Below are 48,823 nucleotides of genomic sequence, written 5' to 3'. Positions count from 1 at the left end.
CCCATAAATGCCTTTTTTTTTTTTTGGCCCCCCCCCCCCCCCCCCGCCCCCCCCCCGGCCCCCCCCCCCCCCGCGCCCCCCGCCCCCCCCCCCCTCCCCCCCCCCCCCCGGGGGGGGGGCGCGCCCCCCCCCCCTCGACTCGGGCCATATCATCAATTTCAACGCTGCAGGGGGACGGAGTGACTGCCGCCGCCATTCTTGAAATCCGCGACATCTCGAAATCCTTCGGCGCCATCAAAGCGCTGACCGGGGTCGATTTCACGCTGCAGCGCGGCGAAATTCACGCGCTGTGCGGCGAGAATGGCGCCGGCAAGTCCACGTTGATGAATATCATCGCCGGCATTGTGCAACCCGACGAAGGCGCCATTCGTCTCGAAGGCGAGAACGTCACCATCACATCGCCATCCGCCGCGCAGCGGCTTGGCATAGGCCTCGTCCATCAGGAAATCGCGCTCTGCCAGGATGCCACGGTCGCCGAGAATATCCTCATGGCGGCCGTCAACAACCGGCGAGCGCCGCTGATGAATTTTCGCCGGCTCTACGCCGATGCGCAGAAGATAATGGACCTGCTGGCGCCGATCCCGGTCGAGACGCCGGTCGCCGAGCTTTCGATTTCCAACCAGCAACTTGTGGAAATCGCCAAGGCGCTGACGCTCGAATGCCGGGTTCTGATGCTCGACGAGCCGACGGCCGCGCTGACCGAGACCGAGGCGCAGCGCCTTTTCGCAATCGTTCGCGATCTCAAGGCACGCGGAATTTCAATCATCTACATCAGCCACCGCATGGCCGAGATCTTCAGCCTGTGCGACCGCGTCACGGTGTTTCGTGACGGCAGATACGTAGCGACCGATTCTATCGCTTCGGTCACTCCCAATGATGTCGTGCGCAAGATGGTCGGGCGCGAAATCACGCAGCTCTATCCGCAAAAGCTCTCGCCTGAGCGGCGTACCGATCGTCCTGTGTTGTCGGTCGAAAATCTCTCCTATCGAGATGGTTCCGACGGCGTCAGCTTCACGCTTCGTTCAGGCGAAATTCTTGGCATCGGTGGGTTGATTGGCGCCGGCCGCAGCGAGATGGTCCAAAACGTTTGCGGCTTGCGCGCGAAGCTGTCGGGATCGATCGAGCTCAATGGCCAGCCGGTCAGCATCAGGACCTACAGCGATGCGGTGCGCGCCGGCCTGGTCTACCTCTCTGAGGACCGCAAGGCGTCTGGCCTGTTCCTCGACCTGTCGGTTGCCTCGAACATCTCCGCGCTGGACCTTCGGAAACTGACCACACCGCTTGGGCTGCTCGATCGCCGCGCCGAGGCAAAGCAAGCCACCGATCTGGTCGAGCGCCATGCTGTGCGCATGGGCGGCATCGAGACACAGGTGTCGACGCTCAGCGGTGGCAATCAGCAGAAAGTCGCCATCGCCAGGCTTCTTTCGGTCGGCCCCAAAGTGGTCATTCTGGACGAGCCCACACGCGGGGTCGATGTCGGCGCCAAAGTGGAAATTCATCGCCTGCTTCGCGATCTCGCCGAGCGGGGCGTCGGCGTCATCGTGATTTCATCCGAGCTTCCGGAATTGATCGGACTGAGCGACCGGGTGCTTGTCATACACGAAGGCGCCATCGTCGGCGAACTGGGGGCTGACGAATTGACCGAAGAGGCAATCATGCTGCTGGCTTCTGGTCTCCGGCAGCAACGATCAAACGCAAGGCAGGTTCAGAATGTCGCTTAGACAGACCGGAGGAACCCTCATGGACGCCGAAATCAAGGCGAGCGCCCCGGGGCTTGGCGGGCGCAACTGGCTGCGTCTTGGGTCGATGCGCGAGGCGGGGCTGATCGCAATCATGCTGGCGCTGTGCATCGCCATGACATTCGCTTCGCCGCATTTCCTGACCTGGGGAAATTTCCGCGCCATGCTGATGAGCTTCTCCATTGAAGGCATCGTCGTGGTCGGTATGACGATACTCCTCATTGTCGGCGGCATCGACCTTTCCGTCGGGTCGGTGGTCTGCTTCTCCATGGTCGTGTCAGGCGCTCTGTTCCTGATGGGTCTAGACCCGTGGACCGCGAGCCTCATCGGCGTAGGCGCCAGCGCGCTGATCGGCGCGGTCATGGGCTTCTTCGTCACCGTTATCGGGCTCAATCATTTCATCACATCGTTGGCGGCGATGGTGATCGTGCGCGGTCTTTGCCTTGTCATCACCAAGGGAACCCCGCTGTCGCTGTTCACCCTGCCGCCCGGGTTCAAGGCGATCGGCCAGGGCAGCTTCGGCAATGTGCCTTACGTCATAGTCATCTTTGTTGTGGTCGTGGCCATATTCGATTTTCTGCTTCGGCGTGCCACGGCCTTCCGCAAGGTCTTTTATACCGGCAGCAACGAGAAGGCGGCCCAATTTTCAGGCATCAAGACCAAGCAGGTCAAATTCTGGGTCACGGTTCTCTGCTCCACCCTCGCGGGCTTTGCCGGCATCATCTATATGTCACGCTTTGGCGCTGCGACCCCGACCTTCGGCGCTGGCATGGAGCTCAACATCATCGCCGCGGCGGTGATTGGCGGAGCATCGCTCAATGGCGGCTCGGGCACCATCTTCGGCGCCATACTGGGCATGGCGCTGCTCTCGGTCGTCACAAGCTCGCTGATCCTGCTCGACGTTTCCGTCTATTGGCAGGACATGATCAAGGGATGCATCCTGCTCGCGGCGGTATCGATCGACCACTTCCTGCACCGCAGGAAGTCCTGAGCAGCAGCGCGAGAGTTGAGCATCCATCATGTCACCACCCAATTCGCGGGACGACGTCACGATCGTCCGCCAGATGTATCAGGCGCTTGTGCTTCATTACATGGAAGCCAAGACGCAGGCGGAAATCGCCAAGGAGCTCGGCATCTCGCATGCGACCGTCAACCGCCTCATCAAACGCGGTCATCAACTCGGGCTTGTCGAGATCAAGATCAAGTCGCCGGTCGAGCAACTGATCGACATCGAGGCGCGACTTGTCGCGATCGGTGGACTCCAAAGGGCCGTCGTCGTCCCCTCCGTTTCGGACAATCCGCAGACTGCGCTTCAGCGTGTCGGTGAGGCCGCAGCCAGGCTGGTGCTCGAGACGATCAAGGACGGCGACACGATTTCCATTACCGGGGGCAAGGGGGTGAGTGCCGTCGTCGCCGGCCTCAAGCCGAGCCGCAGCTACGACGTCGAGGTAGTTCCCGCGACCGGCCTGGTCCAGGGCAAGCATTACACCGACGTCAATCATGTCGCGTCTCTGATGGCCGACAAGCTCGGCGGGCGCGCCTATCAGATTCACGCGCCGCTGTTTGCCGACAGCCCGGCCCAACGTGACATGCTGATGGGCGTCCGGGCGGTTTCGGACGTCTTCAACAAGGCGCGCGAAGCAACGCTTGCGGTCGTCGGCATCGGCTCCATCCTGGCCGACGATTCGAGCTACTACGATCTGCACCCATCCTCGAGCGCCGACCGGCTGGCCATCGAGCGCTCGGGCGCGGCGGGCGAACTGCTCGCCCATCTCATAGACTGCGACGGCAAGCTCGCCGACTACAGCCTCAACCGCTCACTGGTCTCGCTGACGCTCGAGGAATTCGCGACCATTCCGCAGTCGATCGGAGTCGCAAGCGGCGCCAGCAAGGTGGTCCCGATCCTCAGTGCCATGCGCGGCTCTCACCTCGACACTCTCGTCACCGACGAAACCACCGGCTTGAAGATCCTCGAGCTCGCCGAAGGAAATGCTGCATGAATACTCGACAAATCACCCGCTCAATCGGCAAGTCCGGCGTTGTAGCTTCGGCGGTGGGCCTAGGCACCTGGGCCATCGGCGGCTGGATGTGGGGTGGCACGGATGAAGCAGAATCGATCGCCGCCATCCAGGCGTCCTTCGATGCCGGCGTTTCGCTGATCGACACCGCGCCGGCTTACGGTCTTGGCCGCAGCGAAGAGATCGTCGGCAAGGCCATCAAGGGCCGGCGCGACCGCGCGGTCATCGCCAGCAAATGCGGCCTCAACTGGCATTCGAAAAAGGGCAACCACTTCTTCGATCAGGATGGAACGCCGGTGAACCGATATCTGGGCGCCGACGGCATCGCTTATGAAGTGGAACAGAGCCTGCGGCGGCTCGGCACCGACTATATCGATCTCTACATCACCCACTGGCAGGACCCGACGACACCCATTGCCGAAACAATGGAAGCGCTCGAACGCCTCAAATCCGCTGGCAAAATCCGCGCCATCGGCGCCAGCAATCTCAATGCTGCCGAGCTGCAGCAGTATGTCGCCGCTGGCCAGCTCGACGCGATCCAGGAAAGATATTCGATGCTGGATCGCGACATCGAGCAGACATTGCTGCCGATCGCGCGCCAGCATCAAGTTGCAGCACTCAGTTATTCGTCGCTTGCACTCGGCCTGCTCTCGGGCGCCATCGATCCGGCGCGTGAGTTCAGCGGCGACGACCAGCGCAAAGACAATCCGCGCTTCTCTCAGGCTAACCGGCGCAAGGTAGCCGCGTTGAAACATGCCCTGGCCCCGGTCGCTGAGATCCACCAGGCAAGCATGGCGCAGATCGTCATCGCCTGGACGCTGGCGCAACCCGGCATCACCTTCGCGTTGTGTGGAGCGCGAAAGGCCACGCAGGCGCTCGACAACGCCAGGGCAGGGGAGATTTTACTGAGCGCGGCGGAACTGGGGACGATCGATGCGGCGGTGGCCGGGCATCTCGTAGCGATAGACGCGTGATCGAAAGCGCGTCCTGAGATGAATCGCATCCAGACGATCGCCGGCTTGCGCGGGAACCCCGATGTTGACGTCCTCGTGATAGGCGGCGGCATCAACGGCATCAGCGTGTTTCGCGAGCTCGCTTTGCAGGGCGTCGATGTCCTGCTCGCCGAAAAGGGCGATTATTGCTGCGGCGCCAGCGCAGCCCTCTCGCGCATGGTTCATGGCGGCTTGCGCTACCTTGAAAACGGCGAGTTCAAGCTGGTCCGCGAATCCCTGCTCGAACGCGATCGGCTATTGAAGAACGCGCCGCATTGCGTTGCGCCATTGCCAACCACAGTGCCTATCTTCGACCTGTTCTCAGGTATCGCAAATGGCGCATTCCGCTTCCTTGGGCTAAGCCGTCGTCCGGGTCGGCGTGGCGCATTGGTCATCAAGACCGGCCTGGCGATGTATGACTTCTTCACCGCCGCACGGCGTATCGTCCCGACGCACAAGTTCAGGAGCCGTGCTGAAACACTCAAGGTCTGGCCTGCAATCAATCCTGCTATCCGCAATTCGGCGACATACTATGACGCCTGGGTCAGCCACCCCGAGCGGCTGGGTACCGAGATGCTGCGCGACACCATGAACGAAAGGCCATCGGCTCGAGCGCTCAACTATGCACGCGTATCGCTCGGTGACGCGGGCCTTGCGCTTAACGACGGATTGTCTGGCGAAACAGTTGCCGTGAAGCCGCGGCTCGTCGTCAACGCCACAGGCGGCTGGATCGACCTGACCAATTCGGCTATCGGAGCCGTTGCGCCCAAGTTTATGGGTGGCACCAAAGGATCGCATCTGATCGTCGATAATCGCGAGCTTCACGACGCTCTCGACGGCCACATGATCTATTACGAGAACGAGGACGGCCGGATCTGCATCCTGTTCCCCTATCTCGGCAATGTGCTGGTCGGCTCGACGGATATCCGTGCCGACGATCCCGACCAAGCGCGCTGCGAGGACGACGAGCGGCAATACATCCGGCAGTCCGTGTCCTTCGTGTTTCCCGGGATCGAGATCACTGATACCGACATCGTCTTTCAGTTCACCGGGGTGAGGCCGCTACCGATAAGCCGGGACAGTTTTACCGGGCGCATTCCCCGCGATCATTTCTGCGAGCTCATCGAGGGCGCCGGTATGGTGCCGCCGACGCTGTGCATGATCGGCGGGAAATGGACAACCTTCCGGTCGTTCGGCGAACTGGCAGCGGATATCGTGCTCGAGCGATTGTGCCGACAGCGCATCGTCGGCACCGAAAACATGCCGATCGGCGGCGGCCGGCATTTTCCCATGGCCCCCGAAAAATGGTGCGCAGAACGCGCGGCGGCGCATGGCCTGTCGCTTGACCGCATGCGCAGCCTGTTCGAGCGCTACGGCACCGTGGCGGATGCCGTCGCCGCTTTTTTGGCAGCGGGACAGGACGAGCTCTTGCCTGGCAGCCACTACTCGGTCCGGGAGATTCAGTATCTCATCGCCAATGAATATGTCGAGCAGTTGGAGGACCTGCTGCTCCGCCGCACGACAATCGCCATCACCGGTGCTCTCTCTTGCGACCTTCTCGACGCAGTTCTCGATATTCTCGCTGTCGAAAAGAGCTGGGACGCTGCGCGCAAGGCATTCGAGCGCACCGATTTCCTCGCCCTGCTGCAGCGCCAGCACGGCGTCGATCTCGACCAGCTATCGCAAAAAGACCAAGGAAGGAGCGCCGAATGCGCATCAACAAGAAAGTCCGCATGAACCGGCTGTTCGGCGGGGCGCGCTGTCTCGACGTCGCAATCGACCATGGCGTATGCAACGAGCCGTCGTTCCTGGAAGGGCTGGAGGATATGGCTGGCGTCGTCGCCCAGCTGGTCGCCGCGGGGCCGGACGCCATTCAGATGAATTATGGCCAGGCCGATTTGCTGCAGACCCTGCCCGGCAAGGACAAGCCGGCATTGGTCATGCGCATAGACATGGGTAATCCATACAACAAAACCCGCCATCGCTCGATGTGGGCCGTCCTGCAGAACGAAGCCGAGCCGCTGATCGGCGCGCTGGAGATGGACGCGGCCTGCGTGGTCGTCAATTTATTCATGCTGCCCGACGAGCCGGACCTGTTTCGGCAATGCGTCCACAACATTGCCAGGGTTCGCGCCGACTGTGAAAGATATGGCTTGCCGCTGATGATCGAGCCTCTGGCAATGCTGCCCAATTCGGAGCGCGGAGGATACATGGTCGACGGCGACCCCGAAAAGATCGTCACCCTGACCCGGCTCGCCAGCGAGATGGGCGCCGACATCATCAAGGCGGATCCGACGACCGATCCGAACGACTTCCACCGGGTGGTGGCTGCGGCACGCTGTCCTGTCCTTGTGCGCGGTGGGGGCAGGGAGGATTTGCGCGCCGTCTTCGACAAGTCGGCGGCGCTGATGGCACAAGGCGCGGCAGGCATGGTCTATGGCCGCAACATATACCAGCATTCCAACCCTCGCGCCGTCGTGAGGGGACTGATGGCGATCATCCATGAGAATGCCGACGGTGCGGCCGCCTGGGAGCTCTACCAGCAACAATAATCTTTGCAGCTTGGGAGGAGCTTCAATGCAGCGATACATCCTTGGTCTTGATGCGGGCAATACCGTCATCAAGGCCATCATCTTCGACACCGCAGGTCGCGAACTCGCACTTGCCGCTCGCGACGGCCGCTCCTGCATGCCAGAGCCCGGCCATGTCGAGCGGGACCTCGGCGAATTGTGGCGCAACGCCGTCGAGGTCATCCGCCAGTGCCTCGACCAGTCGGGCATCGACCCCCGCGAGATCGCGGTGATCGGCTGCGCCGGCCACGGCAACGGGCTCTATGCGCTGGACCGCGGCGGCGACCCGCTGCTCGGCATCCAGTCGCTCGACACGCGCGGCGTCGGCATCGTCAGCGAATGGGCGGCCGCAGGCGTTGGCGACCGGACCTATATCCACTGCCTGCAACGGCCCTGGGCGGCGCAGACGCCGACTCTGCTGGCGTGGCTCAAGCGCCATGATCCGGCACTTTTTGCCAAAATAGGCACCGTCTTCCTGTGCAAGGATTTTATCGTCAACCGCCTCACCGGCGCGCGCTCGACCGAGACCTCGGATATGTCGGGCTGCGGGCTTTTGCACATGCCCGGCCGGCGCTACGAGCGAGAGTTGCTGGCCGCCTATGGTCTCGACGATTGCATGGAACTGCTGCCGAACGTGCTGGAAGCCTCCGCCATCGCCGGCCATGTCACGCGCGATGTCGCCGCTGCCACCGGCCTTCTTGCGGGCACGCCTGTGGTGGCGGGCCTGTTCGACGTCGTCGCCAGCGCCATCGGTTCGGGCGTCACCAGCACCGGCGCCGCCTCGATCATTGCCGGCACCTGGAGCATCAACCAGGTTATCACCCAGGAGCCGATCCGCGATCCGTCGATCTTCATGCTGTCGACGTTCGATCCGCTGCGCTACCTCGCCATCGAATCGAGCGCCACTTCGGCCGCAAATCTCGAGTGGATCGTGCGTGAATTCTTCGAGCATGCGCCGCCGGCAGGCGCATCGCCATTCGAGATCTGCAGCGAGCTTGTTGCGTCCGTCGATCCCACGGGAGACATGCCGATCTACCACCCCTTCCTTTACGGCTCGCAGCAGAACGGCAAGGCGCGTGCCGGTTTCTACGGCATCGCCGGCTGGCACACGCGGGCGCATATGCTGCGCGCACTGTTCGAGGGCGTCGTCTTCGAGCACCGGCGCCATGTCGAGACGCTGCGTCGAGCGGGAGCGACTGTCAGCCAGGCGGTTCTTTCGGGCGGCGGCTCGCGCAGCGCCGTCTGGCCGCAGATATTCGCGGATGTGCTAGGGGTGCCGGTGACCGTATCTCGCAGCCGTGAGACAGGTGCGCTGGGAGCTGCGATTGCAGCCGGGACAGGCGTCGGCCTGTTTGCCGACTTCTCTGCGGGCGCCGCCGCGATGACCGCGCCCGACCGATGCTACCAGCCCAATTGCGCGATCGCACCGGTCTATGAGCGGCGCTATCGTCTCTATGGTGAGATCAACAAGGCCATGGGTCCGCTATGGGACAGGATGGCAAGCGAACGGACGTCCAATTGACACAGACCGCTGCCGATTTTGGACAGTACGACTTCATCATAGTCGGCGCGGGTTCAGCCGGCTGCGTGCTGGCCAACAGACTGTCGGCCAATCCAGCCATGCGCGTGCTGCTTCTGGAAGCCGGCGGCAGCGATCGCTATCACTGGGTCAACATTCCCATCGGCTATCTCTACTGCATGGGCAACCCGCGCACCGATTGGCTGATGTAGACCGAGCCGGAGCCCGGGCTGAACGGTCGTGCGCTCAACTATCCGCGCGGCAAGCTTCTGGGCGGCTGCTCGTCGATCAATGGCATGATCTACATGCGTGGCCAGGCGGCCGACTATGATGGCTGGCGGCAAGCCGGAAATCCTGGTTGGGGCTGGGATGACGTGCTTCCGTATTTCCGCAAGTCCGAGGACCATTTTGGTGGCGCCAACGACCTTCACGGCGCCGGTGGCGAATGGCGCGTCGAGCGCCAGCGCCTGTCGTGGCCCATCCTCGATGCCTTCCGCGATGCTGCCGAGGAACTCGGCATCCCCCGGACCGAGGACTTCAACGGCGGGACCAACGAAGGGTCGGGCTATTTCGAGGTCAACCAGAGGAAAGGCGTGCGCTGGAATACCTCGAAGGCGTTCCTGCGCAGCGCGCTGCGACGGCCGAATTTGCGCGTCGTCACCGGCGCCGAGACCGAGATGCTGGATTTCGGCGGAGCTTGCGTCACCGGCGTTGTCTTCCGCATTGGCGGCCAACTGCATCGAGCGCGGGCAGGCGAGACGATCCTTGCCGCCGGCGCGATCAATTCGCCGAAGCTGCTCGAGCTTTCCGGCGTCGGCCGACCTGCCGTGCTTGGCGCAGCAGGAATCCCGGTTCGCCACGCGCTGGAAGGCGTCGGCGAGAACCTGCAGGATCATTTGCAGATCCGCACAGTCTTCAAGGTCGCCAACGCCTCGACGCTAAACCAGCGCTACCACAATCTGTTCAGCCGCGCGGCCATGGGCGTCGAATACGCTATCCGTCGCAGCGGACCGCTGTCGATGGCGCCGAGCCAGCTTGGCATCTTCGCCAGGAGCGACCCACGCCTGGAGACGCCCGATCTCGAATACCATGTCCAACCGTTGAGCACTGACCGGCTGGGCGAGCCGCTGCATCGTTTCCCCGCGGTCACGGTTTCGGTCTGCAATCTCAGACCGGAAAGCCGCGGCACCGTCCACATGGAGGCGTCCGATCCGCAGGCGGCTCCAAAGATCCGGCCGAACTATTTGTCTACCGAAGGAGACAGGACCGTGGCTGTAGCATCGCTCCGCCACGTCCGCCGCTTGATGAAGGCGCGCGCAATTGCGTGTTTCGCGCCTGAGGAAATGCTGCCCGGTGCACACTATGAAAGCGACGACGATCTCGTTCGCAAGGCCGGCGATATCGGCACGACGATTTTCCATCCGGTCGGCACCTGCAAGATGGGCGCAGGCTCAACGGCAGTGGTCGACGGCCGGCTGCGGGTGCACGGCATTTCTGGCCTGCGCGTCGTCGACGCTTCGATTATGCCGACGATCGTTTCCGGCAACACCAACTCTCCAGTGGTCATGATCGCGGAGAAGGCATCGGAAATGATCCTGCAGGACGCCAGCCACGAGAAATAATACTCGGTGGCGCGGATAGCTGCCGGTCTGCGTTAACTCAGATGCAGTTTACTGCGGCTTTGTCGCGCAGATCGCGAAGCGGTGTTGAGTGGCGCGTTCGAGCGCCTTGGGCCAACTCATCTGTCGAGCCTGGGCGCGATGGATCGCGCCCAGTTTCCAGTCGACGACCGGCTGCTCGAACCGGGCTTCGGCCAGCAAGCGAACTATCTCTTCCGCCCGTGCGCCGCCTGAGAAATAGACACGGGCAAGAATGTTCTGGTGACGTCTGGCCATGGCGGCGCCGTCATTGTCCGAGGCCCGGGCCTTGCCGGCCGTGAGCTTCTCCCAAACTTCCCGCAAACGCGTCGCCCAGTTGCGGCTGACGAAATCGCCGTCGATGACCAGCAGTTTTCCGCCGGGCTTCAGCAGCGAGGACCATTCGGCAAAGGCCGCCTTCGGATCCAGCAGCGTCCAGACCAGGTGACGGGTGACGATGACATCGTAGCTCGCCTTGCCCTCGAGCGTGCGTTCGGCATCCCTCATGATGAAGCGGATATCGGCGGAGCGTTCTTGTGCCTTGGCGCGCGCCTTGGCGAGCATGGCTTCCGACCAGTCGAGGCCTGTCACCACAAAGCCCAGATCGTGCATCAGATGCGAAATGACGCCTGTCCCGCAGGCGAGATCCAGAGACGCCCGCCCGGCGCCTGGGCCAATGTGCCTGGTTATGAGCGCATGCCAGGCGGCGCGCTCCTGCTCGGAAAAAATCTCGTGGCCGACCTGCAGGTCGAACGTCTCGGCGCGGTCTGACCAATAGTCGCGAATTTCGTCGCGCCGCGAATAGTTTGCGTGAGCCGTCATTGCCCGAAACGCTCTCCCCTAAAGCGGTACATTGGAATTGCTCTAAAAGATAATTCTTGATTATACAATTCATGTTTTCTAAAGCCGGGCCGGTAAACTGAATTGCGAGAGCCCAATGATCTTGAAGTCGATATTCGCGGCCGCGGTCGCCCTCGCGGCCTTGATGCCGCTTACCTCAGGCGCGCGCGCCGAGACTGTCACCGACATTAGCGGCCGCAAGGTCGAGGTGAAGACGCCGGTCGACAAGGTCATCCTCGGCGAAGGCCGGCAGATCTACCTGATCGCCGCGCTCGATACCGACAACCCCTTCAAGCGCATCGTTGGCTGGCGCGAGGATTTCTCCCAGGCCGATCCCGACAATTACGCCGTTTATCTGGAAAAATTCCCGTCGATGGCGGCGATACCGACCTTCGGCGGTTTCAAGGACGGCACGTTCGACATCGAGCAGGCCATCGCGCTTCAGCCGGACGTGATGATCATGAACATCGAGTCCAAGCAGGCAACCGAGGACGCGCAATATATCGAGAAGCTCGCTGCCGTCGGCATTCCTGTGGTCTATGTCGATTTCCGCGAGCAACCCTTCACCAACACCGAGCCGAGCATGCGCCTGATCGGCAAGCTGCTTGGCCAGGAACAGCGGGCCGAGGCGTTCATCGCCTACCGCGCGGCCCAGATCGCGCGCGTCACCGATGTGATCGCAGAGAAGAATCCCAAGCGCCCGACCGTGTTCATCGATCGCGCCGGGGGCTATTCCGATGATTGCTGCATGAGCTTCGGCAACGACAATTTTGGCAAGTTCGTCGACATGGCCGGCGGGGCCAATATCGCGGCCGACCTGATCCCGGGCACGTTTGGCGCGCTCAATCCCGAACAGATCATCGCCAGCGATCCCGACCAGGTGATTGTGACGGGCGGCAATTGGGAGGCCTATGTGCCGGGCGGCAAATGGGTCGGCGTCGGTCCCGGCGCCGACGAAGCGGCGGCACTGAAGAAACTCAAGGGCCTGACCGAGCGGCCCGCGCTAACCGGCATCAAGGCGGTGGAGAACGGGCAGGTCCACGCCATCTGGCACCAGTTCTACAACAGCCCCTATCAGTTCGTCGCCATACAGCAGATGGCCAAATGGCTGCACCCCGACCTGTTCTCCGATCTCGACGCCGAGGCCACCTTCAAGGAGTTGCACGAGAAGTTCCTGCCGGTCGGGTACAGGCCCGGCCATTGGGTCTCGCTCTCCGATGAGCAGTGAACCGGCCGCACTGACAGCCAAACAAGGGCGCGGGCTCTACCGCGCCCTTGTCCTGCGCAAGCAGCTGATCCTGGCGGGGCTCGCCCTGGCGCTGCTCCTGAGCCTCTGCATCGACCTCGCGCTCGGGCCCGCAAGCTATAGCCTCGACCAGGTGGTGCTCGCCCTCGTTTCTCCCGGCAGTGTGCCGCTTCAGGTGCGCGTCGTGCTGTGGGACATCCGGCTTCCCATCGCGCTGATGGCAGTGGTCGTCGGCGCAGCACTGTCGATCGCCGGTGCGCAGATGCAGACCATCCTCAACAATCCGCTCGCCAGCCCGTTCACGCTCGGCATTTCGGCGGCGGCCAGCTTTGGCGCAGCACTCGCGCTCGCCTTCGGCGTCGCGCTGATCCCGGCCGCGATCGAATATATCGTGCCGCTCAACGCCTTCGTGGTGGCGATGCTGACCGCGCTCGTCATCCACCTGCTCAGCCTCAAGCGCGGCGTGACGGTCGAAACCATCGTGCTTCTCGGCATCGCGCTCGTATTCACCTTCAATGCGCTGCTGTCGCTCGTCCAGTATCTTTCCTCCGAGCAGGCGCTCGCCGCGGTCGTGTTCTGGACGATGGGAAGCCTCACCAAAGCCACCTGGCCCAAGCTCATCATCACCAGCCTCATCCTTCTCGCAACACTGCCGATATTCGTGCGCCGCGCCTGGGCGCTGACGGCGCTGCGGCTAGGCGAAGACAAGGCCGCGAGCTTTGGCGTCAAGGTCGCACGCCTCAGGCTCGAAACCATGATGATGGTAAGCCTCCTTGCTGCCATTCCCGTCGCCTTCGTCGGCACGATCGGCTTCATCGGGCTCGTCGGTCCGCACATCGCCCGCATGCTGATCGGAGAAGATCAGCGCTTCTTCTTGCCCGCCTCGGCGCTTTCGGGGGCGCTCATCCTTTCGGTGAGTTCGGTTGCCAGCAAGTCGCTCGTTCCAGGCACGATCTTCCCGATCGGCATCGTCACCTCGCTTGTCGGCATTCCCTTCTTCATCTCGCTGATCCTCTCGAATGTGAGGCGCTCATGGTAACGATCAGGCTCGATGGTCTCGGAGCCTTCCACGGGGCGCGGCTCGTTCTTTCGGATGTCTCAACTCCCATTTTCCGGGGTGGCGAGGTTGTCGCCGTGATCGGACCCAACGCAGCGGGCAAGTCGACGCTGTTCAAGCGCATCGCAGGACTTCTGAAGGGCCCGGGTCGCGTCTGCCTCGAGGGAGCGGTGAAGGGGCCGGACGGCATCTGCTATATGCCGCAGGATACGGCAGCCAGCGCGGTGCTGACCGTCTATGAATCGATCCTGCTCGCCCGCAAGCAGGGCTCGGCCTGGTCGGTCAGCGACGGCGACCTCGCACTCATAGACGGCATCCTGGCCGCGCTCAGCATCTCGGATCTTGCCTTTCGCAACGTCGGAGAATTGAGCGGCGGGCAAAGGCAGGTGGTAAGCATTGCCCAGACCCTGGCTCGCGAACCTGAAATCCTGCTGATGGACGAGCCGACGTCCGCGCTTGACTTGCACCGGCAGGTCGAGGTGCTGAGCTTCATGCGCGGGCTTGCGCGCAAACACGGGATTGCTGTGCTGATCGCAATTCACGACCTCAATCAGGCCTTGCGCTTCGCTGACAAATGCATCGTTGTCGCCGAGGGGCGGATGGTCGCCTGCGGCACGCCGGAAGATGTCGTTACGCCGGCGCTTTTGCGTGATGTGTACCGTGTCGAGGCGAGGATCGAGCGCTGCTCGCGGGGTATTGGTCATGTCATGGTGGATGGCGTCGCCGCCGAAACGGCAGCCACTGCATCGATAGCAGCTTAGGCATCTGTGCTCTGCTTGGGCGACGAATGGAGGCCTTCATTCACGACCGCTGTACGTCCTTCGACGAGCCGCTGCTGTACGAGATGCCTCGGGTAGACAGAGGTCGTGAAAACGCGCGATAAGGTAGCCTGCGTTAGATCTAGAGATGGCCGGGGCACCACAAGATGGCACGCCGAATGTGCAACGCAATGCTTGGCTTCGCGGCGCTTGTCATGACCGCGTGCCAATCGGCTCTTGAAACGACGCAACCCGACCCTGCGTTAGAACCTGGACCCATTTCTGCCCAAACTGCCTTGGATCCTGCCGCTGTTTCCTCCGGCTCGGCAATTATCGATCAATCCGTGGCGGTCACTCCGCCTGCCAAGACCGTTCCGACAAAGTACGCCGCTTTTTCGGGTCTATGGGCCGGACGATTGGATGGGATGTATGACGCCAAACTTGCTGTTCAGACGATTTCTTCCAATGGCAAGGTGACGGTTACCTATGCGTGGGGAACTCTTGGCGACAACCATCCGGGAGAGGCCGCCGGCGTTGGAAGAATTGTGGGGACTGCGTTGAAGCTTGAGCGCCTGCCGAATGGCGCAGACGTCAGTTTTGTCATGCGGCCCGACAGAACCCTGGCCGGAACCGTCAGGCTTGCTGGCCAGACCTACTCGGGCGCGTTCCTCAAGCAATGATCAAAGACGTGTCTGAAGGCTATGTAGGCTAGGCGACGCGCTTGATCGCCCGTCTAGCCGCTGTTGGCGCTGACCGCATCACCAGGCACCTTTGTGCGAGGCTGCATGCGCGCCCCGGCAGGCGCGAACACCGAAATCGCCTTCGGGTGGACCTTGAAATGCGCCGGGGTCGAGGTCACGATCTCACCATCGGTGTTCACCGGCATCGGCCTTTTCGTCTCGATGTCGAACTCGACGCATCTCGCCGTGCGAACCTCGCTCCAGGCGCCGTGCGTGCCCGAGCGGAACGAGCGCAACAAGAGCGCCATTTTCCAGAGATTCGTCATTTCCAGGCTGTACAGGTCGAGATGGCCGTCATCGATCTCCGCGGTCTCCTCGACGACGTTGCCGCCGCCATAGTGGCGGCCGTTGCCGACCGCTATCTGGTAGGTCTCGACTTCGGTCGTTGCGCCCTTTTCGGTAATCCTTGCTTCGAAGTGGCGGGCCTTGGTCAACACTTTCATGGCCGCCAAGGCATAGCCAAACCTGCCGAAACGCTTCTTCAGCGCCGGATCCAGACCCTGGGCAAGATCGGTGCTGAGGCCGATGCTCGCGACGTTGAAGAAGGCGTGGCCATTGACGGTCCCGATATCGATCAGACGTCGTCCGCCCTCTACTATCACGTCGGCCGCCTTCCCAAGATCCAACGGAATTTCGAGGGTGCGCGCCAGATCGTTCGCCGTCCCCATCGGGATGATGCCCATCGGCAGCCCGCTTTCCATAACCGCGACCGCCGCCGAGGACACCGAGCCATCACCGCCGCACACGATCACAAGATCGGCCCTATGGCGAAGGCGCACGATGTCGCGTGCTATTTCGGGCAGCGCCTCAAAAGTCTCGACGCTGACGCGGAGCCCTCCGGCTTCCAGCCGCTCGACGACCGGTGCGATGGATTCCTGTCCGCGGCGTGCCTTTGGATTGATGAGTAGAAGCGCGCGTCTGTTCGTGATGTCATTCATGCGGCGTAGATAGGGTGCGTGGCTGCGGATTGCGACGTCGACAGCCGCGCCTGGGAAAACAAGCCACAAAATCGCGGCTTCGGCAGCCGCTTGTGGAGGTTGAAATTCAGTCCACAAGATAATGCCGAAAATGGGTACTACCAGGGTGCGAACATGACCAACACCGTCACAGCCAAAGGACAGGTGACTATCCCGAAGCCGGTCCGGGACCTGCTCGGGATCGTTCCGGGCAGCAAGGTTGATTTCCGCCGCACCGATGACGGCAATGTTGTGATTGTGCGTAGTGACAAGAAGCAGCCCGCGAGCCGTTTGCGCGGCCATGCCGGCAAGGGACTAGACACCGACGCGATCATGGCACTGACGCGTGGCGACGCGTGACGCTGGTCGACACCAACGTTTTTGCTCGATCTTGTCACGGACGATGCGAACTGGGCGGATTGGTCGATCGCCCAGCTTGAGGCGGCAAGCCTCAATGGGCCGTTGCTGATCAACGATGCGGTCTATGCCGAACTTGCCGTCCGCTATGACCGCATCGAGAGTATCGACGCTTTTCTTGACGAAGCCGGTCTCCAAATGGCTCCGATGCCCCGGGCAGCACTGTTCCTCGCCGGAAAGGTCTTTACGCAGTATCGCAAATCGGGCGGATCGCGCACTGGTGTGCTGCCTGACTTCTTCATTGGCGCCCATGCGGCCGTCGATGGACTCCCGCTGCTCACCGCGCCGTCTGCCGCTACCGCACCTATTTTCCATCGCTGAAACTGATCGCACAGGGCGCCTGAACAACCCGCCAGCCCGAGGACACGATTTGGCGGCAAGGCAGAGGCCCGCATGTCTTGTTGCAACCATCCTGAATAGTCTTGCTAAGGTTCGTAGTTCCACAATATGGATCGCATTTTAGCCGCAAGTCCCTGATATACAGCCGATTGCATGGCAAAAATCGGTTATGCGAAATATCTGGTCCATGATATAGACCATGTGCGAAACCTGGAACGAGCGGGAGGAGATCGCTTCGTTCCGATTTCGGCGTGAGCGTTTCAGCCAGGCGTTGTTGCCTGGTCCGAGCGGAGGAGCTTGAAGCATGGCAGCCGCCAGCAACAACACGATGATCGTCGATACGCCGGCCGAGGTGCTGGATGCGCGGCCAGGGTCGCGGCTGATGTGGCCGGTCGAGGCGGTGGCCTCGATCCTGCTCGTCTTCGTCATCGGTCTGCTGCTCGCCGGCGTCATCTCGCGCTACGTGCTATCGCTGCCGATCGTCTGGATCGATGAGGCCGCTTCCATCTCCTTTCTCTGGCTCGCCATGCTCGGCTCGGCGATCGCCATCGACCGCAACGAGCATCTGCGTCTTACCATCTTCCTCAACCTGATCCCCGAGCGCGGGCGCCACTTCGTGGACGCCCTCGCTTTGCTCGTGGTGGCGACGGTGCTGCTCGCGCTGATCGTGCCGGCAAGCCAGTATGTCCAGGAAGAGTGGTACGTCACCTCGGCGGCGCTCAACATCCCGATGAGCTTCCGCGCCTCGGCAATTGTCGCCGGGCTGGCATTAATGTCGGTTATCGCCGTGGGCCACGCGATCCGCGCAGCTACGCTCGCCAACCTGGCCGCCGCTGTCGCAGTGATTGCCGCACTGGCCGTGTTTGGCTGGCTGCTTTCGCCATTGTTCCTCACGCTCGGCTACGCCAACATCGTCATCTTTCTCGTCGGCGTGGTGGCGGTCTGCCTTCTGCTCGGCGTGCCGATCGCTTTCTGTTTCGGCATCGGCACGATCGCCTTCATCGCCTTCAGCACGCACGTGCCGATGATCGTGCTTGTCGGCCGTATCGATGAGGGAATGTCGAGCCTCATCCTGCTGTCGGTGCCGATCTTCGTTCTGCTCGGCTGTGTGCTCGACGCGACAGGCATGGGCAAGGCGATCGTCGAGTTCATGGCGTCGCTGCTCGGCCATGTGAAGGCCGGCATGTCTTACGTGCTGCTGGGCTCGATGTTCCTCGTCTCGGGCATTTCCGGTTCGAAGGTTTCCGACATGGCGACCGTCGCTCCGGCACTCTTCCCAGAAATGAAGCGGCGCGGCCACAAGCCCAAGGAGATGATCGCGTTGCTCGCAACCGGCGCTGCGATGGCAGATACGGTGCCGCCATCGATCGTGCTGATTGTGCTCGGCTCGGTCGCCGGCGTTTCGATCGCCGCGCTTTTCACCAGCGGCTTCGTCATCGCCGTGGTTCTGTTGCTCGTCCTGGCGGTGCTCGCGCGCTGGAAGGCTTCGGGCGAAAGCATGGAAGGCGTCCATCGCGCTCCGTTCTCGCTTGTCTGGAAGACGCTGCTCGTCTCCGCCCCCGCACTGGTGCTTCCCTTCCTGATCCGCGGCGCCGTCGGCGGCGGCGTCGCCACCGTCACCGAGGTTTCCACAATCGCAGTGCTCTATGCGCTGGTCATCGGCGCGTTGTTTTATGGCGGCATCGGCGCGAAGAAATTCTACGCCATGCTGGTCGAGACGGCGGCACTGTCCGGCGCCATCCTGCTCATTCTCGGCACCGCCTCGGCGATGGCCTGGGCGCTGACGCAAACCGGCTTCGCCAACCAACTGGCCATCACCATGACTGACCTGCCGGGAGGCTGGTTCTCCTTCATGCTCGTCACCATCGCCGTCTTCATGGTTCTCGGCTGCGTTCTTGAAGGTCTGCCAGCGATCGTTCTGATGGCGCCGATCATGTTTCCGATCGCCGCTCGGCTGGGCATCAACGACGTGCACTATTCGATGGTCGTCGTGACGGCGATGAACATCGGACTTATGGCCCCGCCTATCGGCATCGGCTTCTACATCGCCTGCAAGATCGGCGACGTCTCGCCCGACGAGGCCATGAGCGCCATCTGGCCCTACCTCGGTGCGTTGCTAGCTGGCCTGTTGCTGATCGCCGCCGTCCCGGCGCTGTCGGTAGCCTATCTCTAGCCACTCGGATTCAACCAGGAGGAAACACGATGACCATCACCCGCCGCAGCTTGATGATAGGCGCAGCCGCATCCATTCCGCTCGTCAGTACCATCCGCTACGCCGGGGCGCAGGCGGCGGAGTTCAACTACAAATACGCCAACAACCTGCCACTCACCCACCCGATGAACCTGCGCGCGCAGGAAGCCGTCGAGAAAATCCGCGAGGAGACCGGCGGCCGCGTCGCCATCCAGATATTCCCCAGCAACCAGCTCGGCGCCGACACCGACATGCTGAGCCAGGTTCGCTCGGGCGGCGTCGAATTCTTCACGCTGTCGCCGCTGATCCTTTCCACGCTCGTCGCCAATGCCTCGATCAGCGGCATCGGCTTTGCCTTCTCGAACTACGACGCCGTGTGGGCGGCGATGGATGGCGACCTCGGCAAATATGTGCGCGGCGAGATCGAGAAATCGAACCTGGTCGTCATGGAGAAAATCTGGGACAATGGCTTCCGCCAGATCACCAGTTCCGTCGGCCCGATCGAGACGCCCGCCAACCTCAAAGGCTTCAAGATTCGCGTCCCGGTCAGCCCGCTCTGGACCTCGATGTTCACCGCCTTCAAGTCGGCGCCGGCCAGCATCAACTTCGCCGAAGTGTATTCGGCGCTGCAGACGAAGATTGTCGACGGACAGGAAAACCCGCTCGCCATCATCTCGACGGCTAAGCTCTACGAGGTGCAGCAGTTCTGCTCGGTCACCAACCACATGTGGGACGGCTTCTGGTTCCTCGCCAACAAGCGGGCCTGGGAGGCGATGCCGCAGGACATGCGCGAGATCGTCGCCAGGAACCTCAACGAGTCCGGCGCGAAGGAGCGCGAGGACGTCGCCAAGCTCAATGCCACGCTTGAGCAGGAGCTCGCCGCCAAGGGCATGAAGATCAACCATCCGAATGCGGCCCCGTTCCGGCAGACGCTGAAGGACGCCGGCTTCTACGCCGAGTGGAAGGGCAAGTACGGCGACGAAGCCTGGGCCATCTTGGAAAAGGCTGTTGGCGCCAGCCTGACCTGAGCGCAGGGCGGCTCCCGGGCGGGCAGGCCACGTGGCTCACCCGCCCGATAACAGCCGTGATTTTGTAAGGAATTCGATGGTGGGCGACCGGCTTAGGGGAAAATCCGCAATCGTCTTCGGCGCAGGGTCGTCCGGACCCGGCTGGGGCAACGGCAAGGCGGCGGCGGTCGCCTTCGCGCGTGAAGGCGCGCGTGTCGCCTGCGTCGATCTCGCTGCGGCGGCCGCCGCTGAAACCGCGGCGATCATCCGCGACGAAGGCAACCAGGCGATCGCGTTGTCGGCCGACGTGACCAATCTGGCCTCAGTCGGCAGCAGCGGCAGCAATGGAGGCGTTCGGCGCCATCGACATCCTGCACAACAATGTCGGCGTGACCCATATGGGCGATCCCGTTGAACTCGATGAGGACGGGTTCCAGGCCGCCCTCGACCTCAATATCGGACCGGTCTACCGCACCGCCAAGGCGGTGTTGCCGCATATGCTCAAGAGCGGCGGCGGTGCGATCGTCAATATCTCGTCGCTCGCCGCGATACGCTACGTCGGTTATCCCTATTTCGCCTATTATGCGGCCAAGGCCGCGGTGAACCAGGCCACCGTGGCGCTGGCCATGCAATATGCCCGGCAAGGTATTCGCGCCAACTGCATCATGCCGGGCCTGATCGACACGCCGATGATCTATAAGCAGATTTCCGGCCAATACGGCTCGGCCGACGAGATGGTCGCGGCCCGCAATGCCATGGTGCCGATGGGCAGGATGGGAACAGCGTGGGACGTCGCTGCGGCGGCCGTGTTTCTTGCCTCCGAGGAGGCGCGCTTCGTCACCGGCGTTTGCCTGCCTGTCGATGGCGGCCAAAGCTGCGCCGTCTGCGAGCTGCGTTGACCATGGACATCGCGCCGCCCCCAGAACGCGATCAGACCGGCTCGCAGAGCGTCGACCGGGCGCTCAGCCTTCTTTCGATGGTCGGCCGGCACGCCGACCGCGGTGTTTCGCTCTCCGATATCGTCGAAGAAAGTGGGCTGAACAAGCCGACAACGCGCCGCCTGCTCCTGGCGCTGATGCGCGCGGGAATGATCGAGCAGGACGAGATGACGCGGCGCTATTATCTCGGCGAAGAGGCCTACGTGCTGGGCAGCCTCGCCTCGCGCCGTTTCGGCCTGCTTCAGGTCTCGATGGAAAGCCTGCTGCGCCTTTCGAAGAAGACCGAGGATGCCAGCTTCCTCTCGGTTCGCCGCGACACATACTCGGTCTGCCTCTATCGCGAGGAAGGGACCTACCCGGTCAGGACCCACGCGCTGCAGGCCGGCTTCGAGCACCCACTGGGCGTCGGCGCAGGCTCGCTCGCCATGCTCGCCGCACTCCCCGACGAGGAAGTGGAAGCGGTGCTGGCCGCCAACGACGCGGTGCTCAAATCCGACTACCCAATGCTCCCGGTCGAGCAGATCCGGCGCGACGTCGAAACGACGCGCGCCAACGGCTATTCGCTCAATCCCGGCCGCCTCGTCGCCAATTCCTGGGGGGTCGGGGTTGTGCTTCGCAGCGCCGACGCACGGCCAGTCGGCGCACTGTCGATCGCGGCGATCGACAGCCGGATGCAGCCGGCAAGACAGGTCGAGCTCGTCGGATATCTCATGCAGGAGGCAAAGCGCGTCGAGGAACGGCTAGGCCAGATGTTCGCCTCGCGCGCGCCTATGCGCGAGCACCCCACTCTAAAGCCGCGCACCAGGAGGTTGTCACAGTGACGAAGACTCAGATCGTCGGATCGGCGCATTCCGCGTTCGGAAAGTCGGAATTGGAAAACACCGGGCGGTTGATGGCGACGGCAGCGGCGCCCACGCTTGCTCATGCCGGCGTCGAGCCCGGCGACGTCGAAACCATCTTCATCTACCTGTCGTTGCTGGAGCGCGCGAAGTGATGACCATGGCCGCAGGCGGCGTGACGCCTTCCTCCACGCGCGTCATGAACCTCTCGCATTTTTTGACCCAGGCGGCACGCCGCAATCCGCACGATATTGGCTTCGTCTGGCGCGAGCGGCAGTGGACATGGCGCGAGATGGAAGCGCGCGTCAACGCGATGGCCGCCGCTCTCCGCGACGCGTTCGGCGTGACAAAGGGCGACCGAATCCTCGTCCAGTCGGCCAATTGCAACCAGATGTTCGAATCAATGTTCGCCTGCTTCCGGCTCGGGGCCGTCTGGGTGCCGGCGAACTACCGTCAGTCGCCGGACGAAGTCGCCTACCTCGCCAAGGCGAGCGGCGCGCGCGGCCTGATCTGCGGCGCGGGCTTCCCCGCTCATGCTGCTGCCTGCCGGGAAACAACCCCCGGGATCGACTTCGTCCTGTCGATCGGCGCGGCCGAATTCGGCGATGACTACGACGCCGTCGCCGCCCGTTTTGCCGGCCGGACCGTTGCCAGCGTCGCCGTCGATCGCGACGATCCCTGCTGGTTCTTCTTCACCTCCGGCACGACCGGCCGGCCGAAGGCCGCCGTGCTCACGCATGGCCAGATGGGCTTTGTCATCACCAATCATCTGTGCGACCTGATGCCCGGCACGACACGCGACGACGCCTCGATCGTGGTGGCGCCGCTGTCGCATGGGGCCGGCATTCATCAACTCGTGCAGGTGGCGCACGGCGCCAAGTCTATCCTCCTGCCAACCGACAAGCTCGACGCGCCGACGGTCTGGACGCTGATCGAAAAATGGCGCGTGACCAACGCCTTTACCGTGCCGACCATCCTCAAGATGCTTGTCGAAGACGACAGCGTCGACCGGTTCGACCATTCCTCGTTGCGTTATGTCATCTATGCCGGTGCGCCGATGTACCGCGCCGACCAGAAGCGGGCGCTCGAGAAGCTGCCGGTTCTGGTCCAGTATTTTGGCCTGGGGGAAGTCACGGGCAATATCACAGTGCAGCCTCCTTCCTATCATTCCGTCGAGGATGGTCCGCAAGCGCGCATCGGAACCTGCGGTTTCGAGCGCACGGCCATGCAGGTCGAGATCCAGGACGACGCCGGCAATGCCGTCTCGCCGGGCGAAACTGGCGAAATCTGCGTGATCGGGCCGGCAGTCTTCGCCGGCTATTACGACAACCCGCAAGCCAACGCCGCAGCGTTCCGCAACGGCTGGTTCCGCACCGGCGATCTGGGCCACATGGCCGAGGACGGCTTCGTCTACATCACCGGCCGCTCGTCCGACATGTATATCTCCGGCGGTTCCAACATCTATCCGCGCGAGATCGAGGAGAAGATCCTGCTCCATCCCGACATCAGCGAAGCCGCCGTTCTCGGCATTCCCGATCCCGTCTGGGGCGAGGTCGGCGTCGCGGTTTGCGTTGCCCGCGCCGGCGTTGTGCGCGAGACGGTCGAGATTGAGCGCTGGCTGGAAGGCAAGCTCGCCCGCTACAAGATGCCCAAGCGCTTCGTGTGGTGGGAGACGATGCCCAAATCGGCCTACGGCAAGATCGCCAAGAAGCTGATCCGCGAAGAGCTGGAGCGCCGCGGCGAGTTGGGACCGTCCGAGCCGAAGCTCTCGCCATGAGGAGCAGGCGATGAACAGCAGCCATCAAAGCCGCGCCGTGGCGATCACCGGCGGCGCATCGGGCATCGGTCTTGAGACCGCGCGCCTGCTGACCGAACGCGGCTTCGAGGTCTTCCTCCTCGACCTTGCCGCCCCAGCGCTGGGTTCGGCCTGCCGGGATCTCGGCCTGCGCGAGGAACGCGGCATCGTCTGCAACGTCGTCGACGAAGCGGCTGTCGACGAGGCCATCGGCCGGATCACCGCCGCACACAGCCTCGCCGCCGTCGTGAACTGCGCCGGCATAGCCATGGACCGGCCGTCGGTCGAGACCAGCGTCGAGGATTTCCGCCGCATTGTCGACGTGAACCTCACCGGAACTTTCATCGTCTCGCGGGCGGCGGCGCGCTACTGGCTTGAACGGAAGCTGCCAGGAGCGATTGTCAATATCACCTCTGTTTCGGGCCTTTGCGGCAACAAGGGCCGCAGCGCCTACGGCGCATCGAAGGGCGGCCAGAATCTGCTCACCCTCGTCATGGCCAATGAGCTCGGCGTCGATGGCATCCGCGTCAACGCCGTCGCACCCGGGCCGATCGAAACGCCGCTGACGCAGGCCGTCCACACCGAGGATGTCCGCCGGCAGTGGTTGGATCGCGTGCCGCAGCGCCGCTACGGCACGCCGCGCGAGATCGCGGCAGCGGTGGCTTTCCTGATTTCCGACGAGGCCAGTTACATCAACGGCCAGATTCTCGCCGTCGATGGCGGCTTCATCCATGCCGGCCTTGTCGCCTGAGATGGCTCCGATGCGCAGCATCCGCCATCCCGGTCCGATCGCGTCGGAACGTTTCGCAGCGATGCCCTGCGCCGCAGAGCCGCTGACGTTGCGGCTCGAAGCCGGCAGCTCGATCAATGACGCCGTGGCGCAGGCTCTCGCGGTGGCCGGGTTCGGCGGCGGGTATATCCGCCTGCGCAACGCGCGGCTTGATCCGATGCGCTACGTCATCCACGCCGCCTCTCCCGATGGCACGCACGCCGCGTGGTACAGCGATACATTCGCACCGGAAGGCATAACGGTCATCGAGGATGCGGGCCTCGTCGCCGGCCGGCGCGACGAGCAGCCTTTTCTTCATTGCCATGGCATCTGGCGCACCCCCGACGGCGTACGCCGCATGGGCCATCTCCTGCCGCTCGATTCGCGCTTGGCGGAGCCGGTCGAGGTCACCGCCTGGGGTATCGCGGGCGCGCTGTTCGACGTGCGCGACGACGCCGAGACGAATTTTCGCCTTTTCGCGCCGATCAAGGCTCCTGTCGTGGATGAGCGCCGAAGCCGCCGCGCAGCCATCTGCGCGGTAAAGCCCAACGAGGATATCGGCCGGGCGATCGAAGCCGTTTGCCGACGGCACGGCTTCGACCACGCCTCGATCCAGGGCATTGGCAGCCTGGTCGGCGCGGATTTCGACGACGGCTCGGCTGTCTCCTCCTATGCGACGGAAGTTCTCGTCACGGACGGCGCCTTGCGCTCCGGTCGTTGCACGCTCGACATCGCGCTGGTCGGCATGGACGGTGTCATATCAGCAGGTCGTCTTCGCCGCGACGCTAACCCCGTCTGCGTGACGTTCGAACTGCTGGTTGTCGCATCCAACGAGAAATCTGCATAGTTGAGGATGCTGACCACGCTGTGCGCCCGTGTCCGTTGCGGCCCCACTTGGTCGAACCTGACGCTCAAACGTCTTTTGTGGGTCGACCTCTCGATGTCGACGGCGGATCATCCGAAATTTAGGTTTCACGACCCGGTCAGAGCGGTTTTCGGATCCATTTTGCCAGGACGCCAACGATGCCTTCCCGGAACGACAGCACCGCGACAACGAAGATGATGCCCTGGCCGATCGTGACCCAGTCGCCGAATGTCGCGAGGTAGTTCTGCATCGTGACGATGACTGCTGCGCCGACGATCGGTCCGAACACCGTGCCCATGCCGCCCAACAGCGTCATCAGCACGACTTCGCCGGACATCGTCCAGTAGACGTCGGTAAGCGACGCCAACTGGAACACGATGGCCTTGGTTGCGCCGGCGACGCCGGCGAGCGTGGCCGACAGCACGAATACGGCGAGCTTGTAGCGGTTGACCCGATAGCCCAGCGAGATCGCGCGGGGCTCATTCTCGCGGATCGCCTTCAACACCTGTCCAAACGGCGAATGGATGATCCGATAGATCAGCAATATGCCGGCGAAGAAGATGGCGAGCACGAAGAAATAGAGAACTTCGCTCGAACGCAGGTCGATCAGCCCGAACAGATGGCCGCGCGGTACGGCCTGGATGCCGTCCTCGCCGCCGGTAAACGCCGCCTGCAGCGAGAAGAAATAGATCATCTGCGCAAAAGCCAGCGTCACCATGGCGAAATAGATGCCGTGGCGGCGAATGGCGAGGGAGCCGATGGCGAGACCGAGCACGGCTGCCACCAGCGTGCCCGCGATAATGGCAAGTTCAGGCGTCAGGCCCCACACCTTTGCGGCATGGGCCGAGACGTAGCTCGCCATGCCGAAATAGGCTGCGTGGCCGAAGGACAGGAGACCGCCAAAGCCGAGCAACAGGTTGAAGGCGCAGGCAAACAGCGCGAAGCATAGCACCTTCATGACAAAGATCGGATAGAGCAGAAATGGCGCGGCGATGAGGAAGACGAAGAGCGCGGCGAAGATCGCAAGGTGATGACGGGGCATGCCCGCGGCGCCGACCGACGTTATGGCCGTCATGGCGATCGGGTTGGTATCGGTTGTCATCACACACTCCGTCCAAACAGACCCGCGGGTTTGACGAGCAGCACGAGCGCCATGATGACAAAGATCACCACGGCCGAGCCTTCCGGATAGAACACGCGGGTCAGCCCCTCGATCAGCCCGAGCCCGAAGCCGGTGAGGATCGAGCCCAGGATCGAGCCCATGCCGCCGATGACGACGACGGCGAAGACGACAATGATCAGGTCTGCCCCCATGTTCGGATTGACTGCGTATATCGGCGCGGCGAGCACGCCGGCGAAACCCGCGAGTGCGACGCCGAACCCATAGGTGAGCGTGACCAGCAGCGGCACGTTGATGCCGAACGCGCCGACCATGGTAGGGTTCTCGGTCGCAGCCCTGAGATAGGCGCCAAGCCGGGTCTTTTCGATGATGAACCAGGTCGCGAGGCACACGATGAGGGAAGCCGCAATTACCCAGGCCCGCGAATTGGGCAGGTACATGAAGCCGAGATTGTAGCCGCCGGTCAGAAGGGGCGGCGGCGGGTACGGCAGGCCGGATACGCCGAAAAACTGGCGGAAGAAGCCGACGATGATCAGCGCCAGGCCGAAAGTGAGAAGCAGCCCGTAGAGATGGTCGAGGTGATGGAGCCGTCGGATCAGGACGCGCTCAAGCACGATGCCGGTGACGCCGACGATCGGCGGGACGATGAACACAGCCCACCAGTAACCGACGCCGAGATAGTTGAGCAGCATCCAGGCGCCGAAGGCGCCCAGCATGTACTGCGCGCCATGCGTGAAATTGATGATGTTCAGGAGACCGAAGATGACCGCCAAGCCGAGGCTCAGAACCGCATAGAAGGACCCATTGATCAGCCCGAGCAGCAATTGCCCGAACAGGACCTGTGGCGGAATTCCAAGCAGTTCGAACATGGTCGCTCCAGCAGACTTGTCGACGAAACGACGCGCCGAACTGTTCGGCGCGTCGTTGGCGAGGCTCGCTTACTTGACGAGCGGACAGCCGCCGTCGGCGAGCGGGCGGAACGCCTTGTCGGCCGGAATGGTGGCCACGGTCTCGAAATAGTCCCATGGCCCCTTCGATTGGTCCGGCTTCTTGACGCGGAACAGATACATGTCGTGCAGCTTGCGCCCGTCGGCGCGGATCGTGCCCTTGCCGAACAGCGGATCATCGGTCGGCATTTCCTTCATTTTGGCCATCACCTTGGCCGCGTCCTTGTCGCCGACTGCCTCGACGGCTTTAAGGTAATGCAGGACCGAAGCGTAGACTCCGGCCTCGATCATCGAAGGCTTTTGTCCGGCATTCCGCTCCTGGAAGCGGGCAGAGAATTCACGCGTTTGATCGTTCTTGTCCCAGTAGAACGCGCCGGTGAGCACGAGGCCCTGCGCCACTTCGAGGCTAAGCGCATGCACGTCGTTGATGAACATCAGCAGGGCGGCGAGCGATTGGCCGCCTTGCGTGATGCCAAATTCCGACGCCTGCTTGACCGCATTGATCGTGTCGCCGCCGGCATTGGCGAGGCCGACGACCTTGGCGCCAGACCCTTGCGCCTGCAGCAGGAAGGACGAAAAATCCTGGCCGGGGAAAGGATGACGCACGGCGCCGAGAACCTTGCCGCCCGATGCTTCGACGACCGCCGACGTATCGCGCTCGAGCGCGTGGCCGAAGGCGTAGTCCGCTGTGACGAAGAACCAGCTGTCGCCGCCCTGTGCGACCATCGCCGAGCCCGTGCCGTTGGCAAGCGCCCAGGTGTCGTACGTCCAGTGGACGGTGTTGGGCGAACAGGCTTTGCCGGTGAGGTCGGACGAGGCCGGACCCGAGGCAAGGAAGATCTTGTTCTTCTCCTTGGTGATCTCGTTGACGGCGAGCGCCACCGACGAGGTTGGCACGTCGGCGATTACATCGACATTTTCGGTGTCGTACCACTGGCGGGCGATGTTCGAGCCGACGTCCGGCTTGTTCTGGTGGTCGGCGGAGACGATCGACACATTGATGCCCTTGTCCGTCGCCTTGAAGTCTTCGACCGCCATCTGGGCCGCGATGACCGAGCCTTCGCCAGCGATGTCTGCATAGATGCCGGAACGATCATTCAGAACGCCGATCTTGACATCTGTGGCATAGGCCGCGCCGGCCATCAGCAGGCTCGCCGTTGAAGCCAGGACAAATCCCATTTTTCTCATCGCTATTTCCCTCCAATTGCGGCGCAACGCGCCGTTGATGATTGTCTAGACACCGAGATAGGCGTGCAGCTTGTCTATGTTGGCGTCGAGTTCGCGGTTGGGGATGGTGTCGATCACACGCCCCTGTTCCACCACATAGTGACGGTCCGCGACCAACGCGGCGAAATGAAAATTCTGTTCGACGAGCACGATCGTGAATCCTTCGTCCTTGAGCCGGGCAATGGTGCGGCCGATCTGCTGCACGATGACCGGCGCGAGCCCTTCGGTCGGCTCATCGAGCAGCAAGAGCTTGGCGCCCGTCCGCAAGATCCGGCCGATGGCGAGCATCTGCTGTTCGCCGCCCGATAGCTTGGTGCCTTGGCTTGAAAGCCGTTCCTTCAGGTTCGGGAAGAGCTCGAAAATCTGCTCGACGGTGAGCCCACCAGGGCGCACCTGCGGCGGCAGCATCAAATTCTCCTCGACAGAGAGGCTGGAAAAGATCGCCCGCTCATCGGGGCAGTAGGCGATGCCCATCTTTGCGATCAACCGCGACGGCAGCTTGATCGTCTCCCGACCGTCATACGTGACCGAGCCCGAGCGCCTGGAAAGAATTCCCATGATCGCCTTCAGCGTCGTCGTCTTGCCGGCGCCATTGCGGCCGAGCAGCGTCACCACTTCACCTTCGCCAACCTCGAAACTCACGCCGTGAAGCACATGGCTCTCGCCGTACCAGCCCTGCAGGCCATCGACGCGAAGCAGGGGTCTCGTCGAGGGGCCAGCAGCCGGCCTGCTTGCAAGTTCAACTTCAGACATGTCCGGCCCCGATATAGGCTTCGATAACACGCGGATCCTTGGAAACCGCAGCATAGTCGCCTTCGGCGAGGACTTTGCCGCGCGCGAGCACGGTGATGCGGTTCGACAGCGAGGCGACGACCGACAGGTTGTGCTCAACCATCAAAATGGTGCGGTTTTTGGAGATGCGCCGGATCAGGGCCGAGATGCGCTCGATGTCTTCTTGCGCCATGCCGGCCATGGGCTCGTCGAGAAGCAGCATTTCAGGGTTCAACGCCAGCGTCGTCGCGATCTCAAGCGCGCGCTTGCGGCCGTAGGGCAGGTCGCTGGCGCGGGTATCCGAAAACTCGGTCAAGCCGACGTCGGCGAGAAGAGTCGCAGCCTCGCTGTTGAACTTGGAGAGCACTTTCTCGGAGCGCCAGAAATCGAAACTGTCGCCGCGCCGGCGTTGCAGCGCGATGCGGACGTTCTCGAGCGCCGTCATGTGCGGAAACACCGCCGATATCTGGAAGGAGCGCACAAGGCCCAGCCGCGCGATATCGGCCGGCTGCATCCTGGTGATGTCCCGGCCCTGATAGCGGATCGCGCCGCGCGTCGGCTGCAGGAATTTAGTCAGCAAGTTGAAGAGGGTCGTCTTGCCTGCGCCGTTGGGGCCGATGAGCGCGTGGATCGATCCTCGCTCGACCGTCAGGTTGACGCCACTGACAGCGACGAAACCCTTGAATTCTTTAGTTAATCCCGTTGCTTCGAGGATCGCTCCGGAACTCATGCGCGAAAGCCTTCGCCCATCATCGGCGTGAAAACGTGGAAACGGCTGCGAGGCTGCCCGCCCCCAGGGTGACGTCCATGGTACCTCCCGTGGCTTTCCCGCCCCGCAACAAACGACCTAATGCACATCGCGTCAAGGCTGCAATTTTTCAGATGCGTCGGTTCGACAAACTTTTGAAGAGCGGTTCACGGTCGAGCGCATGTGCAGCGACTGCTTGGCGATCTATCGTTCGCTCTCGGAGGGCATAACGAAAGCACTTGGCTCTCGAAACAGGCGCGCTAAAAACACCGCAATAATGACTATATCTAGCTAACGGAGCAGGGAGATGGTTCGGCTGCCTGGCTTTAGCCGGCAGGGATCAGCGCCTGAGCCACTTGGCCGCTTCTGAACAGGAGAGGTTGACCATGACCACTCAACTGGAAGACCGCAGGCTTGATCCAGCCGTGGCGCTCCCGGCGATCGACGAGACGGCGCCGCGCGAGCCGCATCGGCAATTTGCGCTGAAGCACGAGGACTGCTTCGTCGTCTCAGACAGCTACGGCGACATACGCGGCACCGGCGACGGGCTTTTCCGTGACGACACGCGTGTTTTGTCGCGCTTCCGCCTGTTCATCGGCGGCCGGATGCCGTCGCTGCTCGGCGCCTCGCTGTCGCAGGACAATATCCTGTTCACCGCCAATCTCACCAACCTGGCCACGATCGGGCCGAATGGCAGCGAAGCCTTGCCGGGCGTCGTCCACATCGACCGGACGCGGTTCATCTGGCAGGACCGCATGTTCGAGCGCATCACCTTCACCAACTACTCCGCGCGCGAGGTGGTCCTGCCGGTTCGGCTCGATTTCGACGCCGATTTCCGTGACATGTTCGAGGTGCGCGGCACCACACGCAGCCGCCGTGGTCGCGCCCATGACGCGCTGGTCGGCGCGGCGAGCGTAACCTTCCGATATGAAGGCCTCGACAATGTGGCCCGTCAATCGGTCATCGCATTCTCGTTCAAGCCCGATCAGTTGCATCCCAACCACGCCGATTTCCTCATTCTCGTGGCAAGGCATGACAGCAGGGCACTGTACCTGGAGGTCGGTCACAGCGAAGCTGTCCCCTCCAGTGATCGCTTCCGCGCGGCCGCCGCGCGCGCCCGCTTTGCCATGCGCTCAAAGCGCCGGCAGGGCGCCACCGTGTTCAGCTCCGGCCGCGTGTTCAATGACTGGCTCACACGCACGCGCGCCGACATCGCGCTGCTGACGACGGATCTGGAGACGGGGCCATACCCATATGCCGGCATCCCGTGGTTTTCGACGGCTTTCGGCCGCGATGGCGTCATTTCCGCCTTGCAGATGCTCTGGCTCAATCCCGAGCTTGCCCGTGGGGTACTGGCCTATCTTGCCCACTATCAGTCGACCGACACCTCTGTGTTTGATGATGCCGAACCTGGCAAAATCATGCATGAAACCCGCAAGGGAGAAATGGCCGTGCTGCGCGAGCTGCCGTTCGGCCGCTACTATGGCGGCGTCGACACCACGCCACTCTATGTCTATCTGGCTTCGTCCTACGCCGAACGCACCGGAGACGAGGCGTTCGTCGATCGCATGTGGGACTCGCTGGGCGCTGCCACTGCCTGGATGGAAGAGGTCGGAGCCCGCAACGGGGAAGGCTTTGTAACCTACAACAGGGCGGCCGACACGGGGCTGTTCAACCAAGGCTGGAAGGACAGTTCCGATGCCGTCTTCCATGCCGACGGCACCATCCCCAAAGGGCCGATCGCATTGGTCGAGGTGCAAGGTTATGCCTTCGCCGCATATCAGGGGATGGCGGCGCTGGCCGCCAGGCGCGGCGACGACGCCAAGGCGGCGCACTGGAGCGCCCTGGCAGAGAGGATCCGTCAGGCGGTCGAGACGCATTTCTGGATGCCGGACCGCGATTTCTATGCTTTGGCGATCGACGGAGAAGGTAAGCAATGCGCGGTTCGCACCTCCAATGCCGGTCACCTGCTTTATGTCGGGCTGCCGTCGGCGGCACGAGCGCAGGCACTTGCCAGCCAGCTGCTCTCTGCTCATCTTCATAGCGGTTGGGGCGTTCGCACACTGGCCGACGACGAGATCCCATTCAACCCGATGTCCTATCATAATGGCTCGATCTGGCCGCACGACACCGCGCTCTGCGCCTCCGGGCTCGCCCGCTATCACGAACGCGACAGCGTCGTGAAGCTGATGAGCGGTATGTTCGAGGCGGCGGTCCGCTTCAACATGCGGCTGCCAGAGCTGTTCTGCGGCTTTACGCGTGCGGCCAGCGATTCACCGGTGGCCTACCCGGTCGCCTGTCTGCCGCAGGCCTGGTCGGCTGGCTCCGCTTTCATGATGCTGCAGGCTTGCCTGGGCATTCGGGTTGACGGCTGGAAACGCGAGATCACTGTGGAACGCCCGCGGCTGCCTATCGGCATCGACAACATCGTTATCCGCCACCTGGCCATTGGCGAGGCGAAAGTCGATCTCATCTTCGAGCGCATTGGCGACCGTGTTGCGTGCTATCTCGACCATCGTCATGAAGGTCTGGTGCCTCTGGTGGTGCGCTCTTAGCGCAGCCGGCTCCCGTGCGGCACCTGCGAGCGCTGGATTGAGTCGCGCCTGCATGAGCCCTCGATCCAGGGTAAGTCGCAATCCGAAGGCATGGCATACACAGCCAGCGCAGTGCAAAACCTGTACTGCGAATCCGCCTGCAGCTCGTTCGGAGCTATGGCTTTCGAGCGCAATTGATTGGTCGTGAGTTTAGTTGGTCTTCAACTGGCCGACGCGGTTTTCGGCAATCCAGCGGGCGGCAAGCACCAATGCGCCCATACTGAAATCCTTGCCGTGTTTGGCCACCATTTCTTCCGACAGCTTGGCGAGCCGTTTGAAGAATTCGTCCTTGCTCTCGTCCTCGGGGGTGGGTTCGGTTTGCATTTTGTGCTCCTTTTGCATGCGGCCTGCCTTTGCTATTTGAACATCTGTGCGGGAAAGGTGACGATCGCTGCGGTGCCGTCGACTGCGCCCACTGCCAGGTGGCGTCCGTCGCCGGACCACGCAAGCGCGGTCACCGCGCTGCCCAGCGGCCTGAGGAGGAGTTCGTCTCGCGCGCCGATCTGGGCGATGGTGATTCGGCCGTTGGCATAGCCGGCCGCAATCAGTTTTTTCTCCGGGTGCGCAGCCACTGTCTCGACCGGCACCAGCCCGGCGCGGCCGGTCTCCAGCGCGCCCGAGATGTCGCCGTCAAGTGGCGGAGCGGTCATCGACCAGCCGGCGATCCGGAACGCGCCCGACGCAAACAGCGCATTCTCCGGCAGACTCCAGCACACGGTCCGGACCGGCGATGGAAATCCTTCGACGATGTCAACTCGGCCATCGGTCACGCTGACCAAAGCAAAGCCTCCGGTTTCGAGTCCGCAGGCCAGCCAAGTGCCGTCGCCACTCCAGCGGATCGACACCGGACCCGCCGAAAAGGGAATATAGCGCACCGGGGTAGCGCCGTCTTCCAGCGCCCAGATCGACAGTCCATCATCAAGACCGCATGCGAGGCGCCGTCCGTCCGGCGAGAAGGCAATCGCTTCCCTGGACGATGTCGTGCCTTGCTGCAACCTCAATGCGTCGCCTCCGCCGCGCGACAGGAAAATATCCTGCCGGTTGCTGACAGCTGTTATGGCCGTCCGGGGGTTGTGGTCGACGGCGACGACCGGCCCGTCGATCTTGACCAGCGTCTCCATCACATTGCCGTCCGCAGCCAGATGCACCACTTCGCCAGCCCCCGTTCCCAAGAGGAAGCCGGATTGATGGTAGCTGGCCACCGGGACGTCTCCATCCCCAAACGCAGCGGTGGCGATCAATGGTGCCGGTGGCTTCTCCCGCGGGCGGATCGTCGTCTGGCCGAGATCGCCGCTCATCCTGATACGCGACTCAGGCGGCTCCTGGTCCGCGACCGCAGCTATTGCGACCGTTCCATCTACGCAGGTGAAGGCGACACTCGAGCCATCGGCGCTAAAGCGCAGGTCGGCGATCGCCGACGGGCGACGCCAGCTTCGCGCCAGCAGGTCGAACAAGGTCAGGTTCTGTATCGCGTGCTGGTTCATGACCATTCCCTTCGTCAGTTTCCATCCGTCGCCGCGAGGCTGCGGTCGACGTCGTCGACCTCACCCTCCGCGGCGGCGATGCGTTGCTCGCACCTCGCGCCTTCCTGCATGACCGCCGCGGCTCTCTCCTCCGCCTCATGCAAATCCTGCACCAGTTGCGCGCTGGCGCCGCTCCTGCCGATTTCGAGTTCCAGGCGCAGCACATCCATCTCGATACCGGCGCGTTTCTGATCGAGCCGCAACGCCTCGGCAGTCAGCGCGGAGACGTTGGCGACAAGATCGAGCCGGCGGGCGAGCAACGTGTCACGCTTGGCAGTATTGGGGCCTCCTGTCATTTTTCGTTCCCCAAAGATCCGGGCGGTTTTTCGAAAGCCGACAGCAATTTTGGCAACGTGCCGGCCTGCGACTGGAACTGTTTTTCGGCCGTTTCGATGTGGCTCTTGAGCTGATCCCAGATGTCGACGCGGATCATCGATGTCGTATCGCCGGTGAGGCGCTCGATCTCGTCGACGCGGAACTGCCGCGACAGCGAAACGCCGGAAAACACGAAGTCGCGCAACAGGATCGCATGGTTCTCGATGAACAGATGGATCATCGGATGGGTTTCCGTGGTGACGCCGCCGGCGGCAAGCTCGGCTTGGATGAAGTCCTGGAAGTGGCTCTGCAGGCGGTGTTGGCTCTCGCCCATGAAGCGCATGACAAAGACCAGATCGCGCGGCATCAGCCTGACAAGATCGCCGGTGACGCCTTCTGCCTGGCTGGACATCGGCTCGTGCGGCCCCCGGCGGTCTTTATCGTTTGGCATGGTTTCTCTCCAGCGTGACACCCGTTCATGGGCCGTCGCCCCCAAATAGTGGAGAAAGACGAAGAATTGAATAGATGATCTTCGTTTTTGTACTTGCTGCGCTTGCTAACTAAATATGTTGCAATTGCGAATAGGCGCGAAATATTACAGGCGTACGTTACAACTGTAAAAGAACGTTACAGTTGGCCATCAGCTCATATGCCGAAAGAGCGGCGATTTTGTTTTGAGCGCCAGCCATGGGTGCTGTTTTCAAATTGGCACGGCGCTTGCTTTGTACATTCCCACAAGAAGCCCATCGCGATTTGACGCGGTGCCAAAAGAACGAAGGAACGGAGGAAGCTGGCCGCTTCGATACGCCCATCGCATACGCGGTTGGCGCCGCGGTCCCTGCCAGACGCCTCCAAAACCTTTGCCGCGATCCACTTGAATGGCAGGACCATGAGTCGCGCCTGAACGCGCAACCCTTTGTCGTGCCGTTCGCACTCTCACTTGCGGCGCTGTGCGCCGCTTCATGCCGGGGGTCAAGGGACCTGCGGCTCAAACCTGGTGGAGGCTTATGACCATGACGTCTCTGACGCTCAACAAGATTACCTCGCAACGCGGAATCTCCGTCGGCGAGGCAACCAAGAAGATTGCCGATCTCGGCTGGAATCCTTCCTACGTCCAGGAGGCGATGACGTTTCCGACGGACTACAAGATCAACAAGACGCCGCGCGACCCGATGAAGCAGGTCCTGCGGTCCTATTTCCCGATGCAGGAAGAGAAGGACAACCGCGTCTATGGCGCGCTCGATGCGGCGTTGCGGGGTGACATGTTCCGCAACGTCGAGCCGCGCTGGGTCGAATGGATGAAGCTCTTCCTGGCCATCATTCCCTTCCCGGAAATCTCCGCTGCCCGCTCGATGGCGATGGTCGCCCGTATCGCTCCTGGCGAGGAACTCAGGACCGGCTTCACGATGCAGATGATCGACGAGTTCCGGCACTCGACGATCCAGATGAACCTGAAGAAATGGTACATGGAGAACTACATCGATCCGGCCGGCTTCGACATTACCGAGGAAGCCTTCGGAAAATGCTACGCCACGACCATCGGCCGGCAGTTCGCGGAAGGCTTCATCACCGGCGACACCATGACTGCCGCCTGCATGTACCTGACCGTGGTCGCCGAAACCGCCTTCACCAACACGCTGTTCGTCGCCATGCCATCGGAAGCCGCCCGCAACGGCGACTATGCGCTGCCGACCGTCTTCCTGTCGGTGCAGTCCGACGAGAGCCGGCATATCGGCAATGGCCATTCGCTGCTGATGGCGGCGCTCAAGGAGCCGGAGAATCACCTCTTGCTCGAGCGCGACCTGCGCTACGCCTTCTGGCAGAACCACGCGATCGTCGATGCGGCCATAGGCACCTTCATCGAATACGGCACCACCAACCGCGACAAGAACAAGGAGTCCTACGCGGAAATGTGGCACCGCTGGATCTACGAGGATTACTACCGCACCTACATGCTGCCGCTTGAGAAATACGGCATCAAGGTCCATCATGACGACGTCCAGGCGGCCTGGGAACGCATCACCAAGAAGAACTACGTCCACAAGGTCGGGCAGTTCTTCGCGGTCGGCTGGCCGGTCAATTTCTGGCGCATCGAAGCCCAGACCGACAAGGACTTCGAGTGGTTCGAGCACAAATATCCGGGCTGGTACGCCGAATTCGGCGACTTCTGGAAATGGTACGCCAAGCTCAGCCACAAGGGCGAGAAGGTGCTGCTGTTCAACAGCGACGTCGGTTACGTCTATCCGCACCGCTGCTGGTCCTGCCTCGTTCCCTGCCTGATCCGTGAGGATATGGTTGTCGGCGAGATCGACGGCCAACTGCACACCTTTGCCCACGAACTCGACAAGTGGACTGCCACCGTGGCGTTCGCCGACGAGTATCAGGGCCGGCCGACGCCCGCGATGGGCCGCTTCAGCGGCAAGCGCGAGTGGGAGACGCTCTATGACGGCTGGGATCTGGCCGATGCGATCAAGGACCTGAACTTCGTCCGTTCCGACGGCAAGACGCTCGTACCGCAGCCGCATATGCGCTTCGACGACAAGGAGATGTGGACGCTGGACGACGTGCGAGGCAACAAGCTCGGATCTCCGCTCAACGCGCTGCGTGCCATGTCGCCCGCGGACCGTGAGAAGCACCTGGCGGAATACCGGGCCGGCTTCACGATCAATCCCTGCAACTGATCAGGCCAAGGGGCGGGTTCGTCCCGCCCCTTCTCTTACTGGAGGTCCGTATGTCGGAAACCCACACGGTCAGGCTCAGCCCGGTCGACGTCGAATTCGACGTCGAGCATGGCGAAACGGTGCTCAACGCCGCTTTCCGCCAGGGCATCGCCCTGCCGCACGGCTGCAAGGAAGGGCAATGCTCGGCCTGCAAGAGCGTGTTGCTCGAAGGCGAAGTCGACATGCTGAAATACTCGACCTTCGCGCTGAACGACATGGAGAAGGAGAGCGGCCACGTCCTTTTGTGCCGCTGCATCGCCTACTCCGATCTGGAAGTCGAGCTTCTCAACTACGACGAGGAGATTTTGGCGAAAGCGATCGCCGTGAAGACGTTCAACGGCCGGATTGCTCTGATCGAGCACCTGACCCACGACATTCGCGGCATCGAGATCGAACTCGGCTCGCCGATAAAGTTCTGGGCGGGGCAATATGTCGACATCACGGTTACCACGGAAAAAGGGGAGACGATTACGCGCTCGTTCTCCATGGCAAATACGCCGGACCAAACCGAAAAACTCTGCTTCATCATCAAAAAATACCCTGAGGGAAAGTTCTCCGGAGAACTCGATTCCGGAGGAATCAAGGTCGGAGCACAGGTCACCGTCGTCGGACCCTACGGAACCTGTTTCCGCCGGGACGAACGGCAAGGACCCCTGATCCTGGTCGGCGCCGGATCGGGCATGTCACCGATCTGGTCGATCCTCAACGACCATCTGAAGAGCGGCGAGAAACGTCCGGTCTACTTCTTCTACGGTGCCAGGACCCGCAACGACCTGTTCTATCTCGACAGGATCGCCGAGCTGATCGGCCAGCATTCGGATGTCACCTTCATTCCCGTGCTGTCGCACGCGACTGATGACGCCGAATGGCAAGGCGAACGCGGTTTCGTACACCAGAGTGTCGACGCCAAGCTCAAGCAACTTGCGGTCGACGGGCAGGGCGATGTCCATGCCTGTGGCCCGCCACCGATGATTGATGCGCTCCAGCCGGTTCTATTCATGAACGGGTTCGAGACGGAGCGGATCTTCTTCGACAAGTTCACCACATCGACAGGTGCTACGCCGGCCCACTGAGGGGACGGCCACGCAACTGCAACCACAACTGCAACAAGGGAGTGAAGACTATGCCAGCCATCTCGAGTTCAGTCGGATCCGGAGCCGCCGGCGCGGCGATCTTTGCCGATTCCGACAGCCGGAAGTACCGGTACTTCGACCCGAAGGGCCAGCGCGCCACGCACTACGAAGACATGACGGTCGACGTACAGCCTGACCCGGAGCGCTACCTGATCCAGGACTGGATCATCTCCTTCGCCGACGGCAAAGGCGCCTATGTCAAGCAGAACACCGCGGCTCAGAGTTCCAACTGGCATGCCTTCCGCGCCCCTGATCAGGAGTGGGAACGCACGCACTACCAGCGCCAGTCGAAGATCGAGACGATGGTGCAGAGCGTCATCAACAATGCCCGCAAGTCGGGAGCGCCGAAGACCTTCGACAAGGCCTGGGTCAAGGTTCTGCAGACGCAACTCGGCGCCTGGAAACATGCCGAATTCGGGCTCGGCACCTCGCTGATGCAGGCGCAGCGCTACGGCTACACCCAGATGATCAACAACGCGACGCTGACCAACTCGTCCTACAAGCTGCGGCTGGCGCAGGACATCACGCTCTACCTTGCCGAGATCGGCATGGACCTTCCCGGCTGGGACGACGAACTCGGCAAGAAGGCCTGGCTCGAGGACAACAACTGGCAAGCCACCCGCGAGGCGGTCGAAACCATCATGGGCGCGACCGACTATCTCGAACAGTATTTCGCCATCAACATCGTCTTCGAACCGCTGGTCGGGGAAGCATTCCGCTCAGGTTTCCTGATGCAGATCGCCGCCGCCAACCATGATTTCATCACGCCTGCGGTGATCTCGGCAGCCGAGGCCGACTACGAGCGCAATCTCGCCAACACGATCGACCTCATGCACATGCTCGCCAACGATGAGAAGCACGGCGCGGCGAACAAGAAGCGCTTCCAGGGCTGGGTCGAGAAACACGGCGCGCTCGCCGACAAGGCAGCCACCGGCCTGCAGCCGATCTGGTCGATGCCGCATTCAAAGCCGGTCGCCTTTGCGGATGTCCGTGCCAAATCCGAGGAACGGATTGGACAGATACTCGGCGAACTTGGCCTCAAGCGCTGACACAGGGAGAAAACCGTCATGTCAACTGCAGCACGCGACGCATCGCAATCCAACATCTTCAGGTCGATGAAGGATATCACCTTCGAACAGACGATTTCGCATCAGTGCGGCGTCACCATGAACGACTCGGTGGAAGCCAGGGCCATCGCCGAATTCATGGGCCTGAAGCCGAACGTAATCGTCACCTACCAGCCGGCGATGATCCGCATCGATGGCACCGGCAAGCTGATCTTCAAGATGGACGAGATCAGCGAATATCTCGGCCGCGAGATGACGGCGGAAACCTTCGAGGTCAACAGCTCCACCCACTACGGGCGGATGGTGCGCATCGACGACAACACCGTGATCCTGTTCGGCAACATGGACGAGATGTTCGAATACATCGAATAGCCGGCAAAAAATCAGGCGTGCCGCCTGATTGCGGCACGCCGAACCGATCAACACGCATCTTGCGGAGGAAAGAATGTTTAGGACACCGGAAGGCAAGGATATTTTCGTGGTCGACGGCCACACCCATTTCTGGGACGGCAGCCCGGAGAACCAGAAGAATATTCACGGTAAGCAGTTCATCGACTGCTTCTACGCCTATCATACCGGGCTCAGCCCCAAGGACCAGCTGTGGGAGAAAAGCAAGTTCGAAAGGTACAGCGCCGACGATCTCTATCGCGATCTGTTCATCGACGGTCCCGACGATGTGGCGATCGTCCAGTCGACCTATCTCAAGGACTTCTACAAGAACGGCTTCAACACGATCGAGCGCAACGCCGAGGTGGCCAAGCTCTATCCCGAGCGTTTCATCGTCAATGGGGCCTTCGATCCGCGCGACGGTGAGAAGGCGCTTGAGTACATCCATTTCCTCAAGGAAACCTACGACGTCAAGGGCGTGAAGATGTACACGGCCGAATGGAACGGCGCCTCAAAGGGCTGGAAGCTCACCGATCCCGATGCCTACAAATGCTTCGAACTCTGCGACAAGCTCGGCATCAGGAACATCCACGTCCACAAGGGCCCGACGATCCTGCCGCTCAGCAAGGATGCGTTCGACGTGCATGACGTCGATCACGCGGCGACGGATTTCCAGGGCCTCAACTGGATCATCGAGCATTGCGGCCTGCCGCGCCTCGACGATTTCTGCTGGATCGCGACGCAGGAAACCAACGTCTACGGTGGACTTGCGGTAGCGCTGCCCTTCATCCATTCCCGCCCGCGCTATTTCGGCGAAGTCATCGCCGAACTGCTGTTCTGGCTCGGGCCGGAGAAAATCCTGTTCGGTTCCGACTACGCGATCTGGACGCCGCGCTGGCTGGTCGAGAAATTCTGGGCCTATCAGATCCCCGACGACATCGCTGCCGAACGCGGAGTGCAACTCACCGACGAGATCAAGGAGAAGATCCTCGGCCTCAATGCCGCGCGTCTTTACGACATCGATATCGATGCCAAGAAGAAGGCGCTCGCGGGCTCCCCCTTCAGCATCGCAGCGGAGTAGTCACGATGGGCGCCGCCAGAATACCAAGCCGCCAGGCAGAAGTCTGGCGGCGGCTAACCGAGGTCAATGACCCGGAACTCGACGAACCTATTACCGAGATGGGCTTTGTCGAGCGGGCCGAGGTTACGAGCGATGGCAGCGTGGAGATAGATTTCCGCCTGCCGACCTACTGGTGCTCGCCCAACTTCGCGTTCCTGATGCTGGACGGCGTCCGCAAGGCGCTCGACCAACTCTCATGGTCGCCGGCCCATCGCGTCAAGCTGCACGACCACATGTTCGCGGAAGAGGTCAATCGCGGCATGGCAGCCGGCAAGACATTCGGCGATATTTTCGCTGAACTTGCCGAGGATCAGGATCTCGGCGCCTTGCGCGAAACCTTCATGATGAAGGCATTCAAGCGGCGCCAGGAGGCAGTCTTGCGCGGCCTCCGGCAGCACGGTCTGACGGATCGGGAAATCCTCGGCATGGACCTGCCGGCATACGACGTCGCGCGGCTCGAGGCGGGCGAAGCGGCCAAACAGAAGCCGAGATACCGGGCGGCTCTGATCGAGCGTTTTCCCGACCGCCGGGCGGATGATCCCGTCTTCGTGACCTGGGAAGGACAACGCATACCGACTGCCGCACTCGGCGCCCATCTCGCCGAACTGCGCGGTGTGCGCGTCAATATGGAGTTCAACGGCGCGCTGTGCCGTGGACTCAAGCAGACCAGATACAAGGAACTCGATGTGGTCGACGGCGAACCGACACTGGTCGATTTCATCATGGATCGCGTGCCGGCACGAGCCGCGCCGACTGCCTGAAGTAGAGCCGAAAACAACGGCCTCCCTCGCACGAGGCCCCTAACCAACAACCCGCCCGTAAGGCGGAAGGAGGAATCATGCCCAAAATAATGCTTCACAACTCCGACGCCCGCCGCGCGCTCGCCCGTGGCGTCTTTCGGCTGGCCGCTGCCGTCGAGCCGACGCTCGGCCCCAAAGGCATGAACGCCATGATCGACCGGCCGATTGGCACGCCGATGGTGACCCGCGACGGCGTCAGCATCGCCTCCGAGATCGAACTGCACGACCGCTTCGAAAACATGGGCGCGCAGGTCGTTCGCGAAGTGTCGATGCAAACCAACGAGGTCGCCGGCGACGGCACCACGACTGCCATCGTGCTCGCCAACGCTCTCATCCAGGGCGGTGTGGAGGCGAATGAACGCGGCGTGAAATCCGTCGATCTGTGCAAGGGCATCGACCTTGCCGTGACAGCGGTGGTGGCGGCGCTCAAGGCTTCGGCCAAGCCGGCTAAGGGCAACGGCATTCTCGCCTCGGTCGCCAACATCGCGGCGACCAATGCCAAGCTTGGCGCACTAGTTGCGGAAGCCCACCAGCGGGTGGGGGCCGAAGGCGTCATCACCACGGACTTCAGCGTCACCACCGAGACCACGCTCGATGTGGTCGAGGGCATGTCCTTCGACCGCGGCTATCTCTCTCATCACATGGTGACTGATCAGGAGAAGATGGAGGCTGTTCTCGAACGGCCGTACATCCTGATGACCGATCTCAAGATCAAGGAGCCCGAGGCGCTGGATGCGGCTCGCCGCATCGCCGCCGAGGATGGTCGGCCGCTGCTGATCGTGTCCGAGGAAATGTCGCCGGAAGTTGTGGTGACGCTGCTCGGCAAGCAAGGACCTGGAAAATACCTCGTCGTCCATCCGCCGGAGTATGGCCATTGGCGCAAGGCGATGATGGAGGATCTGGCGATCATCACCGGCGGCAAGGTGATCGCGCGCGACCTCGGCGGTCGGCTGGAGGACATCACCGCCGACGATCTCGGAACAGCCGACCGGGTCAAGACCAGTTCGTCCTACACCTCGATCGTCCGCGGCGGCGGCGATCACGCGGCAATCGCGTCGCGTCGCGCTCAGGTACAGCGGCAGTATGAAGCTTCGCCGCCGAATATCGATCAGGACAAGCTGCGCGAGCGCCTGGCCAAGCTTTCTGGCGGCACTGCGATTCTCTATGCCGGCGGTGTCACGCCGGTCGAGCAGAAGCGAACCATTCAGCTCATCGAGGATTCGCTGAATGCGGTACGCGCCGCATCCGAAGAGGGCGTGGTCGCCGGAGGTGGCTCGGCGCTTGCCCAGATCGCGCCGCTGCTCGACAAGGTGGCGGCAGGCGTCGACGGCGATGTCGCCGAAGGCGTGCGCCTGGTGCGATCGGTGCTGTCGCGGCCGCTCTGGCGCATAGCCGTCAATGCCGGCGCCGATCCCGAGGCAGTCGTGGCGGAAGTCACGCGCATCAACGGCGGCTACGGCTACAACGCGTCTGCCGGCAGCTACCAGAACATGTTCGAGGCAGGGATCATCGATCCGGTCCGCGTCACCTACACAGCACTCGCCAACGCAGCTTCGGTGGCGACGCTGATCCTGACCACCGAAACGCTGATCGGCCATCTCGCCGAGGACGAGGACCCGACGGCCGGACCGGCTCGCGGTGGCGGCTCTGAAAAGCTCGGCCGCGCCTGAAGCAATCCGAACAATCTCGACGTTGAAAGGACACAGCCATGAAAGCTGCCAGACTGTACGAATACGACCCGCATATGAACGTCCAGCTCAGGGTCGAGGAGGTCAAGGCGCCGACCATTACCGCTCCCGACGAGGTCATCGTGCGGGTAGGTGCCGCCGGCCTCTGCCGCACCGACCTCCACATCATCGAGGGTGTGTGGAAGCCGACCATGGATCCAGAGGGCACGCTGCTGCCTTACATCATGGGCCATGAAAATGCAGGCTGGGTCGAGGAGGTCGGAAGCGGCGTCAGGTCGGTCAAGCGCGGTGACGCGGTGATCTGCCACCCGTTTCGCTCGTGTGGCATCTGCCTCAACTGCCGCCACGGCGAGGATATGTACTGCGACAACGGCCAATTTCCGGGCCTCGGCATGAATGGCGGTTTCGCGGAGTATTTCATCACCAGCGAGCGTTCGCTGATCAAGCTGAACGCCAACGTCACGCCGATCGAGGTGGCGCCGCTTGCCGACGCCGGCATCACCGCTTATCGCGCCGCCAAGCGCGCCGCCAAACTGCTGCGACCAGGGAGCTATTGTGTGCTGCTCGGCATAGGCGGGCTCGGCCACATCGCGCTGCAATCGCTGCACGCGATCTCGGGCTGCCGCATCATCGCCGTCGATCGCGAGCCGGCAGCACAGGTGCTGGCCAAGGACCTCGGCGCGGACTTCGTCCTCGATGGTGGGCCGAACATCGTCGAGGAGGTCATCCAAATCACTGGCGGCGGCGCCCATGTGGTCATCGATTTCGTCGGTGAACTCGGTGTCGAGAACATCTGCTGGAAGATGGTGCGCAAGGGCGGGCAACTGTTCGTCGTCGGCTATGGCGGCAATATCAATGTGCCGACCGCCCATCTCGTCATCGAGGAGATCAACATCGGCGGCAGCCTGGTCGGCAATTTCACCGAGCTTGTCGAACTGATGGAGCTCAACGCCGACGGCAAGGTGAAGATGCACTACACCGAGTACAACCTTGCCAGCATCAACACCGCGCTCGACGATTTCAAGAACCGTCGGTTCACCGGCCGCGGCGTTATCGTGCCGTGACCTATCCGGACCGGAGCCGCGCGGACGGGTGCGGCCCGGTCACCACTATCATCTAGCGGGAGTGGCGCGAATGCTACGGGGCTCTTTCGTCGCCGGTGGCGGGTTCTGATCCTAGAGGAAACTGCGGCGGATTCCGTATTGGTCGAGTTTGCGATAGAGCGTCGGCCGGGAAATGCCGAGCCGCCGCGCGACCCGACTGAGATTGCCGCCCTCGGCTGCCAATGCGTTCTTCATCGCCTGGCGTTCCGCCTCGACGAGTGTGCCTCCAGGCGACTCGGCCGACAGGGTCTTACCATCATTGGACGTGGCGCTGGGCGCCGCGATTTCACCGGGGAGATCGTGGAGCCCGATATCTCGGCCCCGCGCCAGGACATGCAACCGCCCGATGAGGTTCTTCAGTTCGCGTACATTGCCCGGCCAATGATAGGCGAGCAGGGCATCGAGCGCTTCTTGCGAAAACTCCAGCGGGTCCTCGCCCGCTGCGGTAGCGATCTGCCGGTTGAAATGTTCGACCAGCAGCAGCACATCCTCGCCGCGCTCGCGCAGCGGTGGAACAGTGATCGAAACCGCGCCAATTCGATAGTAGAGATCGCGGCGGAATCGGCCTGCGTCAATTTCGTGCTTGAGATCGCGATTGGTCGAGGCGACCAGGCGCACGTCCACCGGGCGGCCCCGGCTGTCGCCAATGCGGTTGACCACGCGCTCTTCCAGGACACGCAGCAGAAACGGCTGGATCTCGAGCGGCAATTCGCCGATCTCGTCGAGACTGAGGACGCCGCCATGGGCGAGCTCGAAAACCCCCGGTTTGCCTTCACGCGAGGCGCCGGTAAAGGCGCCGGCGACATGGCCGAACAACTCGCTGCCGAACAAGTCCTTGGTGATCGCCCCGCAATTCATGGCGATGAATGGGTCGTTCGCCGTGCGCCGGCTGCCGGCATGGACGAGCCGTGCAAACAGCTCTTTCCCGACGCCTGTTTCGCCCTCGACCAACAGCGATGTCACACTGCCCGACCGCGCGACGCGGCAGGCGACGTCGATGGCGGCATGCAGTGCTTCGCTTTCGCCGACGATCATGGCGACAGCATCCTGAAGATGCTTGTTCACTTCCCGGTGGACCACCGCCGCGCTGGAGACTGCCGGCACGGAGGGGAACACCAGCGCCGCTCCGCGGAGGTCGCCGTCGAGCTTGAGCGGGGTGATATGGCAGGATCGCAGATGGGCCGGCAGCGCCCTGGCAAGGTCGGCTTCGGAGCCGGAGGACGGAAGGTTCATCAGCCAGCGGCCACGGCCCGGCTCCATCGGGCCGTCCATCATCTCAGTGGCCTCGCCATCAGGCACATTGTTGCAGAATATGGCACGGCCGCGATGGTCGACGATTACCAGCCCGTCTTTTCGGCGGTAGCCGGGAGCCGATGAAATGAAAGCTTCGAGCAGGCGCGTGCGCTGTTCCTGCTGCTGTTCGGCCAATGCCTTTTCGATCTGCCGGGCTGTCGCGGCGACGAGCGCGGTGTTGTGCGGCCTGAAAATCGGCGAATAGCCTGACAGGTCGACGACACCGATGATCTTGCCGTCGAGCGGATCGCGGATCGGCGCGCCGGCGCAAGTCCAGGACTTGATGCCGGCGCAGAAATGCTCGGCCGCATGCACGAAAGTCGGCTCGCCGGTCCACAGCGCCGTACCGATACCGTTCGTCCCGACGGCATCCTCGTTCCATTTGCCGCCGATGGCGAGGTGGATATCCATGCCGTCATGCAGCGTCTTCTTGTCGCCGATAGCGTCGATCAGCACGCCGTCGCTGTCGGCCAGAACCAGCATCGCACCGGTCCCGTCCAGTAACTGGCCAAGCGATGCGAACGACCGCCGCGCCGCCGAAAGCAGTTCAGCATTGGCCCGGGTCAGATATTCGATTTCGTCGCGATCACTGCTCAGCGGTGCTTCAATGCCTTGAGCGTTGATGCCGCCGGTGGCACTGCGATACCAGGAATCGTGAATGAGGGAGCGGACGTGGCTTGCGTGGACTGGATCGCCGGCGCATTTGGGCTCGTCAGCCAGAAAACTTTCCCAGGCGCGCATGGTGGCACGCTCGTCATAGTCGATGTTGCTCAGAGCCATTTGGCCGGTGGCCAGCGACCTACGCGCCGGAAGGGCATCGATCTTCATCTGGTTGGGGGCTATCTCGCGTTTCATTCAGTCATCACAGAACCTTTGAGGTATGCCATTTCTGTATGCTGTCGGGTTCGCAGGCTGCCGCGAGTTGGACGTGAAGAAGCACGCCCAGGCGTCAGCCTGATCAGTCGATGCCGAGTTTCGCGCCGATGTCGAAGGCAAGCTGTTCTTCGGTATAGGTGGCAGCGAGGCGGGATCCGTCCATGTCGGCAAGCGCCTCGGCAACGATTTCGTCAACCGGCGAGAAGAAGCCATTCTGCTTTGTTGCCAGCACGAAGACCTGATCGCCGCCGCGGTCGCGGATATCGCCGATGTGATGAAGTTGGCGGCCCGTGTTCCGATCCTTCGAAATGACACGGCCGTTCATGGTGACTTGGATGGTCGGCTTGACCTCGGCCACCCCGGCCGCGCCGCCACCGACATGGATGATCAGGCCTTCCGCCTTGGGTTGCAGGCGTGGCTTTCGCGAAGCTGAATAGCCGCCACCGCTGATCTGGTCGGCAAGGCGGACGATGGTCGAGCGGTTCTGCTCGATCAGTCTTTTGACTTGTGCGTCCTCGCGCCGCGGGCCATCCCGCTTGGAGATAATCTCGACCATGAATCCTCCCAGATTCGCACCGCGTCGCCGTTTCTTCGTTTGAGGTGAACCCTACACCGCCTCGGCGAAGTTCGCCATTCATATCAGATAGCGCCAAAATTTGCTTTGCTGGTAGCAGGCGGCTGCTACACGGGATTTCCGATATCGGACGTTTTGAGTAATGCCCGCTTGTCAGGCTGCCTTGTTCGTCAATTCCGAGGGTTTGCTGTCGAGTTGTTGCCTGTCGCGCACGTCACGCTTTCGCAGGACGCTCAAATGCACGCCCGCTGCCAGGCCGGCCTCGGGATGCGGCTTGGCTTCATTGAGGCGGCGGTGAAAGGCGAGAGGCTCGACTTGCGACGGACTATCTGCTCGCCAGCGTCGCTACAAGATCGCTGAAACGTTCGCCCTGGATGCTGACATGCTGGCGCAGCAGCGTGCGCGCCTGCTCCGCGTCGCCGGCGAGGATTGCTTCCACGATCGCGCCATGTTCGGCGAATGACGTGGCAACGCGGTTGCGCACGCGCAGTTGGAGACGCCTGTAGGGCTGCAGACGGCGATGCAGTGCGACGCACTGCTCGGCCAGAAAACCGCTGTGGCTGGCAGCGTAGATAGCTTTGTGAAAGCGCTCGTTATCGTAATAGTAGGCGTCGCTGTTGCCGGCCGAAGACGAACGCTCGCAATCTGCATGCGCGGCCAGGATGGTTGTGCGATCGGCATCGGTGAACCGTCGCGCGGCCAGCGAACCGGCCAAACCTTCAAGTTCCGCCATCACCTCGAACATTTCGAAAATGCGGTGCGGTCCCGGATCAATCACCACGGCGCCCCGGCGCGGCCGGATCTCTATCAGTCCGATCGCGTTCAACTGCATCAGCGCCTCGCGCACCGGCGTTCTCGAGACGCCGAAGCGTGTTGCCAATTGCACCTCGTCTAGTCGTGCACCTGGGGCGAAGTCGTTCGAGATTATGCCGTTTTCAATCTCGTCACGTAGGCGCTGAACGACATTTTCCGACATGTTTTGGGCCTTCCAATGCAATATGATAAAGCTTGTATGCAAGAATGTTGACTTTGCGTACAAGGATGTTTAAGAACGGTACCACAACAGGCAAGTCGCACACAAATGGGTGCACGCATCCGAGCACCAGCACGCGTCGACACCGCGCGGAGGGTCTGCTTGCGCCGATTTCGACTTTGCCAGGAGGGACTCCGACATGGCAGGCATCTCGTTCTTTAGCGATATGGTGCAAAGCATCACCGATCGCGGCCGCAGGCTGCTTGCGGCAGGGGCGCGCAGCGAGCCGGTCCAAGCCGAGACGAATATCGAAACACTCTGCGACATGCTTTTGTCGAGCCGGGGCGAAGCCTCGGGCATGGCGTTGGCCGCCGAGGTCCTTCAGCGCTGGGCCCAACTGGACGCTGCCGGTCAGCAAGACTTCGTGCGAATGCTGCACGAACAGTTCGGCCCAGACATCGCCAAGCTTGACAAAGCCATCGAGCGCTACCGCAACGACGGGAGTTCGGATGCCGTCATCGAACTGCACCAGGCCGCCGAGCCGCGTCGCCAGGAATTGGTGCGCAGACTGAACCTGGCCCCCAAAGGCACGGCAAGGCTGGTGGAGATGCG

44 protein-coding genes and 3 pseudogenes (1 of these 47 running past the window's edge) are annotated in these 48,823 nt (G+C 62.3%); 32 read left to right on the top strand and 15 right to left on the bottom strand.

Translation table 11 applies throughout. The annotated features are described in order from the left end of the window. Positions 1–179: 179 nt before the first annotated feature. The 8 genes and pseudogenes from AC0L16_RS00775 to AC0L16_RS00740 all read left to right on the top strand — a co-directional run bounded on the left by AC0L16_RS00775 (position 180) and on the right by AC0L16_RS00740 (position 10,460). A complete protein-coding gene (locus AC0L16_RS00775) occupies positions 180–1,721 on the top strand; it encodes a sugar ABC transporter ATP-binding protein (RefSeq protein WP_473618458.1) in 1,542 nt (513 codons plus the stop codon). 19 nt (positions 1,722–1,740) lie between these two features. Further along, positions 1,741–2,730 (top strand): ABC transporter permease, encoded by a 990-nt coding sequence (locus AC0L16_RS00770; RefSeq protein ID WP_473618457.1) that lies wholly within the window; start codon positions 1,741–1,743, stop codon positions 2,728–2,730. A gap of 28 nt (positions 2,731–2,758) precedes the next feature. Next, positions 2,759–3,739: a sugar-binding transcriptional regulator gene (locus tag AC0L16_RS00765; protein WP_473618456.1), complete on the top strand. Its 981-nt coding sequence runs from the start codon at positions 2,759–2,761 to the stop codon at positions 3,737–3,739. Continuing rightward, positions 3,736–4,731 (top strand): aldo/keto reductase, encoded by a 996-nt coding sequence (locus tag AC0L16_RS00760; RefSeq protein WP_473607148.1) that lies wholly within the window; start codon positions 3,736–3,738, stop codon positions 4,729–4,731. Before AC0L16_RS00765 ends, AC0L16_RS00760 begins: the two co-directional genes overlap by 4 nt. An 18-nt stretch (positions 4,732–4,749) precedes the next feature. Continuing rightward, entirely contained in the window at positions 4,750–6,486 is a 1,737-nt protein-coding gene (locus tag AC0L16_RS00755) for a glycerol-3-phosphate dehydrogenase/oxidase (RefSeq protein ID WP_473618455.1), read from the top strand. Continuing rightward, positions 6,459–7,301, top strand: a complete 843-nt coding sequence (locus tag AC0L16_RS00750; protein ID WP_473607150.1) for a class I fructose-bisphosphate aldolase — start codon at positions 6,459–6,461, stop codon at positions 7,299–7,301. The genes AC0L16_RS00755 and AC0L16_RS00750 overlap by 28 nt, the downstream gene beginning before the upstream one ends. 25 nt (positions 7,302–7,326) lie before the next feature. Then, entirely contained in the window at positions 7,327–8,841 is a 1,515-nt protein-coding gene (locus tag AC0L16_RS00745; protein WP_473618454.1) for an FGGY-family carbohydrate kinase, read from the top strand. Next, positions 8,805–10,460: pseudogene (locus AC0L16_RS00740) on the top strand (GMC family oxidoreductase). The gene AC0L16_RS00745 and the pseudogene AC0L16_RS00740 overlap by 37 nt, the downstream one beginning before the upstream one ends. Positions 10,461–10,508: 48 nt before the next feature. Here the strand turns inward: AC0L16_RS00740 and AC0L16_RS00735 are convergent. Then, positions 10,509–11,297 (bottom strand): class I SAM-dependent methyltransferase, encoded by a 789-nt coding sequence (locus tag AC0L16_RS00735; protein WP_473618453.1) that lies wholly within the window; start codon positions 11,295–11,297, stop codon positions 10,509–10,511. Positions 11,298–11,412: 115 nt separating this feature from the next. On the opposite strand from AC0L16_RS00735, the gene AC0L16_RS00730 reads away from it, so the two are divergent. From AC0L16_RS00730 to AC0L16_RS00715, 4 genes are all read left to right on the top strand, one after another. After that, positions 11,413–12,543 (top strand): ABC transporter substrate-binding protein, encoded by a 1,131-nt coding sequence (locus AC0L16_RS00730; RefSeq protein WP_473618452.1) that lies wholly within the window; start codon positions 11,413–11,415, stop codon positions 12,541–12,543. Then, complete coding sequence (locus tag AC0L16_RS00725; protein ID WP_473618451.1) at positions 12,533–13,600, top strand: FecCD family ABC transporter permease; 1,068 nt, start codon at positions 12,533–12,535, stop codon at positions 13,598–13,600. Before AC0L16_RS00730 ends, AC0L16_RS00725 begins: the two co-directional genes overlap by 11 nt. Beyond that, positions 13,594–14,379: an ABC transporter ATP-binding protein gene (locus AC0L16_RS00720; protein ID WP_473618450.1), complete on the top strand. Its 786-nt coding sequence runs from the start codon at positions 13,594–13,596 to the stop codon at positions 14,377–14,379. Before AC0L16_RS00725 ends, AC0L16_RS00720 begins: the two co-directional genes overlap by 7 nt. A 188-nt stretch (positions 14,380–14,567) precedes the next feature. Next, positions 14,568–15,056, top strand: a complete 489-nt coding sequence (locus tag AC0L16_RS00715) for a hypothetical protein (protein WP_473618449.1) — start codon at positions 14,568–14,570, stop codon at positions 15,054–15,056. A 53-nt stretch (positions 15,057–15,109) separates the two neighbouring features. Here the strand turns inward: AC0L16_RS00715 and AC0L16_RS00710 are convergent, their stop codons facing one another. Next, positions 15,110–16,054, bottom strand: a complete 945-nt coding sequence (locus AC0L16_RS00710) for a lipid kinase (protein WP_473618448.1) — start codon at positions 16,052–16,054, stop codon at positions 15,110–15,112. A gap of 153 nt (positions 16,055–16,207) precedes the next feature. Here AC0L16_RS00710 and AC0L16_RS00705 point away from each other — a divergent pair, with 153 nt between their 5' ends. The 10 genes and pseudogenes from AC0L16_RS00705 to AC0L16_RS00660 all read left to right on the top strand — a co-directional run bounded on the left by AC0L16_RS00705 (position 16,208) and on the right by AC0L16_RS00660 (position 25,214). Then, the gene (locus tag AC0L16_RS00705) at positions 16,208–16,432 is read left to right on the top strand and encodes an AbrB/MazE/SpoVT family DNA-binding domain-containing protein (RefSeq protein ID WP_473618764.1); all 225 of its coding nucleotides are present in this window, start codon (positions 16,208–16,210) and stop codon (positions 16,430–16,432) included. After that, positions 16,429–16,833 (top strand): annotated as a pseudogene (locus AC0L16_RS00700) (type II toxin-antitoxin system VapC family toxin). The gene AC0L16_RS00705 and the pseudogene AC0L16_RS00700 overlap by 4 nt, the downstream one beginning before the upstream one ends. Positions 16,834–17,156: 323 nt before the next feature. Further along, on the top strand, positions 17,157–19,001 hold the full coding sequence (locus AC0L16_RS00695; protein WP_473618763.1) for a TRAP transporter large permease: 1,845 nt from the start codon (positions 17,157–17,159) through the stop codon (positions 18,999–19,001). Between the two features lie 29 nt (positions 19,002–19,030). Further along, complete coding sequence (locus AC0L16_RS00690) at positions 19,031–20,047, top strand: TRAP transporter substrate-binding protein (RefSeq protein WP_473618447.1); 1,017 nt, start codon at positions 19,031–19,033, stop codon at positions 20,045–20,047. Positions 20,048–20,126: 79 nt separating this feature from the next. Continuing rightward, positions 20,127–20,925: pseudogene (locus AC0L16_RS00685) on the top strand (SDR family NAD(P)-dependent oxidoreductase). A gap of 2 nt (positions 20,926–20,927) precedes the next feature. Continuing rightward, positions 20,928–21,785, top strand: a complete 858-nt coding sequence (locus AC0L16_RS00680) for an IclR family transcriptional regulator (RefSeq protein WP_473618762.1) — start codon at positions 20,928–20,930, stop codon at positions 21,783–21,785. After that, complete coding sequence (locus AC0L16_RS00675; protein WP_473618446.1) at positions 21,782–21,958, top strand: hypothetical protein; 177 nt, start codon at positions 21,782–21,784, stop codon at positions 21,956–21,958. Before AC0L16_RS00680 ends, AC0L16_RS00675 begins: the two co-directional genes overlap by 4 nt. After that, positions 21,958–23,580 (top strand): acyl-CoA synthetase, encoded by a 1,623-nt coding sequence (locus tag AC0L16_RS00670; protein WP_473618445.1) that lies wholly within the window; start codon positions 21,958–21,960, stop codon positions 23,578–23,580. The genes AC0L16_RS00675 and AC0L16_RS00670 overlap by 1 nt, the downstream gene beginning before the upstream one ends. 10 nt (positions 23,581–23,590) lie before the next feature. Next, positions 23,591–24,349: an SDR family NAD(P)-dependent oxidoreductase gene (locus AC0L16_RS00665; protein ID WP_473618444.1), complete on the top strand. Its 759-nt coding sequence runs from the start codon at positions 23,591–23,593 to the stop codon at positions 24,347–24,349. 88 nt (positions 24,350–24,437) lie between these two features. Continuing rightward, on the top strand, positions 24,438–25,214 hold the full coding sequence (locus AC0L16_RS00660; protein WP_473618443.1) for a DUF296 domain-containing protein: 777 nt from the start codon (positions 24,438–24,440) through the stop codon (positions 25,212–25,214). Between the two features lie 136 nt (positions 25,215–25,350). On the opposite strand, the gene AC0L16_RS00655 is transcribed toward AC0L16_RS00660, so the two are convergent. From AC0L16_RS00655 to AC0L16_RS00635, 5 genes are all read right to left on the bottom strand, one after another. Then, on the bottom strand, positions 25,351–26,274 hold the full coding sequence (locus tag AC0L16_RS00655; protein WP_236388971.1) for a branched-chain amino acid ABC transporter permease: 924 nt from the start codon (positions 26,272–26,274) through the stop codon (positions 25,351–25,353). A gap of 59 nt (positions 26,275–26,333) precedes the next feature. Beyond that, on the bottom strand, positions 26,334–27,221 hold the full coding sequence (locus AC0L16_RS00650; protein WP_473618442.1) for a branched-chain amino acid ABC transporter permease: 888 nt from the start codon (positions 27,219–27,221) through the stop codon (positions 26,334–26,336). A 69-nt stretch (positions 27,222–27,290) separates the two neighbouring features. Beyond that, a complete protein-coding gene (locus tag AC0L16_RS00645) occupies positions 27,291–28,478 on the bottom strand; it encodes an ABC transporter substrate-binding protein (RefSeq protein ID WP_473618760.1) in 1,188 nt (395 codons plus the stop codon). A gap of 54 nt (positions 28,479–28,532) precedes the next feature. Further along, on the bottom strand, positions 28,533–29,279 hold the full coding sequence (locus AC0L16_RS00640; RefSeq protein ID WP_473618441.1) for an ABC transporter ATP-binding protein: 747 nt from the start codon (positions 29,277–29,279) through the stop codon (positions 28,533–28,535). Next, the gene (locus tag AC0L16_RS00635) at positions 29,272–30,027 is read right to left on the bottom strand and encodes an ABC transporter ATP-binding protein (protein WP_473618440.1); all 756 of its coding nucleotides are present in this window, start codon (positions 30,025–30,027) and stop codon (positions 29,272–29,274) included. The genes AC0L16_RS00640 and AC0L16_RS00635 overlap by 8 nt, the downstream gene beginning before the upstream one ends. Before the next feature lie 404 nt (positions 30,028–30,431). Between AC0L16_RS00635 and AC0L16_RS00630 the strand changes: the two genes are divergently transcribed. Continuing rightward, complete coding sequence (locus tag AC0L16_RS00630) at positions 30,432–32,600, top strand: amylo-alpha-1,6-glucosidase (RefSeq protein WP_473618439.1); 2,169 nt, start codon at positions 30,432–30,434, stop codon at positions 32,598–32,600. Positions 32,601–32,789: 189 nt separating this feature from the next. On the opposite strand, the gene AC0L16_RS00625 is transcribed toward AC0L16_RS00630, so the two are convergent. The 5 genes from AC0L16_RS00625 to AC0L16_RS00605 form a co-directional block, all read right to left on the bottom strand. Further along, positions 32,790–32,963 carry a hypothetical protein gene (locus AC0L16_RS00625; protein ID WP_473618438.1) on the bottom strand — a complete coding sequence of 58 codons (174 nt, stop codon included), beginning with the start codon at positions 32,961–32,963 and terminating at the stop codon, positions 32,790–32,792. Between the two features lie 32 nt (positions 32,964–32,995). Continuing rightward, positions 32,996–34,123 carry a WD40 repeat domain-containing protein gene (locus AC0L16_RS00620; protein WP_473618437.1) on the bottom strand — a complete coding sequence of 376 codons (1,128 nt, stop codon included), beginning with the start codon at positions 34,121–34,123 and terminating at the stop codon, positions 32,996–32,998. A 14-nt stretch (positions 34,124–34,137) separates the two neighbouring features. Beyond that, the gene (locus AC0L16_RS00615; protein WP_473618436.1) at positions 34,138–34,458 is read right to left on the bottom strand and encodes a hypothetical protein; all 321 of its coding nucleotides are present in this window, start codon (positions 34,456–34,458) and stop codon (positions 34,138–34,140) included. After that, positions 34,455–34,928: a hypothetical protein gene (locus AC0L16_RS00610; RefSeq protein WP_473618435.1), complete on the bottom strand. Its 474-nt coding sequence runs from the start codon at positions 34,926–34,928 to the stop codon at positions 34,455–34,457. Before AC0L16_RS00610 ends, AC0L16_RS00615 begins: the two co-directional genes overlap by 4 nt. A 194-nt stretch (positions 34,929–35,122) precedes the next feature. After that, positions 35,123–35,368, bottom strand: coding sequence for a hypothetical protein (locus tag AC0L16_RS00605; RefSeq protein WP_473618434.1), 246 nt, complete (start codon positions 35,366–35,368; stop codon positions 35,123–35,125). Between the two features lie 116 nt (positions 35,369–35,484). On the opposite strand from AC0L16_RS00605, the gene AC0L16_RS00600 reads away from it, so the two are divergent. The 8 genes from AC0L16_RS00600 (at position 35,485) to AC0L16_RS00565 (ending at position 44,456) form a co-directional block, all read left to right on the top strand. After that, on the top strand, positions 35,485–37,158 hold the full coding sequence (locus tag AC0L16_RS00600; RefSeq protein ID WP_376703428.1) for an aromatic/alkene/methane monooxygenase hydroxylase/oxygenase subunit alpha: 1,674 nt from the start codon (positions 35,485–35,487) through the stop codon (positions 37,156–37,158). Between the two features lie 50 nt (positions 37,159–37,208). Continuing rightward, the gene (locus AC0L16_RS00595) at positions 37,209–38,270 is read left to right on the top strand and encodes a 2Fe-2S iron-sulfur cluster-binding protein (protein WP_473618433.1); all 1,062 of its coding nucleotides are present in this window, start codon (positions 37,209–37,211) and stop codon (positions 38,268–38,270) included. A gap of 50 nt (positions 38,271–38,320) precedes the next feature. Then, complete coding sequence (locus AC0L16_RS00590; RefSeq protein ID WP_473618432.1) at positions 38,321–39,379, top strand: aromatic/alkene monooxygenase hydroxylase subunit beta; 1,059 nt, start codon at positions 38,321–38,323, stop codon at positions 39,377–39,379. Positions 39,380–39,397: 18 nt separating this feature from the next. Continuing rightward, positions 39,398–39,769 (top strand): MmoB/DmpM family protein, encoded by a 372-nt coding sequence (locus AC0L16_RS00585; protein WP_236388125.1) that lies wholly within the window; start codon positions 39,398–39,400, stop codon positions 39,767–39,769. Between the two features lie 73 nt (positions 39,770–39,842). Next, positions 39,843–40,865 (top strand): amidohydrolase family protein, encoded by a 1,023-nt coding sequence (locus tag AC0L16_RS00580; RefSeq protein ID WP_473618431.1) that lies wholly within the window; start codon positions 39,843–39,845, stop codon positions 40,863–40,865. A gap of 5 nt (positions 40,866–40,870) precedes the next feature. After that, complete coding sequence (locus AC0L16_RS00575; RefSeq protein WP_473618430.1) at positions 40,871–41,665, top strand: iron-sulfur cluster assembly protein; 795 nt, start codon at positions 40,871–40,873, stop codon at positions 41,663–41,665. A gap of 77 nt (positions 41,666–41,742) precedes the next feature. Continuing rightward, entirely contained in the window at positions 41,743–43,374 is a 1,632-nt protein-coding gene (gene groEL, locus AC0L16_RS00570) for a chaperonin GroEL (protein ID WP_473618429.1), read from the top strand. Positions 43,375–43,412: 38 nt separating this feature from the next. Then, entirely contained in the window at positions 43,413–44,456 is a 1,044-nt protein-coding gene (locus AC0L16_RS00565; protein ID WP_473618428.1) for an NAD(P)-dependent alcohol dehydrogenase, read from the top strand. Between the two features lie 111 nt (positions 44,457–44,567). Here AC0L16_RS00565 and AC0L16_RS00560 read toward each other — a convergent pair whose 3' ends face one another. From AC0L16_RS00560 to AC0L16_RS00550, 3 genes are all read right to left on the bottom strand, one after another. Then, entirely contained in the window at positions 44,568–46,643 is a 2,076-nt protein-coding gene (locus tag AC0L16_RS00560) for a sigma-54-dependent Fis family transcriptional regulator (protein WP_473618427.1), read from the bottom strand. A 103-nt stretch (positions 46,644–46,746) separates the two neighbouring features. Then, a complete protein-coding gene (locus AC0L16_RS00555) occupies positions 46,747–47,220 on the bottom strand; it encodes a hypothetical protein (RefSeq protein ID WP_473618426.1) in 474 nt (157 codons plus the stop codon). A gap of 343 nt (positions 47,221–47,563) precedes the next feature. Then, on the bottom strand, positions 47,564–48,214 hold the full coding sequence (locus AC0L16_RS00550) for a GntR family transcriptional regulator (RefSeq protein ID WP_254023061.1): 651 nt from the start codon (positions 48,212–48,214) through the stop codon (positions 47,564–47,566). A 196-nt stretch (positions 48,215–48,410) separates the two neighbouring features. Between AC0L16_RS00550 and AC0L16_RS00545 the strand changes: the two genes are divergently transcribed. After that, positions 48,411–48,823, top strand: the 5' portion of a protein-coding gene (locus tag AC0L16_RS00545; RefSeq protein ID WP_473618425.1) for a malonyl-CoA decarboxylase. Its footprint extends 982 nt past the window's final position; the window shows 413 of its 1,395 coding nt (coding positions 1–413); its start codon is at positions 48,411–48,413; the stop codon falls past the right edge of the window.

The sequence above is a fragment of the Mesorhizobium sp. WSM4848 genome (genome assembly GCF_055811375.1).
Note: the sequence above shows the minus strand (reverse complement) of the source record. Positions and strands in the feature narration are given on the sequence as shown.

What these genes read in the sequence shown, in the direction of transcription:
- AC0L16_RS00690 (WP_473618447.1), top strand. Translation starts at nt 19,031, where the DNA reads ATGACCATCACCCGCCGCAGCTTGATGATAGGCGCAGCCGCATCCATT.
- AC0L16_RS00555 (WP_473618426.1), bottom strand. Translation starts at nt 47,220, where the DNA reads ATGGTCGAGATTATCTCCAAGCGGGATGGCCCGCGGCGCGAGGACGCA.
- AC0L16_RS00640 (WP_473618441.1), bottom strand. Translation starts at nt 29,279, where the DNA reads ATGTCTGAAGTTGAACTTGCAAGCAGGCCGGCTGCTGGCCCCTCGACG.
- AC0L16_RS00745 (WP_473618454.1), top strand. Translation starts at nt 7,327, where the DNA reads ATGCAGCGATACATCCTTGGTCTTGATGCGGGCAATACCGTCATCAAG.
- AC0L16_RS00580 (WP_473618431.1), top strand. Translation starts at nt 39,843, where the DNA reads ATGTTTAGGACACCGGAAGGCAAGGATATTTTCGTGGTCGACGGCCAC.
- AC0L16_RS00730 (WP_473618452.1), top strand. Translation starts at nt 11,413, where the DNA reads ATGATCTTGAAGTCGATATTCGCGGCCGCGGTCGCCCTCGCGGCCTTG.
- AC0L16_RS00680 (WP_473618762.1), top strand. Translation starts at nt 20,928, where the DNA reads ATGGACATCGCGCCGCCCCCAGAACGCGATCAGACCGGCTCGCAGAGC.
- AC0L16_RS00610 (WP_473618435.1), bottom strand. Translation starts at nt 34,928, where the DNA reads ATGCCAAACGATAAAGACCGCCGGGGGCCGCACGAGCCGATGTCCAGC.
- AC0L16_RS00560 (WP_473618427.1), bottom strand. Translation starts at nt 46,643, where the DNA reads ATGAAACGCGAGATAGCCCCCAACCAGATGAAGATCGATGCCCTTCCG.
- AC0L16_RS00650 (WP_473618442.1), bottom strand. Translation starts at nt 27,221, where the DNA reads ATGTTCGAACTGCTTGGAATTCCGCCACAGGTCCTGTTCGGGCAATTG.
- AC0L16_RS00715 (WP_473618449.1), top strand. Translation starts at nt 14,568, where the DNA reads ATGCTTGGCTTCGCGGCGCTTGTCATGACCGCGTGCCAATCGGCTCTT.
- AC0L16_RS00755 (WP_473618455.1), top strand. Translation starts at nt 4,750, where the DNA reads ATGAATCGCATCCAGACGATCGCCGGCTTGCGCGGGAACCCCGATGTT.
- AC0L16_RS00600 (WP_376703428.1), top strand. Translation starts at nt 35,485, where the DNA reads ATGACCATGACGTCTCTGACGCTCAACAAGATTACCTCGCAACGCGGA.
- AC0L16_RS00590 (WP_473618432.1), top strand. Translation starts at nt 38,321, where the DNA reads ATGCCAGCCATCTCGAGTTCAGTCGGATCCGGAGCCGCCGGCGCGGCG.
- AC0L16_RS00635 (WP_473618440.1), bottom strand. Translation starts at nt 30,027, where the DNA reads ATGAGTTCCGGAGCGATCCTCGAAGCAACGGGATTAACTAAAGAATTC.
- AC0L16_RS00765 (WP_473618456.1), top strand. Translation starts at nt 2,759, where the DNA reads ATGTCACCACCCAATTCGCGGGACGACGTCACGATCGTCCGCCAGATG.
- AC0L16_RS00645 (WP_473618760.1), bottom strand. Translation starts at nt 28,478, where the DNA reads ATGGGATTTGTCCTGGCTTCAACGGCGAGCCTGCTGATGGCCGGCGCG.
- AC0L16_RS00620 (WP_473618437.1), bottom strand. Translation starts at nt 34,123, where the DNA reads ATGAACCAGCACGCGATACAGAACCTGACCTTGTTCGACCTGCTGGCG.
- AC0L16_RS00670 (WP_473618445.1), top strand. Translation starts at nt 21,958, where the DNA reads ATGACCATGGCCGCAGGCGGCGTGACGCCTTCCTCCACGCGCGTCATG.
- AC0L16_RS00695 (WP_473618763.1), top strand. Translation starts at nt 17,157, where the DNA reads ATGATCGTCGATACGCCGGCCGAGGTGCTGGATGCGCGGCCAGGGTCG.
- AC0L16_RS00630 (WP_473618439.1), top strand. Translation starts at nt 30,432, where the DNA reads ATGACCACTCAACTGGAAGACCGCAGGCTTGATCCAGCCGTGGCGCTC.
- AC0L16_RS00655 (WP_236388971.1), bottom strand. Translation starts at nt 26,274, where the DNA reads ATGCCCCGTCATCACCTTGCGATCTTCGCCGCGCTCTTCGTCTTCCTC.
- AC0L16_RS00605 (WP_473618434.1), bottom strand. Translation starts at nt 35,368, where the DNA reads ATGGTCCTGCCATTCAAGTGGATCGCGGCAAAGGTTTTGGAGGCGTCT.
- AC0L16_RS00565 (WP_473618428.1), top strand. Translation starts at nt 43,413, where the DNA reads ATGAAAGCTGCCAGACTGTACGAATACGACCCGCATATGAACGTCCAG.
- groEL (WP_473618429.1), top strand. Translation starts at nt 41,743, where the DNA reads ATGCCCAAAATAATGCTTCACAACTCCGACGCCCGCCGCGCGCTCGCC.
- AC0L16_RS00735 (WP_473618453.1), bottom strand. Translation starts at nt 11,297, where the DNA reads ATGACGGCTCACGCAAACTATTCGCGGCGCGACGAAATTCGCGACTAT.
- AC0L16_RS00750 (WP_473607150.1), top strand. Translation starts at nt 6,459, where the DNA reads ATGCGCATCAACAAGAAAGTCCGCATGAACCGGCTGTTCGGCGGGGCG.
- AC0L16_RS00710 (WP_473618448.1), bottom strand. Translation starts at nt 16,054, where the DNA reads ATGAATGACATCACGAACAGACGCGCGCTTCTACTCATCAATCCAAAG.
- AC0L16_RS00615 (WP_473618436.1), bottom strand. Translation starts at nt 34,458, where the DNA reads ATGACAGGAGGCCCCAATACTGCCAAGCGTGACACGTTGCTCGCCCGC.
- AC0L16_RS00760 (WP_473607148.1), top strand. Translation starts at nt 3,736, where the DNA reads ATGAATACTCGACAAATCACCCGCTCAATCGGCAAGTCCGGCGTTGTA.
- AC0L16_RS00595 (WP_473618433.1), top strand. Translation starts at nt 37,209, where the DNA reads ATGTCGGAAACCCACACGGTCAGGCTCAGCCCGGTCGACGTCGAATTC.
- AC0L16_RS00585 (WP_236388125.1), top strand. Translation starts at nt 39,398, where the DNA reads ATGTCAACTGCAGCACGCGACGCATCGCAATCCAACATCTTCAGGTCG.
- AC0L16_RS00625 (WP_473618438.1), bottom strand. Translation starts at nt 32,963, where the DNA reads ATGCAAACCGAACCCACCCCCGAGGACGAGAGCAAGGACGAATTCTTC.
- AC0L16_RS00720 (WP_473618450.1), top strand. Translation starts at nt 13,594, where the DNA reads ATGGTAACGATCAGGCTCGATGGTCTCGGAGCCTTCCACGGGGCGCGG.
- AC0L16_RS00725 (WP_473618451.1), top strand. Translation starts at nt 12,533, where the DNA reads ATGAGCAGTGAACCGGCCGCACTGACAGCCAAACAAGGGCGCGGGCTC.
- AC0L16_RS00550 (WP_254023061.1), bottom strand. Translation starts at nt 48,214, where the DNA reads ATGTCGGAAAATGTCGTTCAGCGCCTACGTGACGAGATTGAAAACGGC.
- AC0L16_RS00705 (WP_473618764.1), top strand. Translation starts at nt 16,208, where the DNA reads ATGACCAACACCGTCACAGCCAAAGGACAGGTGACTATCCCGAAGCCG.
- AC0L16_RS00665 (WP_473618444.1), top strand. Translation starts at nt 23,591, where the DNA reads ATGAACAGCAGCCATCAAAGCCGCGCCGTGGCGATCACCGGCGGCGCA.
- AC0L16_RS00770 (WP_473618457.1), top strand. Translation starts at nt 1,741, where the DNA reads ATGGACGCCGAAATCAAGGCGAGCGCCCCGGGGCTTGGCGGGCGCAAC.
- AC0L16_RS00575 (WP_473618430.1), top strand. Translation starts at nt 40,871, where the DNA reads ATGGGCGCCGCCAGAATACCAAGCCGCCAGGCAGAAGTCTGGCGGCGG.